Source organism: Acidovorax sp., from assembly GCF_046314175.1.
Classification (GTDB): Bacteria; Pseudomonadota; Gammaproteobacteria; order Burkholderiales; family Burkholderiaceae_C; genus Acidovorax.
This window is the reverse complement of the sequence record NZ_JBKBXG010000037.1, coordinates 1-49,456: the sequence shown is the minus strand read 5'-3', so window position 1 is coordinate 49,456 and position 49,456 is coordinate 1. Positions and strand designations below refer to the sequence as shown.

Genomic DNA, 49,456 nt, shown 5'->3' with positions numbered 1-49,456 from the left:
CTGCTGGGTCATGCCGCCGTATTCGGCACCGTTGTTGGCCCAGATCGTTTTGAGTTCGTCGGCGCTGCCCAGCTTGCGCACCTCGTCCACGATGCGCGCCTGCACATCGGCCGGAGTGCCCTTGGGCGCCCACAGGCCGTACCAAGTGGTCACGGTGTAGTCGGGCAGGCCGACTTCCGCAGCACACGGCACATCGGGAAAGGCTGGGTTGCGCTTCGGCCCCGACACCATGAGTGCCTTGATGCGCCCTGCCTTGATGTGTGCCGCCGATGAACCCAGGCCGTCAAACATCATGTCCACCTGCCCGCCGATCAAGTCCTGCAGTGCGGGGCCTGCGCCACGGTAGGGGATGTGGGTGATGAAGGTGCCTGTCTGCTGCTTGAACAATTCACCCGCCATATGGTGCGAGGTGCCTGCACCGGCCGAGCCGTAGTTGAGCTTGGCGGGGTTGCGCTTGACGTAGTCCATGAACTGCTGAAAGTTGTTCACGGGAACGGCCTTGGGGTTGACCACCAACACCTGCGGCACGTTGGCCAGCAAGAACAGCGGAACGAAATCCTTCTCGATGTCGTAGTCGAGCTTGGGGTACATCGACGGCGCAATCGCATGGTGCACCGCGCCCATGAAGAGGGTGTAGCCATCAGGTGCGGCCTTGGAGGCAAAGCTCGCCCCCACGGTGCCGCCTGCGCCGCCACGGTTGTCAATCACCAGCGTCTTGCCGGTGGCTTTGGAAAACTGTGCGGCCAAGGGGCGGGCAAACGCGTCGGTGCCGCCGCCTGCGGGGAACGGCACCACCAGGTTCACCGGCTTGCTGGGCCAGCCCGATGCCTGTGCCCAGGCAGAGCTGCTGCCACCCGCCAAGCCCAGGCCCGCGGCTGCAGCGCCCAGCAATACGTCTCTGCGTTGAATTCGCATGTCTTTCATTTCTTGTCTCCTGTCGTCGTTGTAAAAATTAAATCGGATCAGCAGGCTGGCAGGGCGCATCGCATCGCATGACAACCTTCAAACACCGGCCGCAGGCCGAGGGCCCATGGTAGTGATCAAAGATGACAGCCCTGCCGCACTGCCGCCTTGTCGCCGGTGGCGTCAGTCGCGGCACAGGCTGTCGATGTCCCCCGACACCGGCACCTTGCCCTGCGCGAGCAAGCTGCGATGCTTGTCGATGCGCTTGATGTCGTACAGGTAATTCACCATCAACCCGTACGATTGTTTCAGCCCTTTGCTGGAAGGATCTCCCGCCCAGTTGAGCCGCTCTACCCGGGCCCCATTGCCCAGGTGGAAGCGGGCCACCGGGTCCACCGGTTTGCCCTCTTGCAGCTCGCGCCCCAAATAGTATGCAGCGCACTCCAGCAGCATCTGGCGCACCGGCGACCTGGCATCCAGCTCCAGCGCCTTGTCGACCGCAGCGAGCAAGTGCGTGGCCTGCGGGGGCTCAAAGCCCACCGCGCGGCCCAGCTCGGCGCGGCGCTTGTCGTCCAGGCGATCAAGCATCGCACCCGCACGCTTGCCCAGCCAAGAGCGAAAACCCGGTATGGGAGACAGTGTTGCAAACGTGCGAAGGCGCGGGAACTCGGCGGTGAGCGTCTCCACCACATGCTTGATGAGCGAGTCGCCAAAACTCACACCACGCAGCCCTGTCTGGGTGTTGCTGATCGAATAGAAAATGGCCGTGGTGGCCTTGTTCAAATCGGCCGCTGCAGCAGATTCGTCCAGCAGCGGGGTGATGCTGTTGGAGATGCGGTCCACCAGCGCCACCTCCACAAAAATCAGCGGCTCGTTGGGTAGCCGGGGGTGGAAGAACCCGTAGCAGCGGCGGTCGCTGTCGAGCCGGTTTTTCAGGTCGGCCCAGCTGCGAATGTCGTGCACCGCTTCGTACTTGATGAGCTTTTCGATCAGCGACGCGGGCGAGTCCCACGACAGACGCCGCAGCTCCAAGAAAGCCACATCAAACCAGGTCGAGAACAGGTGCTCCAGCTCGGCATCTAGTGCCAGCAGGCGCTTGTCGGCCTTGAGCAAGGGCAGCAGTTCGGCCCGCATGTCCAGCAAGAACCGCATGCCCTCAGGGAACACAGAAAACCGCTGCAGCAGGCGTGTACGGGGCGACACCAGTGCGCGGCGCAGGCTGATCTCGGCCTGGCCTTCTTCGGCCGTGCCGGCGGCCGCTTCGTAGCGCTGGCGGGCCGACTTGAATCGTGTGGCATCGGGCGCGAACTGCTCGCACATCAACAGCCACATGTCGCGGCGCTCTTCAGGCTCTGCCTTGGCGTACCACTGGGCCACCGCCTGGGCGCGGCGCCCGCCTTCGAGTTCGCTCACCTGCGGCGCCACCACCTCTTGCAGGTCGGCCAGCAAACGGCGCAGCGCGCGCGGCGACAGCGACTCTTGCCCACGCCGCAGCGTGGCCTGCAGCCGTTCATGGGTTGAACGCGGCACGGCCACCTTGGCGACCACGTCGGTCACGGTCTTGTCGAGCAAGCTCTTGTCAGGGGCGGGTACTTTGGCGGCCTTGTCGCCTATTTTTTCGCCGGGCTTGTCCGCAAGCTTGTCTGCTGCCTTGTCAGCGGCAGGCGCAGCAGAGCGCAGGCGCGAAACGCTGCGCGAGATCCATTCGGGGGTAGTGGTGATCATGGGGTCAGCCTCGATTGATGGTTGCGGGCGACGTCACGCAGCGCATCGCGCTGGCGCAACAAATGATTGCGCATGGCCTCTTCTGCGGCGTCGCAGTCGCGGGCCTTGAGGGCGGCAAACACCGCCAGGTGCTCGGCCAGGCTTTGCTGCAAACGGCCCGGCACATGCAGGGTCTGCGCCCGCGCCAGGCGCAGAATTTTTCGCAAATCGCCAATCACCTGGGCCAGCCAGCGGTTATCCGCCAGGGTGATGAAGGCCTCGTGGATGGCGTAGTTGGCCTCGTAGTAGTCGGTGATCTGGCCGTCGGCGGCGCACTGCTGCAGACGTTCATGCAAAGCCTCCAGCGCCGCAACATCTGCCCCGCTCGCCTTGCGCGTGGCCTCGTGTGCGGCACGGCCTTCCAGCAGCGCAATCACGGGGAAGATGTCGTCCAGATCCCGCTCGGTGATCTGGGCTACAAAACAGCCGCGGCGGGGTTCGTGGCGCAGTAAGCCCTCGGCCACTAAAACCTTCAATGCCTCGCGCAGCGGTGTGCGCGAGATTGCCAGCCGCTCGCACAGAGCTGCTTCATCCAGAAAGCTCCCGGGGGGCAAGCCGCCTGCAAAGATCTGCTCGCGCAAGCGCGAGGCCGCTTCGTCGTGCAGTGAGTTGGGATGCGGGCGCATGGTGCGGGTAAAACTCCAGGGTGTCAGAGCGGCCCAGGCAAAACGCCTGCGTCTTTTGCTGCCAACGCGGCTTCAAATGCGGCCAAACGTCAACATCACTCCGAATAGCTCGTAATTTCTCATAATTACGCAAAATCACAAGAGGAAAACCCTGAAATGCGCTGATTGGACGACAAGCGGAGCGCGCGTGGTGCACCGATGCAACACCACAGGCCTTTTCACATACACAAACCGCTGCAGGAAAGGCGCTTCAGGCAAAAAAACAGCCAGCGCGAACCGAGTGGTCAGCGCACGTGCGTTCCGGTGCGACAACACCCAGTGTCGCGTGACCACGCGCAGGGCTGTTCACAGATACTTGGCGCCATGGCTTCTACCCTGACCTTTGCACCACCCTCCCCCGAAGATCTGCGCGCCGGTACGCTGGGCAAGCAAATGCGCGCATTCAACTACCGTGTGGTGGGCGAATACCCCGAAGTACAGCCGGTGCGGCTGGATGTGCGCGACCAGGACGACCGCTTGGTAGCGGGTGTTCGTGCCTATGTGTTTTTGTATTGGATGCACACCGATGTGCTGTGGGTGGCGCAGGAGCAGCGCGGCCGGGGCCTGGGGTCGCGCTTGCTGGGCATGGCCGAGGCACAGGGCAAGGCGTTGGGGGCACGCAATGCCAAACTGGAAACCTTTGAATGGCAGGCCCGCGCGTTCTACCTCAAGCAGGGCTATACGGAGTACGGCCGGATCGATGACTACGTAGCCGGGCAGTACATGGCGCACATGAAGAAGCGGCTGGACTAAAGGGCGGCCATGACCGCTGTGCCGCAGTGAAAGGCGTGCGTCATCACATCGCCGCGATCTGCGTGCAAGGCGAGTATCTTGCACGCACATTCACTACGTTTTTAATAGCTGCTAGCGCTTACCAGATAAGCGCTAGAGGCCAATTTCACTTGATTTTTGGTGCTGCCACAGGCTGGCGCTGTGCCCACACCCACAGGGCCACGCCCGCTGCGATCATCGGCAGGCACAGCCACTGGCCCATGCTCATGCCCAATGACAGAATGCCCAGGAAGGCATCGGGCTCGCGGAAATACTCGGCGATGAAGCGGAAGGCGCCATACCCCACCAGGAACGCGGCGGCCACTTGGCCCTGGCGGCGCTCCTTGCGTGCGTAGAGCCACAAGAGGATGAACAGCAGCAAGCCTTCGAGCAGAAACTGGTATATCTGCGACGGATGGCGCGGCTGCATGGAGCCGCTGTGCGCAAACACCATGCCCCAAGGCAGGTCCGGGCTGGCAAACCGGCCCCACAGCTCACCGTTGATGAAGTTACCCACGCGCCCCGCAGCCAGGCCGGTGGGCACGCACGGGGCCACAAAGTCGGCCACCTGCAGCCACGGCCGCTTGCGTGAGTGCGCGAACCAGATCATCGCCACGATCACGCCAAGCAAACCACCGTGGAAGGCCATGCCGCCCTGCCACACTGCAAATATCTCCAGCGGATGACTGAGGTAGTAGCCCGGCTTGTAAAACAGGCAGTACCCCAGGCGCCCGCCCACCACGACGCCCGCCACGCCGAGAAACAGGATGTCTTCCACATCCCTGCGCGACCAGGCGCCCGGGCCTGTGATGGAAGCAAAAGGCTGGTGCCGCAGGCGCCGGATGCCCAGCAGCATGAACAGGCCAAAGGCCGCAAGATAAGTCAGGCCGTACCAGTGAATGGCCAGCGGGCCGATCTGCAGTGCGACGGGATCAATGTGGGGGTAAGTCAACATGGGGGCGATTGTGCACGCTGGCCGTTACCCCTTGGCAGAGTCCGCGCCCACCTGCTGGCCCACATGGTCGATCCACCGCGCAAGGGCCGGGAGTGCTGGCAATGCAGGCGGTGCGGCCGACCCCGCCCAGACCAGGCTCGTTTCGCACACCGGCGACACGGCAGGTTTGTCGCCCAGCTGGCGGTACACCACCCCCGGGCGTTGAAACTGCTGCACGCTGGCGGGCACCCAGGCCAGTCCCAGGTCGGCAGACACCAGATTGACGATGGTTTGCATCTGGATCGCCTCTTGCGCCACCACGGGCTCACGCCCTGCCCCGTGGTACAGCGCAAAGATCGCGTCGTGGAGCGACGGCAGGATAGACCGCGGGAAGATCACCAGGGGTTCGGGCAGCACGTCTTGCAAATGCAACACGGGCAGCTGGGCCAGCGGATGCCGGTCGGGCATGGCCAGCACGAGCGGTTCTTGCGCCACACACAGGCTTTGCAACGTGGGCGGCGCCTGGCCGGGCGTGTGCAGCAGCAGACCCGCATCGATGTCGCCACGCGCCAGTGCCTGCAACTGCACGTCACCGGTGGCCTCGATCAGCTCCAGCCGCACACCGGGCCACTGCGCCCGAAATCCGCGCACCCACTGCGGCAGCAGACCAAAGCCTGCGGTGGATACAAACGCCAGCCGCAGCCGCCCCACCTCGCCGGCCGCCGCCGCACGCGCCTGCGCGGGCAATGCCTGCGCACGGTCAAGCAGATCCAGCACCTGGGGCAACAGTGCGGCACCTGCAGGCGTGAGCTGCACGCGGCGCTTGGTGCGGTCAAACAGCTGCAGCCCCAGGGTGCGCTCCAGCCCGGCGATGGCCTGGGTGAGCGGTGGTTGGGTCATATGCAGACGCTGGGCCGCGCGGCCAAAGTGCAGCTCCTGGGCCACCGCAGCAAATTGCCGCCATAGGCGCATATCAATGAATGGCTCTTTCATACGCTGTACATATTAATCGCCGCGTGCAAATGGATTGGATCACGCGGGCCAATCGCCGCATACTCGCGGCTGCGGAAAGTTTCCCACCCCACAAAAATCGCTCCACGAAGGAAAACACACCATGGCAGACAACAAAGTCATCCCGATCCAGCCCATCAACCGCCGCAGCGCCAACATCACGCAAGGCAAGTCGCGCGCGCCCAACCGCTCCATGTACTACGCGATGGGCTACGAAGAAGGCGACTTTGTGAAACCCATGGTGGGCGTGGCCAATGGCCACAGCACCATCACGCCCTGCAACAGCGGCCTGCAAAAGCTGGCCGACGCGGCCATTGAGGGCATTGAGGAAGCCGGTGGCAACGCCCAGGTGTTTGGCACGCCCACCATCAGCGACGGCATGGCCATGGGCACGGAAGGCATGAAGTACAGCCTGGTGAGCCGCGAAGTCATCAGCGACTGCATCGAGACCTGCGTGGGCGGCCAGTGGATGGACGGCGTGCTGGTGGTCGGCGGCTGCGACAAGAACATGCCCGGCGGCCTGATGGGCATGCTGCGCGCCAACGTGCCCGCCATCTATGTCTACGGCGGCACCATCCTGCCAGGACACTACAAGGGCCAGGACCTGAACATCGTGAGCGTGTTCGAGGCCGTGGGCGAGAACGCCGCCGGCAAGATGAGCGACTTCGACCTCAAGGAAATCGAAAAGCGCGCCATCCCCGGTACCGGCTCGTGCGGCGGCATGTACACCGCCAACACCATGTCCAGCGCGTTCGAGGCCCTGGGCATCAGCCTGCCGTATTCGTCCACCATGGCCAACCCGCACGACGAGAAGATGAACTCGGCAAAAGAGTCGGCCAAGGTGCTGATCGAGGCCATCAAGATGGACCTGAAGCCCCGCGACATCGTGACCAAGAAGTCCATCGAGAACGCCGTTGCCGTAATCATGGCCACCGGCGGCTCGACCAACGCGGTGCTGCATTTCCTGGCCATTGCGCATGCGGCTGAAGTGGAATGGAACATCGACGACTTCGAGCGCGTGCGCCAAAAGACCCCCGTGCTGTGCGACTTGAAGCCCAGCGGCAAGTACCTGGCCGTAGACCTGCACCGCGCGGGCGGTATACCGCAGGTCATGAAGGTGCTGCTCAACGCAGGCCTGCTGCACGGCGACTGCATCACCATCAGCGGCAAAACCATCGCCGAAGTGCTCAAGGACGTGCCCGACCAGCCCCGTGCCGACCAGGACGTGATCCGCGGCATCGACAAGCCCATGTACGCCCAGGGCCACCTGGCCATCCTCAAGGGCAACCTCAGCCCCGAAGGCGCGGTGGCCAAGATCACGGGCCTGAAGAACCCCGTGATCACCGGCCCCGCCCGCGTGTTCGACGACGAGCAATCCGCCCTCGAAGCCATCCTGGCCGGCAAGATTGTGGCTGGCGACGTGATGGTGCTGCGCTACCTGGGCCCCAAGGGCGGCCCCGGCATGCCCGAAATGCTGGCGCCCACTGGGGCACTGATTGGCGCTGGCCTGGGTGAAAGCGTGGGCCTCATCACCGACGGCCGCTTCTCCGGCGGCACCTGGGGCATGGTGGTCGGCCACGTGGCGCCTGAAGCGGCTGCCGGCGGCACGATTGCCTTCGTCAACGAGGGCGACAGCATCACCATCGACGCGCGCCAGCTGCTGCTGGAGCTGAACGTTAGCGAAGAAGAAATCGCCAAGCGCCGCGCCGCATGGACTGCCCCCGCCCCGCGCTACACGCGCGGTGTGCAGGCCAAGTTTGCGTTCAATGCATCAAGCGCAAGCAAGGGTGCTGTGCTGGACGCCTATTGAGGCAACTGCAGCAGTGCCCGCTGATCGGTCTGCTGCACTGCGTTGACAAAAAGAAAGCCCCGTGGCGCTCAACGCCACGGGGCTTTCTTAATGGCCCAGCAACTGTCTGCTTGCAACCCCGCTGGTCCGGTGAGCAGATCAGCAATTCAGCGCGGCTTGCGGGGTGCAATGCCCAGGGCTTCCTTGTTCTTGTTGATCCGGTCCTGCTTGCGCTGCTCCATCTTTTCCATAGCTTTACGCTTGGTATACCCGGTGGAATCAGCCCAGGCCCACCATAGCAGCGTGGCGCCAAAGGGGGCCATGATCCACCACCAGGACCAGGTGGCCACAGGACCAATCTCTAGATACTTCAGTGCCAACAAGATAAGTGAAAGACCCAGCAAATACATTGTGATCTCCAGAAAACGCCGCAGAAGGTCTGATTGACCGAGGACAGGGACATGTCAACCCAAGTCACTACAATTCCATTAAAAGCACTGTAACTCAACCACAGGATTCCCCACCATGAAGCGTACCCTGATCACTGTTGCCATGACGCTGTCGGTCGCAGCCCCTGCCATGGCCGATATGGCTCTGGCAACGTCCAAGAACTGCATGGCCTGCCATGCAGTGGACAAAAAACTGGTGGGGCCTTCTTACAAGGATGTCGCTGCCAAATACGCCGGTCAAAAAGACGCCGTAGACAAACTGGCCGCCAAAATCATCAAGGGCGGCGCAGGTGTGTGGGGCCCCGTTCCTATGCCAGCCAATGCCCAGGTGAACGACGCCGACGCCAAGAAGCTGGCTGCATGGGTCATGACGCACAAGTAACTTCACCGATTGCGAAGCATTCGGCTTCGCTTAATCAAGACAGCCGCGCCACATTTCTGTGCCGCGGCTGTTTTTTAAGGCCCATCGCCTGGGGTGACGATGAGACAGCCCACCATGGGCAAGGTAAATATCAAACGACCGTCGTCAGCGTACTGTGTTCCCGCGCGCGCAGTTGCTGCTCCAGCTGCCCGACGTAGGCGGCCGTGGTGTTGTCGGTCTCCTGGGCCCGCGCTGCGAGGTGCGCCTCCAGCACGTCCATCCGCTGCAGCACCGCCGCATGGGCTTGCTGGTGCTGGGTTTCCAGAAAAGCGCGCAATTCGGTAAAACGAGATGCCTCTGCGCGGTCGGCCAGTTCACGCTGTGCGTGCAGCTCTTTGGTATGGCGACGGGTTTCCATCAAGACCGAACCCTGGAGCGAAAGCACATAGGCAACGAAGAAAGTACTGAGCAGCGCTGTGAGCGCCAGCATGATCAGTCCCAGTGGCGCCTCGATGGACATGACGCCCAATGACACCAGCGAGGGTTCGGCCAGTGTGGGCCAGTTGAGGGCAGCCAGTGCGGCAATGGCCAGCACGGTCAATAGAAGAACAACAGATCGCAGATGCATGGGTTACTCCAGTCAGCAGGGCGCCCGACCCGAGGGGCCAGTCACGCGGTGCTGCGGTTGTAACGCAGGAAGCGCCCGTTTAACGCAAGTTGGCTCAGGTTTCAGCTACCGTCCTACAGTGCAACCAAGAGGCCCACAACCCACAAAGGATGCCGCCAATGGGCAAAAGCCATGCTTTCGACACACCGCCAGTAACAACACTGGCGGCGGCCTCACGACTCAGTTCGTTTCAGACAACTGATCCAGAATGGCCGGGTTCTCCAGCGTGCTGGTGTCCTGCGTGATCGCCTCGCCCTTGGCAATGCTGCGAAGCAGGCGCCGCATGATCTTGCCGCTGCGCGTTTTGGGCAGGTTGTCGCCAAAGCGGATGTCCTTGGGTTTGGCGATGGGACCGATCTCCTTGGCAACCCAGGCACGCAATTCATTGGCGATCTGCTTGGCCTCCTCCCCGGTGGGACGCGAACGCTTGAGCACGACGAAAGCGCAGATGGCCTCGCCAGTCACGTCATCGGGGCGCCCCACAACGGCGGCTTCTGCGACCAAATCGGTCTTGGACACCAGGGCCGACTCAATCTCCATCGTGCCCATGCGGTGGCCGGAGACGTTCAGCACATCGTCGATACGGCCCGTGATGCGGAAGTACCCCCGGTCAGCGCTGCGCACTGCCCCGTCACCAGCCAGGTAGTAACCCTTGAGCTCTTCGGGGAAGTAGGCCTTCTTGAAGCGCTCAGGGTCGTTCCAGATGGTGCGAATCATGCTGGGCCAAGGACGCTTGATGACCAGAATGCCCCCTGATCCGTTGGGAACGTCGTTGCCCAGTTCATCGACGATAGCCGCAGCGATACCGGGCAGTGGCAGCGTGCAGCTGCCAGGCACCAGCGGCGTGGCACCGGGCAGTGGGGTGATGACGTGGCCACCGGTTTCGGTCTGCCAGAACGTATCCACGATGGGGCAGCGCTCGCCGCCCACATTCTTGTGGTACCACATCCAGGCTTCGGGATTGATGGGCTCGCCCACGCTGCCGAGGATGCGCAGGCTCGACAGGTCCGAGCGCGCGGGGTGCACCACCGGGTCGCCTTCGGCCGCCTTGATGAGCGAGCGGATGGCTGTGGGGGCGGTGTAGAAGATCGAGCATTTGTGCCGCTCGATCATCTGCCAGAAGCGGCCGGCGTTGGGATAGGTGGGAATGCCCTCGAAAACGATCTGCGTGGCGCCTGCGGCCAGCGGGCCATAGGCCACGTAGGTGTGGCCGGTGATCCAGCCGATATCGGCCGTGCACCAGAACACATCATCAGGACGCAGGTCAAACGTCCAGTCCATGGTGAGTTTGGCCCACAGCAGATAGCCGCCGGTGCTGTGCTGCACGCCCTTGGGTTTGCCGGTCGAGCCGCTGGTGTACAAGATGAACAAGGGGTGTTCTGCCCCCACCGCCACTGCTGCGCATTCCGTGGGCTGTCCCTCCAGGGCTTCGGCAAACGTCTTGTCGCGCCCGGCCACCATGCTGCAGGCTGTTGCAGTGCGCTGGTACACAAACACATTGCGAATGGTGTCGCAGCCGCCCATGGCCAGCGCTTCGTCAATGATCGACTTGAGCGGAAGTTCTTTGCCGCCCCGCATCTGAAAGTTGGCGGTGATGACTGCCACAGCACCCGCGTCGATGATGCGTTCCTGCACCGCCTTGGCGCTGAACCCACCAAACACCACACTGTGGGTGGCGCCGATGCGCGCGCAGGCCTGCATGGCCACCACGCCCTCGATGGTCATGGGCATGTAGATCAGAACGCGGTCACCCTTGGCAACGCCATGGGCCTTGAGCGCGTTGGCAAACTGGCTCACGCGGGCCAGCAGTTCTTTGTACGTAATGCGGGTGATGGCACCATCGTCCGCCTCAAAAATGATGGCGGTCTTGTTCTCGGTGGGGGTTCCCATGTGCCGGTCCAGGCAATTGGCAGACGCATTGAGCTCGCCATCCGCAAACCACTGATAGAACGGCGCGTTGGACTCGTCCAGCGTGCGGGTGAAGGGCTTTGCCCATTGCACGTTGTCACGGGCCAGGCGGGCCCAGAAGCCCTCGAAGTCATTCGTTGCCTCGGCACACAGCGCGTCGTAGCCCGCCATGCCCGATACGCGGGCTGCTTTGACAATGGCGTCAGCGGGCGGGAACACGCGGTTCTCGACCAACACGGACTCGATCGCAGATGTGGGGGCACTCATGGTGTTGTCTCCTGGTTCTGATGGAATTGGCCGGTACTGTCGGCCGCGGCACTTACAAGCCACTGACTGGCACGAAGCTTACAGGGGATCGGATTGGTGTCACTCACCCATCACGCCGTGGGCGTATCAACAGGTTCTAGAATCGCGCGTCCCTTGTCGACTCCCCCCACACCCGGTTCCCATGTCTTCGCCCATTACCCCAAAACCCTCCCCCATGCGGCCGCTGCCCGCCCTGATTTTTGCCAGCCGCTGGCTTCAGCTGCCGCTGTACCTGGGGCTCATCCTGGCGCAAGCGGTGTACGTCTTTCACTTTTGGGTGGAGCTGGTGCATCTGATCGAGGCGGTGTTCGGCAACACCGAGGCGCTGCAGAAGCTGGTGTCCAGCATTGGCTACAAGAGCGATGTGGACGTCACCTCACTGAACGAAACCATCATCATGCTGGTGGTGCTGGCGTTGATCGACGTCGTGATGATCTCCAACCTGCTCATCATGGTGATAGTGGGCGGGTACGAAACCTTCGTTTCACGCCTGCGCCTGGAGGACCACCCCGACCAGCCAGAGTGGCTGAGCCATGTGAACGCCTCGGTGCTCAAGGTCAAGCTGGCCACGGCCATCATCGGCATCAGTTCCATCCACTTGCTCAAGACCTTCATCAACGCCGCAAACTACGACCTCAAGGTATTGATGTGGCAGACCATCATCCATGTGGTGTTTCTGCTCAGCGCCCTGGCGATTGCGCTCACTGACAAGCTCATGTCGAACGGCACAGAAAAACACTGATCGCCTATAGGGCAATTTCTCGCCCCTGAGGGCCAAAGCCCGCTTCAGACGTTTCTTCTTCACCCCCCCGCTGCGCGGGGACTTGAAAGGGCTTGCCTAGAATGGCGGCTCATTTGACTGGATAGGACACCGTGCTGCTGCTCATCATCTTGCTGCCGCTACTGGCAGGCACCAGCCTCACCGGCTGGTCCGGCGCCGTTCAAAACCCTGGCTATCGCGCGCGCACTGCATGGATTGCAGCAGCCGTCACCGCCGCCAGCCTGGGTCTGCTGCTGATGCAGGCCCCTGCGGTGATGGGCGGCGAGGTGCTGCGGCAGTTCACGCCCTGGGTCCCCGAGATCGGTTTGAACATCGGCCTGCGCCTGGATGGGCTGTCGCTCATGTTCGCGCTCTTGATCACCGGCATGGGGCTGCTGATCATTCTGTACGCCCACAACTACCTGGGTGCCGACGACCCCGCGGGCAAGTTCTATTGCACGCTGATGCTGTTCATGGCGGCCATGTTGGGCATAGTTCTGTCTGACAACGTGCTGCTGCTCATCGTGTTCTGGGAGCTGACCAGCATTTCGTCCTTTTTGCTGGTGGGCTACTGGAACCACCGTGCCGATGCCCGCGCGGGCGCTCGCATGGCTCTGGCGGTGACCGGTGGCGGCGGGCTGGCGATGCTGGGGGGTTTCGTGCTTCTGGGCCAGATTGCGGGGACGTACGAAATCAGCCAGATGACGGCAGTGGCCGCGCAGATCCAGGCCGACGCGCGCTACCCGGCGGCGCTGATTTTGATCCTGCTGGGCTGCTTCACCAAAAGCGCACAGTTCCCCTTCCACTTCTGGCTGCCCCAGGCCATGGCCGCGCCCACGCCGGTGTCGGCTTATCTGCACTCGGCCACCATGGTGAAGGCAGGGATCTTTTTGCTGGCGCGGCTGACTCCGGTCATCGGCGGCACCGAGCTGTTTGTGGGCATCGTCTCCACCACCGGGCTTGTCACCGTGGCCTTTGCCGCGTTCATTGCCGTCTTCAAGCACGACCTCAAAGGTCTGCTCGCCTACTCCACCATCAGCCACCTTGGGCTGATCGTCTTTCTCATCGGTCTGGGCTCGCCGCTGGCAGCCGTCGCAGCCATCTTCCACATCCTGAACCACGCGAGCTTCAAGGCCGCCCTGTTCATGACGGCCGGCATCGTGGACCACGAGACCGGCACGCGCGACCTGCGCCAGCTCGGCGGTTTGTACCGGCTGATGCCATGGACGGCCACGCTCGCCATGATCGCAGCCGCAGCCATGGCGGGTGTTCCGCTGTTCAACGGCTTTATCTCCAAAGAAATGTTCCTCACCGAGGCGGTGGCGTTTTCGCAAGCGGGCGGCGGCTGGCACTGGCTGGTGCCCGCCATGGCCACCTTGGCCGCGGTGTGCAGCGTGGCGTATTCGGCCCGGCTGGTGCACGACATGTTCTTCAACGGCCCGCCGCGCGACCTGCCCAACCCGCACCCCCATGAGCCCCCGCTGGGCATGAAAGCGCCGGTGGCACTGCTCGCCGCCATCTGTATTGTTGTGGGGGTGATGCCATCCCTGGTGGCCGGGCCTATGGTGTTGGTGGCAGCCACCGCCATGCTGGGCACACCACCGCCCGAGTTCCATCTGGCGATCTGGCACGGGTTCAACCTGCCGCTGCTGCTCAGCGCAGTGGCACTGGGCGCGGGCCTGCTGCTGTACTTCTGGCTGGCGCGCGACAAGCGCCTGCACGGCATGACCTCCGAAAACTGGTTTGGCGCGCTCACGGGGTCCCACTTGTTCACACGCGGCTCCGACCGGTTGTTCGAGGGGGTGGGCCGAATCACGGCGTTGCTTGAAACCGGCTCGCTGCAACGCTACCTGGCGTGGATGGTCATGGCCTGCGTAGCCGCCGTGGCGGTGCCTGTACTGAGCGGCCAGACCCCGGGCACAGGCAGCAGGGAGCTTCTGCCGGTGAACGCAGTCGCCCTGGTGCTTTGGGGACTGCTGCTGGCCGCGTGCGTATGGCTCATGCTCAAGCATCACGACCGGTTCCAGTCGGTGGTGGTCGCAGGAGCGATTGGCCTGGTCACCGCGCTGAGCTTTGTCGGCCTTTCGGCCCCTGACCTCGCGCTTACCCAGCTGACCGTTGACGTTGTCGCTACCGTGCTGCTGCTGATGGGGCTGGCCTTGCTGCCCCGCCTGTCACCGCGCGAATCAACAGATGCACGCAAACTGCGCGACGGGTCGCTTGCGTTGCTGGGTGGCGCAGGCATGGCCTGGCTGGCGTGGGTCATGCTCACGCGCGATCACGACTCGATTGCCTGGTACTTCCTCAATCAGTCCGCCATCGCGGGTGGCGGCACCAATGCGGTGAACGTGATCCTGGTGGACTTCCGGGGCTATGACACCTTTGGCGAAATCACCGTGCTGGGCATTGCCGCTGTAGGCGTTCTGGCACTGATGGACGGCATGCGCACCCGGCGCCCCGCCACCGATGCCAATGGCGAGCCTTACACCTTTGCCGTGCAGCCGCTCATGCTGCGCGTGGCTGCCCGCGTGGTGCTGCCGCTGGCTTTGGTGGTAACGCTGTACATCTTTATGCGCGGTCACAACCTGCCCGGCGGCGGATTCATTGCAGGCCTTGTCACTGCGGTGGCCCTGGCGCTGCAATACGTCGCCATGGGCCAGACGCGGGCCGAGGCCCTGCTGCGGGCCGAAGGTGGGCGGCGCTTTGTGCGCTGGATCGGCATCGGCCTGGGTATTGCAGGGTTGACAGGCATTGGTGCCTTTGCGTTTGGCCAGCCGTTCCTGACCAGCGCGCACGGCCACCCCCACATCCCCCTTCTGGGAGACATACCGCTTGCCACGGCCGCCTTGTTTGACCTGGGCGTGTACATCACCGTCGTGGGCGCCACGCTGCTGACACTGTCCACACTGGGGGCGGTCACCCGCGAGGGTGCGGGCAAGCCCTCCACCCCCCAGCCCGCCAACGACAACGCCCATGCCAAACCCGACGGAGTCCAACCATGATCATGAGCCTTGAATTCCTGGTGGCCACCGGCATCGGTGCGGTCACCACCACCGCTCTTTACCTGATCCTGCGCGGCCGCACATGGCCCGTGATCCTGGGCCTGAGCCTGCTGGGCTACGCCGTGAATGTCTTCATTTTTGCCATGGGCCGCCTGTGGCAAAACGCGGCGCCCATCCTGACCGAAGGAGGCCGCGTGGCCGACCCGCTTCCGCAGGCACTGGTGTTGACCGCCATCGTCATCGGCTTTGCCACCACCGGGTTTGTGGTGGAACTGGCCCTGCGCAGCCGCCACGAAACCGGCACCGACCATGTGGACGGGCATGAGCCCGGACATCGCCCCACCACACCACAACGGGATGAGGCGGCATGATCGGAGATCTCCTGAACTCTTTCTTTGGCCTGCACCTGCCGGTGCTGCCAGTGCTTGTGCCGATGTTCACCGCGGTGGCTTTGCTGCTGATCGGCGACGGCGGTGGGCAGGCCAGCCACGGCGGCACGCAATTGCGCGCCCGGCGCTGGGTCAGCATGACGTCGGTGGTGTTTGGCGCCGTGCTGGCCTGGCGCCTTCTGACCGAGGCCTCCAGCGGCCCGCTGACGGTTTACCCGCTGGGCGCATGGCCCGCGCCGTTCGGCATTGTGCTGGTGATCGACCGCCTGAGCGCGCTGATGCTGGCACTGACGTGGACGATTGCCGTGCCCGTGCTGTGGTACTCCACCGGCGGCTGGGACAGCCACGGTCGGCACTTTCACGCACTGTTCCACTTTCAGCTCATGGGCCTGTCGGGTGCGTTCATCACGGGCGACCTGTTCAACCTCTTCGTGTTTTTCGAGGTACTGCTGATCGCGTCCTATGTGCTCATGGTGCATGGCCAGGGGCGTGATCGGTTCAAGGCCGGGCTGCACTACGTCGTGCTCAATCTGGCAGCGTCTGCGCTGTTTCTGATCGGTCTGGCCATCATCTACGCAGTGACCGGCACGTTGAACATGGCCGACCTGTCGCTGCGTATTGCCCAGCTGGACCCAGAGCAGGCGTCCCTGCTCAAGGCGGGGGCCATGGTGCTGCTGGTGGTGTTCGGACTCAAGGCAGCCATCGTGCCGCTCTACATGTGGCTGCCCAACACCTACGCCGCAGCCAGTGCGCCGGTGGCAGCACTTTTTGCCATCATGACCAAGGTGGGCGTGTACAGCATCATCCGCGTGCACGCCGTGATGCTGGGCGAGGGCGCCGGACACGCCGCCTTTGCTGCGGCACCCTGGCTGCTGCCCCTGGCGCTGGTGACCACCGTGCTGGGTGTTTTTGGCGCACTGGCCGCCCACAGCCTGGCGCGGCTGGTGTCGTACCTCACCGTGTCGTCGATCGGCATCATCCTGGCCGCTGTGGGCCTGTTCACTACCGACGCCATGTCTGCCGCGCTGTACTACACGGTGCACAGCACGCTGGTCATGGCCGCACTGTTTCTGCTGGTGGAACTGGTGGCATCGCAGCGCGGGAACGCAGGCGACCATCTGCAACCGGCGCCGCCGGTGGCGCAACCCGTCGCGCTGGGCCTCATGACACTCTTGGGCGCCGCTTCAGCGGCCGGTCTGCCCCCCTTGCCCGGTTTTCTTGGCAAGCTGATGGTGCTGGAAAGCGCTGCAGCCACGCCAGCCCATACCTGGGTGTGGGCGGTGGTTCTGGGCGCTGGCTTTCTGACCCTGGTGGGTCTGGCGCGCGCAGGGGCCATCCTGTTCTGGAACGTGCTGCCGGGCCGCACCGACGACTGCCGTGCGGGCAGCAGTGGCCGCCTGATGGCCGCCACGCTGACCCTGCTGGCGCTCAGCCTGCTGCTCGCCGTGGCCGCGTCCCCCCTGAAGCGCTACACCGACGCCGCAGCCGCACAGCTGGCTGATCGCAACGGCTACGCCGACGCCGTGCTCAATGCGGTGGGCGGGTCGGCCGCGCAGACCACCCGGCCTTACCGGGGTGGCGAAGGCGAAGTGAAGCTACCCGGAAAGGCGGTCGCACCATGAGCAAGAAACAACGCTGGCTGACACACCCGTGGCTGTCGGTGCTACTGGCCATTACCTGGCTGCTGCTACAGCACTCTTTGTCGGTCTTTCATCTGCTGTCGGGCGTGCTGATCGGCCTGATCGTGCCCCGGCTGCTGAAAGACTTTCTGCCCGACCCGCGCCGCCTGAACATGCGCGCGGCCGTGCGGCTGGGTGGCGTGGTGCTGTGGGACATCGTGGTGTCCAACATCACCGTGGCACGCCTGGTTCTGGGCCCCATGTCGCGTCCCCAACCCGCCTGGGTTCCCGTGCCGCTGACGCTGACCAACCCCACCGCCATTGCCCTGCTGGCGACCATCATCACCACCACGCCGGGTACGGTGTCGTGCACCATCGACGAAGAGCGCCACGAGATCCTTGTGCATGCGCTCAACTGCGACGACCCGGCGCAGATGGCCGCCGACATCAAGGCCCGCTACGAAGCGCCTTTGCTGGCCATTTTCGAAGCGGTTGAACCCACAGCTGCTGCCATCCAAGGAGACCGCGCATGAACGCTGCCACCAGCATCCTTCCCCTCGCGCTGGACATCACCACCGCTGCCATGGCGGTGTCATTTTTGCTGTGTGCATGGCGTCTCATGCGTGGCCCGCAGTCCATCGACCGCGTTCTGGCCATCGACACGCTGTACCTCAATGCCGTGGCGCTTGTGGTGCTGCTGGGCATCCGCTGGCAGACCGGCCTGCTGTTTGAGGCCGCGCTGATTGTGGCCATGCTGGGCTTTGCCTCCACGGTGGCCATGGCGCGCTACCTGAGCCGCGGCGACGTGATCGAGTGACCGTGTGACTGACCTTTGCTGAAGCACAAGAAAGACACCCATGACCTTTCAAATCATTGCTGAATGGCTGGCCGCCGCGCTCTTGCTGGTCGGCGCATTCTTCTCTCTCGTCGGTGTGATTGGCCTGGTGCGCCTGCCCGACTTCTTCATGCGCCTGCATGCCCCCACCAAGGCGTCCACGCTGGGCGTGGGCGGTGTGCTGCTGGCCAGCATGATCCTGGCGGCCGCCGAGGGCCGCATGGGCTTTGCCGAGCTGTTGATCACACTGTTCGTGTTTGTCACCGCCCCTGTGTCGGCCAACCTCATGGCCCAGGCAGCGCTGCACCTGCGCGTGGGCGGACGTGCGCCGACCCCACCCGATGCGGTGCCAGAGCGTCGGCAAGGGTGATGCGACGGTCCTGGTGTTGATGGGCCCCACATAGCGCCGACAGACCAGCAGACGGGACTGAGAGACTGAGCCCCTCATCGCCGTTTGCGGGTTGCGGTTCGCTGGAGAAAAATATTAGTCAAAACAGGCTCTAGCGCTTATCCAGCAAGCGCTAGCAGCTATTCATTTTGCAGTACGTCGACCAGGTGCAAGCCACCAAGCCCAGCACGGCCCCACAGCGGTTCCAGGCTTGCGGCCCGGTCCAGCAGCAGTCTGCGCACCAAGGGCTCCAGCAAGGTGTTGTGCGGGTCTGCCAGCAGCACATAGCGGGACTCTGGAACGTCCGACGCACTTGTCGCCGCGTCTGCCACCTCGCCCACCCAGTCCAGGGTGGTCAAAGCCTCCAGCACGGGTTCCAGTTGCAGCACATCCACCCGCAGCAACTGCGCCAGCTGACTGGGGCGCAGGCCCCGGGATGCATGGCGGCGGGCGCGGTGGAGCTCTTGCAGCACCTCCACCGCCAGCTGAAACGTCCATCCTGCCACCGTGCCGCGCCGCGCAACACCTGCCAGCAAGCTGGGAAGATACGCAGTGACCACCGCCCCCAGCAGCACAATGACCCAGGCCACATAGATCCACACCAGCAAGATCGGCAGCGTGGCAAAGGCGCCGTACACCACCGAATAGGTAGGCACCTTGCCCAAATACAGCGCCAGCACCTTCTTGGCCAGCTCAATACAGACCGCCACAAAAAATCCACCGGTCCACGCATGCCGCCACTTCACGGCGGTGTTGGGCACGTAGTGGTAAAGCGCAGCCATGCCAGCCGCCAGCAACAGGAACTGAATGGAATCGAACAGCAGTTGCACCCCGTCTGGCAAGCGCTTGACCAGCCCGCCCGAGGCCGACATCACATACGACGTTAACGCCAGACTAGCGCCCAGCAGCAGCGGACCCAGCGTGATGGCCGCCCAGTAGATCAGCACCCGTTGACCCAGTGGCCGCAGACGCTGCACGCGCCAGATGTCGTTGAGCGTGCGGTCGATAGTCAAGATCAACGCCAGTGCGGTGGCCAGCAAAATGCTGAAACCCACCACACCCAGGCCGCTGGCCTTGGCTGCAAACTGCGTGAGATAACCGAGCACCTGGCGCGAGATGCTGTCGGGCACCAGGCTACTCACCAGCCAGCCCTGCAGCGCACCCTGCAGCTTGCCAAAAATGGGAAACGCGGTGAACACCGCCAGCGCCACTGCAAAAAAAGGCACCAGCGCCAGGGTGGTGGTGAAAGTGAGGCTGCTGGCCGTCAGCCCCAGGTGGTCCTCGCGAAAGCGCTCACGCAGGGTCTGGGCCGTGGTGCGCCAAGGGAATTGGGACAGTTCGGCCACCAGCGCTTCAACGCGCGACGCTACTGCCTGTAAGGAGAAAGCCATGGCCGATATGATGCCACCCCAATGACCGCATCCCGCCCAGCCCCCGCCTCCCCTCCCGCCCCCCTTACGCCCTCCGACAACGGCGTCGCCGCCACGCGCTGGCTGGCCACCGGCAGTCTGCTCGGACTCATCGTTTTGTGCCTGGCGTGGGAACTGGTGCTGGCCCCGCTGCGCCCCGGCGGCTCATGGCTTGCGCTCAAGGCGCTTCCGCTATGCATCCCGCTGGCGGGCATTCTCAAAAACCGCATGTACACCTACCGGTGGGTCAGTCTAGTGATCTGGCTGTACTTCACCGAAGGTGTGGTGCGCGGCTGGAGCGACCAGCCTCCGTCGCAGTGGCTGGCCCTCGTTGAAGTGGCACTGTGCCTGGTGCTGTTTACCGCCTGCACGCTGCATGTGCGGCTGCGCCAGCGCAACGCCAGAGCTGCAGCGGCGGATGCAGACGGTGGTGACGCCACACCATCCCCCCACTGACACCAGCACACCCTTCGCCATTTCACGCCACGGCGGCAGCGGGCCACCCACACTGACTTTGGCGCCTTTGGACTGACAAACAAAAGACCTATGCCCATGACCACCCTCCTCGACACCCTGCGCGCCCTGGTCGGCCCCTCCAACGTCATTACCGAAGGCGACCTCTCTGCCTGGGAACAAGACTGGCGCCGCCGCGTGCGCGGCAAGGCCCTGGCCGTGGTGCGCCCCGCCAGTACACTGGAAGTGGCCGCCGTGGTCAAGGCCTGCGCCGCCGCGGGCACCTCCATCGTGCCGCAGGGGGGCAACACCGGCCTGGCCGTGGGCTCGACGCCCGACGATTCCGGCACTCAAATCGTGCTGAGCCTCACGCGCATGAACGCCGTGCGCAGCGTGGACACCGACAACCTGACCATGACGGTAGAGGCCGGCTGCATCCTGCAAAACCTGCAGGACGTGGCGCAGAACGCCGGGGTGTTGTTCCCCCTGAGCCTTGCAGCCGAGGGCAGCTGCACCATCGGCGGCAACCTGGGCACCAACGCGGGCGGCACGCAGGTGGTGCGCTACGGCAATGCGCGCGACCTGTGCCTGGGCCTCGAAGTGGTCACCGCCCAGGGCGAGGTGTGGGACGGCCTCAAGGGCCTGCGCAAGGACAACACCGGCTATGACCTGCGCGACCTGTTCATCGGCAGCGAAGGCACGCTGGGCATCATCACCGCCGCCACGCTCAAGCTCTACCCGGAGCCCGCCGCGCGCCTGACCGCCTGGGCCGCGGTGCCGTCGATGGAACACGCCGTGGCCCTGCTAGGCCTGGCGCACAAGCAGCTGGGCGCGGGCCTCACGGGGTTTGAGGTGATGGGCCAGTTTGCGCTGAGCCTGGTGGGCAAACACATGCCCCAACTGCGTGTGCCGTTTCTGGGCGACGAGAACGCGCCCTGGTGTGTGTTGCTCGAAAACTCCGACAGCGAATCCGAAGAACATGCCCGTGCGCGTTTCGAATCACTGCTGGAGACCGCGTTTGAAGCAGGTTGCGTCACCGACGCCGTGGTGGCCGAGAACCTGACCCAGGCCAGTCAGCTGTGGCACATCCGCGAAAACATCCCGCTCGCGCAGGCCGAGGAAGGGCTGAACATCAAGCACGACATCTCGGTGCAGATCTCGCGCATCCCCGCCTTCGTGGCGCACACCGATGCAGTGCTGCAACGTGAGATTCCCGGCGTGCGCCTGGTCAACTTTGGCCACCTGGGCGACGGCAACCTGCACTACAACGTGCAGGCACCGGCCGAAGGCGATGCCAAGGCCTTTTTGCTTGAGCATGAACAGCATGTGCACCATCTGGTGTATGAAGCCGTGGCCGAGTTTGGCGGCTCGTTCTCGGCCGAGCATGGCATTGGCGAGCTCAAGGCCGACAAGCTGGAGAAGTACCAGTCGCCCGTGGCAATGGGCATGATGCGCGCCATCAAGCAGGCGCTGGACCCGCAAGGCATCATGAACCCGGGCCGGGTGCTCCGCAGCCCCGTTCAGGCCTGAAGCGACGCGCACCCAAGCACCGCTACACACGGTCACATAACGCACCGCAACAAAAAACTGCCCATGTCCTTGACCGACCTGCACCGCGCCGTCAGCGAACACACCGGTGAATTCACCTGCGAGCGCCTTCGCAAACCCGATGAGACCCGCGTGGTGACGTTCAAGCACCTCATCCAGCCGCCCGCCCCACTGGACGAAGCCGCACAGGCAGCCATCCCCGATGTCGGCCCACTGCGCGCGTTCTACGCCACCTTCGGCGCACTCATGCTGTACCACGACGCCCAGAGCGGGGAAGCGGCCAGATACATCGCCCCACCTGCCGAGTGGGCGTCTCTGCACGACGGGTTTGCGGGCTGGACGCAAGACCTGAGCGACGATGAAGAACGCGCCAACACGCTGCCAGCTTGGGTTGAACACTGCGTGGTGGTTGGCGAGGTGCCCCGCACAGGCAACTACATCGTGGTGGCCACCGATGGCGAAAGCGCTGGCCAGGTGTTCGAGTTCGACAACGACGGCTTCGCATTCACACCCAAAGGCAAAGATATCGTGGCCTATGTCGAGCAACTGCTCACCCCTGACGCTGCGGCACTGACCGAGATCGCCTCACACATGCGCTTCACCGACAGGAACTACGGCACGCAGTGGCAGATTCTGGAAATGCGCGACAACCGGGGCAAGCACGTTCGCACGCTAGTCCAGCGACTCACGTGACGCGCTGGGCTCCAAACACTATAAAAACAGTAGCTACTAGCGCTTACCCATCAAGCGCTAGAGGCCATTTTTATTAAAAATTTTGCCGTACGCACAACCGCCAGTGCGTGCATCCGCCCCTACTCAAAGCACTTTGCGCATGGGCTGCGCTTGCAAGCCCGCCCATGATTGCAGAGCGCCTGCAGGCTCATAACCATTGCGGCGGTAAAAAGCCTCCGCCGTGCGTGTGCTCTCCAGCCCCAACGCAGCAAGCCCTGCCTGCCGCGCGTGGGCCTCGGCTGAAGCCAGCAAGGCGCGGCCCACGCCTTGGTACAAGGCATCTGGTACCACGTAACACAGCGCCAGCGTGGCCTGCGTCAGCAGTGCAAAACCCACCATGGTTTCCGCTCGGTAGGCACCCCAGGCGGCGGCGCCGGGCGCGGAGATCCATGCAGCCAGGTTCTCGGGGGTTTTGTTGGCCAGCCATGCGGCAAGGATGGTGGGGACGTTACCGTGGTCGGCCACGCAACAGTGGGTGATGGATTGACGGACGACGTTGCAGGCGGCTTCTGCTGCACTTGCTCCGACGGTGATGGCGCATGAGGTGTGAGGCGCAGCGCCAAAGGGAATCACGCCGACACCAATCCCCAAAAAATGAACATCACCGGCACGAGCAATACGTAGAACAACAGGCCCACGAATACCAGCCCGCTGGTCGTCAACACACGCTTTCCCTCGTGACGAAACGACAGGGCGCCCGCTGCGCCAAAGATACGCGCTTCGTTACTGCCCCAGCGCTCGGAGCGCCAGCGGCCCAGGCTGACAGCACGTACCACCAGCGCACCCGTAAATACCAGCAGCAGTTCGAGCGCAGACCACAGCACCGCGACAACAAACTCAGCCATAGGCCCCCCATCAAATTGGCGACAAGATATCTTAGAACCTAGTCCAGTCCAGCCTGCACCAAGCCCCCCACTCAAGCTGGGTCTTGGGCCGCAGGATGCAGAAGGCTCCACTCGCTCGCAGCGTCCCACCCGGGAGGCACACAGCCCTGCTCCACCACACACAGGCTCGCACTGGCCAGCGCATGGCGCAGCGCCGTTCTGCACGCTTCGGCCGTCAGTGTTTCAACGAACTGCACAAAGCGCACACCACCGGCAACCTGCGCCTGCCGCAGCAGGTGCGCCAACAGCCCCGCCAGAAAGCTGTCGCCCGCGCCCACGGTGTCAACGACCTCCAGCGGTTGCGCTTCTTTGGCAAAACACTGTGCGCCGTTGCGGTGCAGCAGCCATGCGCCTTCAGCCCCCAAGGTCAGGGCCAGCAGGTGCGCCTTCGGGTTGGCGGCTAGCAGGTGGCGGGCGCGGGTCAAAGCATCGGTGCCCGGCACGGCCAGGTGGTCCAGGTCTTCGTCGCTGGTTTTGATGATGTGGGCGTGGGCCAGCGCGGCGTGCACCGTCGTGCGGTAGGCGGCCAGGTCTGGCATGACGGAGGGACGCAGGTTGGCATCCACCACCACGCAGCGACCAGCGGCGCGCTGGGCGGCGAGCCAGGGCAGGTAGATGGCGGTGTCGCGTTCGTCGAGCGCCAGCGCGCCGGTGCAGACGAGTTGCAATGCGGGCAAGGCGGTGCAGGCTTCGATCAGTCCGTGGGCAGACACAGCACGGTCGGCCACGCCCTCGCGGTAGAAGGCGTAGTCGGGGTGGCCGCGTTCATTGAGGTTGACCACGGCCAGGGAGGTGACTTGCTGCACGGGCTCAGGCTGGGCCAGCAACACGCCGTCGGCGACCAACTGCGCAGCCAGCTCGCGGCCAAAGCGGTCGCGCGACAAGGGATTCAGGTACTGCGTGCCCACGCCCTGGCGGGCCAGCGCGCGGCACAGGTTGTACAGCGCGCCGCCCAGGCACGGCAGGTAGCTGCCATCGGGGCGGCGGATGAGGTCGATGAGGGCCTCGCCTGCGATAGCGGCGTGGATGGGCGCTGTGGCGCTGGAGGTGTCTTGTGCAGAGGTCATGGCGGCTTTGGAAGATGCACGCAGTGCGTCAGAACTGCGATTGCAGCGCGGGGTACAGCGCCACAAACCGGGCGTAGCGGTCGGCCAGCAGGATTTGTTGCGCAGGCTGGGGAGTGAAGGTGGCGTCGGCGGGCAAAGGCTGGCACCAGTGGGCTTCATCACCACCACAGGCCATGGCGGCCAGGCGGGCGGCGCCCAGGGCGGCTGCGGCGTGTGCGCCCTGCGGGCGTTGGAGCGGGGTGCCCAGTGCGCTGGCCAAAAGCTGCGCCCAAGGGTTGCTGCGGGCGCCGCCGCCGACGAGGGCCAGGGCTTCGTCATTTAGACCTGTGGCACCGCCCCACCCTTCCCCTGCGGCGCGCATGGCGTTGAGTCCGTCGAGCAGGCCAAAGCCCACGCCTTCCATCACGGCATAGGCCAAGTCCGCCGCTTCGTGCTCGGCCCGCAAGCCCATGAAGACGCCGGTGGCGGCCGCGTTGTTGTGCGGCGTGCGCTCGCCACTGAGGTAGGGCAAAAACAAAGGCGCCTGGGCCTGGCGGCTTGGTACCAATGCGCCCACGGCATCAGAAAGTTGCGCCTCATCGCCCCGCCCCGTAAGCCGCGTGATCCAGCCAAACGCACTCGCAGCACTGAGCATCACCGACATATGGTGCCAACGCTGCGGCAGCGCGTGGGCAAAGGCGTGCACAGCGCGTTCGGTGGCGGGGGCAAAGGAGTCCGTCACGCGGAAAACCACGCCCGAGGTGCCCAGCGACACAAAGCCCTGCCCGGCCGTACGCGCGCCCACGCCCACAGCGCTGGCGGCGTTGTCGCCCGCGCCTGCGGCCACGACCACGCCGCCTCCAAGCCCCCAACGGCGCGCTACATCGCTGCGCAGCGTGCCGGTGGGCGCATTGCCCTCGGCCAGGGCGGGCATGTGCGATGTGTCCAGTCCACAGGCCTGCAGCATCGCTGGGCTCCAGCCGCGGGCCTGTACGTCGAGCCACAACGTGCCGGATGCGTCAGACATGTCACTCACCGCGTCACCCGTGAGCTGCAGGCGCAACCAGTCTTTGGGCAGCAGCACGGTGCGGATCTGGTCGAACACGGCGGGTTCGTGCGCGCGCAGCCACAGCAGCTTGGGCGCGGTGAAGCCGGGCATGGCGAGGTTGCCGGTGATCTGGCGTGACATGGGCACGGCCTGCTCCAGCGCAGCGCACTCGGCGCTGGCGCGGCCGTCGTTCCACAAAATGGCGGGGCGCAGCACCTGGCCCTGTGCGCCCAGCACAACGGCGCCGTGCATGTGGCCTGAGAGACCGATGCCGCGCACCTGCGCCCATGCAGTGGGAACCTGAGAGCGCAGTTGCTCCATGGCTGCTTCTACTGCGGCCATCCAGTCTGCTGGGTGCTGCTCGCTCCAGGTGGGTTGGGGGCGGTGCTGGGGCACGGCGGCGTCCGCCGTGGCGACGACGATGTGCGCGTCGTCGAGCAGCAGGAGCTTGACACCCGAGGTGCCTAAATCGATTCCGAGGTACATGGATGGTTGGGTTTGTTCGTGGGCTGCTGCTGCGGTGAAAGATGAGGAGGTGGGCGGTGTGCCCTGGCTTCGACAGGCTCAGCCCGAACGGTGGGTTGCGGAGTTTGCTGCTCTGGGTGGGAACCATGGAGTCTGCAAACACCACCCTGCGTTCGCCTCAATTCACAACTCCCGAAGGCGTCACACCTTGCCAAACCGTCCCGCACCCTGCTTGCGGTATTCGCTGGGCGTCATGCCCTTGATGTCCAGAAAGCGGCGGTTGAAGTTGGCCATGTTGTTGAAGCCCACGTCATACGCGATGTGCGTGATGTAGCGCTCGGTCTCCATCAGCAGCTGGCAGGCACGGTTTACGCGCACCAGGTTCACGAAGTCTGTGAAGGTGTTGCCCGTGGCGCGGCGGAAGAAGCGCGAAAAGCGGCTTTCCGTCATACCCAGCTCCTGCGCCAGGTCGGCCGCCGACAGCGGGTCGGCCAAGTGGTCGGTGATGCGGCTCACGATGGCGTTGATCTGGTCGAGCTGGGTGTCGTTGTCCTCGCTTTGCAGCTGCGTGCTCGACAGCAGACGAAAGTCGGTGCAACGCGCCAGGTCGCTTAAAAACTCGCAGAATGCACCAAACCGTGCCAGGCCCTGGCGGGCCTTGATGCGGTGCCAGTGCTCTTGCGCCTGCGCCTCCATGCCAAAGAACTCGATGCCGTGGCGCGCGCGCTCCAGCAGGGGCAGCACCTCGCGCAGCTCTGGAATGCTTTCGCTGCTGGCCACCAGCGGCGCGTGCGAGAACTGAATCACCAGGTCGCGCAGCGGCACGCCGCCTTCGGGCAGGTCCATGCTGATCCAGTTGTGCGGCAGGCGCGGCCCGGTCAGCACTAAATGGCCGGGCTGGAACTGTCCGATCCAGTCGCCCACAAACACCTTGCCCGAGGTGGCGGTGATCAGGTGCAGTTCGTACTCGTCGTGGTAGTGCCAGCGCGCCAGCGGTGTAGGGAAACCGTGCGACAGGCAGCGAATGAAACCCGCTGTCTCGGGCGGCTCATAGCCCAGCTCGGGCGAGCGCACATAGTCGTGCTCCAGCTCGGGCTTGGTCTGGCGCGGGGCGATGGGCGTTTTCACGGTCATGGCAGTGGGTGGGCTGAAGTTACACCAGCATCAGGCGTTTGTCCGCTCCCCGACAAAGGCCAACACGCGGGCATAGGCTTTGCGCAGGGCTTCTATCAGTTGGGGATGGCTGGCCATCTCACCCCACAGCGTTGTGTCGGCGGCATAGGCCGCCACCGGGTCGGCCGCGTCGCAGATGGCATGCGCCACGGCGGGGTCCATGGCCTGGTCCTGGTAGGTGTAAGGGATCTGCCCTCTATGCCAGCGCTGCAGGTAGGCCAGGAACAGCGCGGGCAGCATGGCCACGCTGTCGAACGACGCATTGCGCGCGAGCTTGTCGCGGATGGTGGGCGCGATCATTCCGGGGATCTTGGAGAACGCGTCCATGGCCACGCGCTGATTGGTGTCGGCAATGGCGGGGTTGCCAAAGCGGTCCAGTACCACGTCGCGGTACGTTGCCAGATCGATGGGGCATGGCAGCAACACGGGGATGGCGTCGTCGGTCACATAGTCATAGGCCATCTGGCGGATGGCGGCGTCGTGCGTGCCTTCATGGATGTACTGGTAGCCCGCGAGCGTGCCCGCCCAGGCAATGCAGCTGTGCGTGGCGTTGAGCAAACGGATCTTGGCCTCTTCATAGGCCTGCACCGAATCGACCATCTCCACACCGACGTTTTCCCACGCGGGGCGGCCAGCAATGAAGTTGTCTTCAATGACCCACTGGATGAAACTCTCGCCCATCAGCGCGGCCTTGTCGTCCCAGCCGGTGGCGGCCTTCACGCGCTCGGCCACGTCCGGCGTGGGGCGCGGCGTGATGCGGTCGACCATGGCGTTGGGGCTGCTGGTGTTCTTCACCACCCAGTCCTTGAGCGCGGTGTCGCCCAGCCCGTCGATGAACTGCAGCAGCCCCCCGCGCGAGCGGTCGCCGTTATGGCGCAGGTTGTCGCAGTTCATCAGCGTTACCGGGCCTGCGCCCGCCGCCATGCGCGCGCGCAGGATGCTGACCAGCGCGCCGTAGATGGTGTGACCTGCCTGCCCTGCCTTCACGGCTGCGAGGTCTGCCCTCAGATCTGCAAACGTGGGCCAGTCGAGCTGGTTCTGCGCGTCCAGGTAGTAGCCCGCCTCGGTCACGGTGAAGCTGATGATGCATGTGGCAGGGTCAGCCCCTGCAGCGATCAGCGGGGCCAGGTCGTCCTGGTAGGCGATCACGCGCTGGATCGACTCGATGACGGTGTAGCTGCGCTCGCCCTGCGGCGTGACGGTCTCCAGCGTGTAGCGGCCGCCTTGCGCTTGCAGGGCTGCAATGGTGTCGGCCATGTCGGGGCGCAGGTTGCCTGCGGCAATGGCCCAGCGTTGGTCGCCCTGCTGGCGCAGTTCGTGAACATAAACGGCCTGGTGCGCGCGGTGGAAAGAGCCCAGGCCTAGGTGCAGGATGAAATTCATGGTGCGTGAAAGCGGAGATTTAGAGATCAAAGTTCGTCGGCATCATCACCACGTCGCGGATGGTCATGCCGCGCGGGCGCGTGAGCATGAACAGCACCACATCGGCCACTTCGGCCGCTTCAAGGAGGCTGCCGCTGGCCTTGGCCTCGGCGAGTTTTTCTGCAGGCCAGTCGGCCAGCAGCGATGTGATGACCGGGCCGGGCGAGATGGCGCCCACGCGGATGCCGTGTTTGAACACCTGTCGGCGCACGGTCTGCACAAAGCAGTTCACCGCCCACTTGGACGATGCGTAAACCGGCTCCCACGGCGTGGGGAAATGCGCGGCCAGCGAGCTGGTGACGATGATGTCGCCCGTGCCGCGCTCGATCATGTGGGGCAGCACGTTGTGCACGTTTTTCATCACCACATTCACATTCAGGTTCAGCATGCGGTCGATGGCGTCCGGGTCGGCATCGACCAGATCGCCGCCCACATACAGCCCGGCGTTGGCGTGAAAAATATCGAGTTGCCCGGCCATGACGAGCGTGCGCTGCAGCAGGCTGGCGCACTGTGTGGCGTCGAGCAAATCCAGCACCAGCGGCAATGCCTGGGCGCCAATCGAAGCGCAGGCCTTGGTCAATGCATCTTCGTCACGGTCGATCAACACCACCCGCGCACCGGCGTCTGCCATTGCCTTGGCGCTGGCAAAGCCGATGCCCGATGCAGCGCCGGTGACAGCGGCCACCTTGCCTTGCAGTTCTTGTCGAAATGCCATGGTGGTCATGCAGCCTCGCGAGCCACAACACGACCACGGGGGTCAAACCAATGCGCCTCTGAGGCATCAATCTCCAGACTGACCGCGTCACCCGCGCGCAGGCTGGTGCGTTCGGTCTGGCGGGCCACAAACTGCGCACCGCCTGGTGTACCCACGTAGATCAGCGTTTCGGCGCCCAGCGCTTCGACCAGGTCCACCTGGCCAGTCACTGGCGTAACGCCGGGGCTGCGCACGGCAATGGTCTCTGGGCGAAGGCCGATGCACCCGCCCTCGGCGCCTGCCGGAGCCTGTTGCTGCACCGGCAGCGGCAACTGCAACAAAGGCACCACGTTCATCTGCGGCGTGCCGATGAACTGGGCGACGAACTGGTTGGCCGGGCGGTCATACAGCTCCAGCGGCGTGCCCACTTGCTCGATGAGCCCGTCGCGCAGCACCACCACGCGGTCGGCCAGGGTCATGGCCTCCACCTGGTCGTGCGTGACGTAGATGGTGGTGGCGCCCAGGTCGCGGTGCAGCTTGGCGATCTCCACGCGGGTCTGGCCGCGCAGCGCCGCGTCGAGGTTGGACAGCGGCTCGTCGAACAAAAACACCTTGGGCGCACGCACGATGGCACGGCCGATGGCCACGCGCTGGCGCTGCCCGCCCGACAGCTCCTTGGGCGTGCGCTCCAGGTAGGTGGTGAGGTTCAGGATGGCGGCGGCGCGCTCGACCTTCTCGCGCACGATGGCCGGATCGACCTTGGCGAGCTTGAGCGCGAAGCTCATGTTCTCGTACACGCTCATGTGCGGGTACAGCGCGTAGCTCTGGAACACCATGGCCAGGTCGCGCTTGCTGGAGGGCTGGTCGGTGATGTCGCGGCCGTCGAGCATGAGCGAGCCGCCGTCGATGTTCTCCAGCCCCGCGATCAGGCGCAGCAGCGTGGACTTGCCGCAGCCCGATGGGCCGACGAAGACGATGAACTCTCCTTGCTGGATGGTGAGGTCGATGCCCTTGATGGCGCGGTGCTCACCGAAGAATTTCTCGATGCCGCGCAGTTGAAGGTAGGCCATGGAATCGGGTTCCTGAAAACTTGATTGCGTTGGAAAGGAAAGCTGCGCGTTACTTCACGGCGCCAAAGGTCAGGCCCTGAACGAGCTGCTTCTGGCTGAACCAGCCAAACACCACAATGGGCGCAATCGCCATCAGCGAAGCGGCAGACAACTTGGCCCAGAACAGACCCTCGGGGCTGGAGTACGACGCGATCAGCGTGGCCAGCGTGCCGGCCTTGGCAGCGCTCAGGTTCAGGCTCCAGAAGGCCTCGTTCCACGACAGCACCAGGCACAGCAGGCCGGTGGAGGCCAGGCCGCCCATGCCCAGGGGCAGCAGCACCAGGCGCACCTCTTGCCACAGCGTGGCGCCGTCCATGCGCGCGGCCTCCAGGATCTCGCGCGGGATGTCCTTGAAGTGCGAGTACAGCATCCACACCATGATGGGCAGGTTGGACAGCGCGAACACGATGATCAGCGCCAGCTGCGTGTCGAGCAGGTGGCTCTTTTGCGCCAGCACGTAGATGGGCACCAGCGCGCCCACGGCGGGCATCATCTTGGTGGAGAGCATCCACATCAGGATGTCCTTGGTGTACTTGCCCTTGAAGAAGGCCATGGCATACGCGGCAGGAGCCGCCAGCATCAGCCCGACCAGGGTGGAGACCACGCTGGTGATGACCGAGTTCTTGGCATACAGCAGGTAGTCGCTGCGCTCTTGCACCTCGTGAAAGTTTTCGAGCGTGGGGACAAAGAACAGCTCGGGCGGCACTGCAATGGCCTGCAGTTCGGTCTTGAACGCGGTCAGCAGCAGCCAGCCCAGCGGGAAGAACAGCAGCAGGGCCACGCCCCAGGCGGCCACGGTGCGCAGGGCCAGCATGCCCAGCGGATAGTTGGAACGGCGTCGTGTGGTGGTCATGGTTCGCGCTTCGTTATGTATCGAGGTTCTTGCCGACCATGCGGATCAGAAACACCGCCGCGATGTTGGCCAAAATCACCGCGAGCAGCGCGCCAGCCGAGGCCACGCCCGCGTCAAAGTTAAGCAGCGCCTGCTTAAAGATCAAAAAAGTGACATTGGTGCTGGCATCGCCCGGCCCACCCGCTGTGGTGGTGTAGATCTCGGCAAAGATGCTGAGCAAGAAGATGAGTTCGATCATCACCACCACCGCCACCGAACGCGCCAGATGCGGCACGTACAGATAGCGCAACTGCTGCAGGTAGTTGGCGCCATCCATGCGCGAGGCCTCCAACTGCTCGTGGTTCATGCTCTGCAGCGCGGTCATGAAAATCAGCGTGGCAAATGGCAGCCATTGCCACGACACCATCACGATGACCGAGAACAGCGGGTGGTCCGTCAGCCAGTCCACCGGCTGCGCGCCAAAGAACATCCACACCTGCGCCAGCACGCCGTAGATGGGGTTCATCATCATGTTCTTCCACATCAGCGCGTTGACCGTGGGCATGACGAAGAACGGCGAGATCAGCAGCACCCGCACGATGCCCCGTCCCGCAAACGGCTCGTTGATCAGCAACGCAATCGCAATGCCGAACACCACCGTGATGAGGATCACACTGCCCAGCAGCAAGATGGTGTTGAGCACCGCCGTGCCGAACGAGGGGTCGGTGACGAAATACTCAAAATTCTCCAGCCCGGCAAAACCGGTCTGGTCCGGCTGCATCAGGTTGTAGCGGATGAGCGAGAAGTAGATCGTCATCACCAGCGGCACGATCATCCACAGGAAGAGCGTGGCCATGGCTGGCGTGAGCAGCAGACGGGGTAGCAGGCGGCGGTTCATGGGAGTCTCGGAGAAATCTGGACAGGATCACACCCTGAAGGCCAGAACGAAGAGAGCGGCGAGATAGGCTTCAAGTCGGGGTGCACCAAGCGAAGCTACCGACGGCGGAGAAGTAAGCGTTCAGCCGGCGTAGCGAGCGGTCCGAGGTGGGGGCGCTGTACCGCAGCCGTACTCTCGTACGGCGAGGAACACCCCCCCCCAGATCGGGCCGCGCAGTAGCCGGATGAATGCCTATTTACTTGTAGTAGCCAGCTTTCTTCATTTCACGTTCGGCCGACACCTGGCTGGCCTTCAGCGCAGCGTCCACCGTCGTCTTGCCAGCAAGGGCTGCACTCATCTGCTGCCCCACCGCAATACCGATGGCCTGGAACTCCGGTATAGCAGCGAACTGCACGCCCACATACGGGCTCTTGGGCAGGGTCGAATCGGTCGGGTTGGCCGAGTCGATGGCGGTCTTCTCCGCCGCAGCGAAGCGGGCTGCCTTCTGGAACTCTGGCGATGCGTACGTGCTCTTGCGCGTGCCGGTGGGCACATTGGCCCAGCCGTTGGTCTTGGCCACCAACTGGATGTAATCCTTGCTGGTCGACCAGGTGATGAACTTCTGCGCTGCATCGACCTTTTTGGACCCGGCAGGAATCGCCAGATTCCACGACCATAGCCAGTTGGCGCCCTTGGGCGTGTTCATGGTGGGGGCCTGGGCAAACGCCATCTGGTCCGCCACCTTCGATTGTTTAGGGTCGCTCACGAACGAGGCCGCGATGGTCGCATCAATCCACATGCCGCACTTGCCCGAGTTGGTCAGCGCCAGGATCTCGTTGAAGCTGTTGGCTGCGGAGCCGGGCGGGCCGTAGTTCTTGAGCAGGTCTACGTAAAACGTGATGGCTTCTTTCCAGGGCTTGGATTCGAGCTGTGGCTTCCACTGCATGTCAAACCACTGACCGCCGAACGTATTGACCAGCGTGGTCAAAAACGCCATGTTGTCGCCCCAGCCCGGCTTGCCTCGCAGGCAGATGCCATATACGCCGTTCTTCGGGTCGTGCATCTTGGCGGCCAGGTCCTTGATCTGCGGCCAGGTGGGACGCTCGGGCACCTGCACGCCCGCCTTGTCGGCCAGGTCCTTGCGGTACATCAGCATGGAGCTTTCGGCGTAGAACGGCGCTGCAAACAGCTTGCCGTCGATGGACAGGCCGCTGCGCACCGCGGGCAGCAGGTCGTCCACATCGTAGGCAGCATCCGTCTTCAACTCCTGCAGCCAGCCCTTCTTGCCCCAGATGGGCGCTTCATACAGGCCAATCGTCATCACGTCGAACTGGCCGCCCTTGGTGGCGATGTCTGTGGTCACGCGCTGGCGCAGAACACCTTCTTCCAGCGTCACCCATTTCAGCTTGATGTCGGGGTTGGCCTGCTCAAAACTCTTGCCGAGCTTCTGCATCTCGATCATGTGGCCGTTGTTTACGGTGGCAATCACGAGCTCGGTCTGCGCGCTGGCGACGCCGCACAGCGACATGGTCAGCGTGGTGGCCAGCGCAGCGGCCAGGGCCAGGCGCTTGGGCGCGGCGACACGGGTGGAATGTGGCATCGGAAAAGTCTCCTCGGTAGTTGGTATGGGAATCTGCCTTTCAACACCGGCGCAAGGCATGCGGGTATTGACGGACTGAACGATACCGATGCTGTGATGCTCGACTGGTACTCCAGATGTCTCCAAGAATACTAATTTGCACCAGATACTCAGGATTTATACCTAGACACATCAACAGCGTATCTACCCTGCAACCTGAGCTAGGTCGGCAGTGACTCCAGCGGTCAAAAAACCGCCACTACTATCAAATACATAGCAATTAACGCTTTCTGGTCAAGGTCTAGGGGCTGATTTCAGCCCAAACGGACCCACGAGATCAACGCCGCGCGTTTTCCATCATCGTGGCAACGTCAGCGGGAACGGTCTTAGGCGCACCCTGGTCCTGCACGTCCCATTCCTCGCCGCCGGTCAACAGCCACACGCGCACGGCGTCTTTACCAGGGTGAATCACCACAGCGGCAGCCTCGGTGCCGCCTTGGTGAGGCCGGTTGCCGGTGATGTAGAGCATGGCGCCTTCTTGCTGCAAGGGGCTGCTCACGCCCAGGTTGTCGATCAACACCGGGTAATTGGTGGCCCCCAACAGCCCGCGCAGCCGCTCGGCCAGCGGGCCGGTGCGCAGGAAGTCAGCGCCATCCGTCGGGTATCGACCGACCTGCGCTTGCAGGTTGGACCAGGGATTTGTGGCGGTGGCGGCCGGGCTGGGCGCTGCTGCGCGCCCCCAACCGCCAGATGTGCTGGACACACTGGGCGCGGTGGGCGCGGTGCTTCCACAGCCTGCCAGTAGCGCCAAGGCAAGGGCAGCCAACGCGGTGTGGCAGTGGGAGACAGGGGCAACCAGTCGCATGAGAGGTACTTTCTGAAAGGGCAGAGGGGCGAGAAGGCCCGCAAGCTTAGCGTGACCGCCTGCACGCCTAAAATCGCGTCTTTCGCCTTACCACCGCCATGACAGAACACACCCGCCCCGTGCGCTCTCAGTACGAAGACTTCATGCGCCACGTGTTCACCCACGGCGTGGACAAATCAGACCGCACCGGCACCGGCACCAAAAGCGTGTTCGGCCACCAGATGCGGTTTGACCTGAAGGAAGGTTTCCCTCTGGTCACCACCAAGAAGGTGCATCTCAAATCCATCATCCAGGAGCTGCTGTGGTTCCTGACCGGGTCGAGCAACAACAACTGGCTGAAAGAGCGCGGCGTGACCATCTGGGACGAATGGGCGCGTGAAGACGGCGACCTGGGCCCCGTTTACGGCGTGCAGTGGCGCAGTTGGCCCACGCCGGACGGCGGCCACATCGACCAGATCAGCGACGTCATCCAGACGCTCAAGACCAACCCCGACTCACGCCGCATCATCGTGAGCGCCTGGAACGTGGCCGAGCTGAGCAAGATGGCGCTCATGCCCTGCCATGCGTTCTTCCAGTTCTATGTGGCCCCGGCGCAAACACCCGGCGGGCGCGGCACCCTGAGCTGCCAGCTGTACCAGCGAAGTGCCGACATTTTTCTGGGTGTTCCCTTCAACATCGCCAGCTACGCGTTGCTGACGCACATGGTGGCGCAGCAGTGCGACCTGGACGTGGGCGACTTCATCTGGACGGGCGGCGACTGCCACATCTACAGCAACCACCACGAGCAGGTGCAAACGCAGCTGGCGCGCACGCCCTACCCCTACCCGGTGCTGAACATCAAGCGCAAGCCGGACAGCATCTTTGGCTACGAATACGAAGACTTTGAAGTGCTGGACTACCAGTGCCACCCGGCCATCAAAGCGCCTGTGGCTGTGTGACCCACGCGGACGAACACGGACCACCATCACCATGCCCTTGCACCTCATCTACGCCCGCGCAGCCAACGGCGTCATCGGCAAAGACAACACCATCCCCTGGCATATCCCCGAAGACATGGCGCATTTCAAGCAGCTCACGCAGGGCTGCGCCGTCATCATGGGCCGCAAGACCTGGGACTCTCTGCCGCCCCGCTTCCGTCCGCTGCCCGGCCGCACCAACATTGTGGTGACCCGCCAGGACGACTGGCACGCCGACGGCGCCCAGTGCGCTGCCAGCCTGCCCGCGGCGCTGGCGATGTGCGATGCCAGCCAAACAACCTGGGTGATTGGCGGCGGCCAGATCTATGCCGAGGCGTTGCCGCTGGCGGACTGTGTGGAGGTCACCGAGATCGAGCAGGACTTTGATGGCGACGCCCATGCACCCACACTGGGTGCTGAGTGGGTGGAATCAGCACGCAGCCGCCACGTCAGCGCCAAAGGCCTGGCGTTCAGCTTTGTGACGTACCAACGCGCTAAGGCGTGACTTATCGCCCCTCGACGGGTCAACCGGTTACTCACTTATTGATAGCTTTCAGCGCTTTACAGATAAGCGCTAGCGGCCAAAAACATATGCAAATAGCCACCTGGAACATCAACTCCCTCACTGTGCGCCTGCCCCAGGTGCTGGCCTGGCTGGCCGCCAACCCGGTCGATGCGCTGGGGCTGCAGGAGCTCAAACTGACGGACGACAAGTTTCCGCACGATGCCTTCAAGGAGCTAGGGTACGAGGCCGTGGCCTTCGGCCAGAAGACCTACAACGGCGTGGCGATCCTCAGCCGTCACCCGCTGCGCGACGTGGTGCGCAACATCCCGGCCTTTGGCGACGAGCAGGCCCGCGTGATCGGTGCCACACTGGACACCCCGTCGGGGCCCTTGCGCCTGATCAATGGCTATTTTGTGAACGGGCAAGAGCCCGGGTCTGAAAAATTCGCCTACAAGATGCGCTGGCTGCAGGCGCTGCAAGACATGGTGCGCGCCGAGATGGCGACCCATCCGCGCCTGGTGCTGGTGGGAGACTTCAACGTGGTGCCAGAAGACCGCGACTCGTACGACCCGGTGGGGCTGCGCGAAACCATCCACCACACCACGGAGGAGCGCAATCACTTTCAGGCGCTGCTGGCGCTGGGGCTGACCGACGCGTTTCGCATGTTTGACCAGCCCGAAAAAGCCTATTCATGGTGGGACTACCGGATGCTTGGTTTCCAGAAGAACCGGGGCCTGCGCATCGACCACATTCTCGTCAGCGACGCGGTGCGCCCCAGCGTGACCGCCTGTGTGGTAGACCGCGCACCCCGCAAGAACCCGCAGCCCAGCGACCACGCGCCTGTGGTGGTCACGATGGCCTGACCAACGATCACCGCAGAAACGCGAACACCGCGCTGTCAGCGGTTATGGGCACCACACCGACACAGACACCGACATCGGAGACAAAAGTAAAAGGCTGCAAGGAAAAATCCTTGCAGCCTTTTTTGCTGATGTTGCCACCTCAGACCGGTGTGCGGTCAATACCCACCGACCTGTCAAACGGCGCGCCGGGCTTGTCGACGCAGCACTATTCAGGTCGGGCTTGTGCGGACCTTACCGTTGCGGCGAGAAGCCATCACGCAGCGCACGCACTTCGTCGTGGTTGCGCTGAGCGCCTTGCAACTGACGGTCCAGCAGCGTACGGACATCAGCGGGCAGGCTGGTCTTCAAGGCCTTGCGGTAGCGGGCCACGGCAGAGTCCTCACCGCGTTCGCACTCTTCGAGCACAGCCTTGTCGTCGCTGGTGGACAGCGCCGTCTTCACCGACACCCAGCCGCGATGCAGTGCGCCGGCCACGGTACCACCGGATGCGGGGTCGCCCCCCAGGCGGCGAATTTCATGCTCCAGCTCAACCGCAGCAGCAGCGCATTCACGCGAGTGGCGCTGAAAGATGCCCTTGAGCTCACCCGATTCGGCGTGCTCGGCACAGGCATGGAACCCATACTCGCCGTCGCGGGACGATTCAAGCAGGTCATTGAGGACATCGACCACATCATCGTTGTCGGTGACGTCCATGGGACGGTCGCTGGTGAAAGACGAATCCGTAGCGGATACGCCCGAAGCACGGTCCCAGGCGGCACGGGTGGCGGGGCGCACATCCGTCCAGGCCAGGCCGTCTGTGGCGTGGCGGGCACGCCAGTCATCGGCCAGACGGGGTTCGACGGCGTCAAAGTCGCCTTCGTAGCGGCCTACGGACGACCAGCCCAGTTCGTAGGCGGGGCGATAGTGGTCGTACGTGCGGCCTTCCACGTAGTAGGGCTCGCGGTTGTAGGTATCGCGCCAGTAGGCGTCTTCTTCCGTGGGGTTGACGGCTTCAGCAGCGGCCTTGCCTGCCAGTCCGCCCGCTACCGCACCTGCCACACCGCCGATGACGGCACCCACAGGGCCACCCAAGGCACCGGCCGCAGCACCTGCAGCGGCACCACCCATTGCGGCACCCACGCCGGTTCCGACGGGGTGAGCGCCCGGCTCATTGGTCAAAGGGTCACGGTTGGCATCATTGAAATCCGACATAGAAGGTCTCCGGTTGGTTGACAGTGGCTTCATTGTTGAAGCTGTCACCAGAGCATCGGGTCGGCCCATGGAGGGCCTGCGTGTAGGACACCGAACCCTGCACGCAGCGCACCACGCGCAGGAAATGAGGCGCACGTAACGGAATGTCCCGCAGCGGCTGCCACCCGACCGAATCACTACATATTTAATAGCTGCCAGCGCTTATCCATCAAGCGCTAGCGGCCATTTTCAATGATTTTTATGCTTCATCCGGGGCGTCCAGGCCCAGTTCTTGGATCTTGCGGGTGATGGTGTTGCGCCCGATACCCAGGCGCTGCGCGGCCTCCATGCGGCGACCGTGTGTTGCCACCAGCGCGGTGCGGATCAGGCGTGACTCGAAGCGCCGGGTCAGGGCATCCCATACCTCGGGCTGGCCACCCGCCAGCAGCTTTTGCGCCTCAGTCTCCAGCGCCTGTTCCCAGGTGTTGGGGCTGCTGGCAGCGGCAGCGATGGGCGCAGCTGGCGCATGGGCTCCGTCTGCTCCTGACCAGGAGGGCGCGCCTGCAGCAGCCGCACCGATGACGGCGGTGGCCGATCCCCCCAACCCCGCCACGGCAGGCGCCGACACCAGCGGGTGGATGCCGCCCACCAGCTCGGACGCGGGTGCGGACACGATGGGCGCGGTGTGCATGGGCGCAGCCACCGCCGCGGCAGCGTCCCCACCACCCGCGCGCACGGGCGACTGGTATACCGGGGCCTCCAGCACCTCAGGCGGCAAGTCTTGCAGCGAGATAACCTGCGCTGGCGCCATCACGGTCAGCCAGTGGCAGATGTTCTCCAGCTGGCGCACATTGCCCGGAAAGGCAAACTGCTCCAGCCGCGCCAGCGCAGAATCGGCAATGCGCTTGGGCTCCACACCCAGTTGCCGTGCGCTTTGCTGCAGAAAGTGACGGGTCAACATGGGCACGTCTTCGTGCCGCTCGCGCAGCGCAGGCAGGCGCAGGCGGATGACGTTGAGGCGGTGGAACAAGTCCTCGCGGAACCCACCCTCCTTCACACGCTTTTCCAGGTCCTGGTGGGTGGCGGCAATCACGCGCACATGGGCCTTGACGGCCGCATGGCCACCCACGCGGTAGAACTGGCCGTCCGACAGCACACGCAGCAGGCGTGTTTGCAAGTCAAACGGCATATCGCCGATTTCGTCGAGGAACAGCGTGCCGCCCTCGGCCTGCTCAAACCGCCCACGCCGCTGTGTCTGCGCGCCGGTGAAGGCGCCGCGCTCATGGCCGAAGAGCTCGGACTCGAGCAGGTCTTTAGGAATAGCTGCGGTGTTGATGGCAACGAAGGGGCCGTCCGCGCAGGGCGAGTGTTTGTGCAGCGCCCGGGCCACCAGCTCTTTGCCCGAGCCGGATTCACCGGTGATCAGCACTGTGACCTGGCTCTGGCTCAGGCGGCCGATGGCGCGGAACACGTCCTGCATGGCGGGCGCCTGGCCCAGCATCTCAGGGGTTTCGGCCTGTCGCTCTTCAATCACTTCCTCGCGCTGGCTTTCTTCAACCGCGCGGCGAATCAGCTCCACCGCCTTGGGCAGGTCGAAGGGCTTGGGCAGGTATTCAAACGCGCCCCGCTGGAAGGCCGATACGGCGCTGTCCAGGTCGGAGTACGCCGTCATGATGATGACGGGCAGCCCCGGCTGCAGTTCGCGGACTTTTTCGAGCAACTGCAGGCCGGAGCCCCCGGGCATGCGAATGTCGCTGACCAGAACCTGAGGACCTTGGCGCGCCGGATCGCCCGGGGTGATGTCCGCCAGCGCTTCCAGGACCTCGCGGGGGTGGGTGAAACTGCGCGTAGGCAGGTTCTCGCGGGCCAGCGCTTTTTCGAGGACGAAGCGGATCGACGGGTCGTCATCTACTAACCAGATCGGCTTCATATGTTTTTCTTACCTTCCCTGTGGTTGCGTGTCAGGGACCATTGCGTTTTTAAGGCAAGGGAATCAGGATACGGAAGTCGGTGCGACCCGGTACGCTGTCGCATTCGATCAACCCATGATGGCGCTGCACGAAGGTTTGCGCCAACGTGAGCCCCAGCCCTGACCCGCCGTCCCGACCCGATACCAGAGGGTAAAAAATCCGCTCCTTGATCGCGTCGGGCACGCCCGGTCCGTTGTCGATGACATGCAATTCCAGTGCCAGCCGGTACCGCTGGCGACCAAACGTTACCTGTCGGGCCACACGGGTGCGCAAGGTAATCACCGCATCGCCAGCAGCCACGCGGTCCGCCAGCGCCTGGGCCGCGTTTTGCACCACGTTCAGCAATGCCTGAATGAGCTGCGCACGGTCGCCACGGAACTCGGGGATTGAGGTGTCGTAGTCGCGCTGCACCCTGAGACCCTGCGGATACTCCACCAGCACCAGCGAACGCACGCGCTCGCACACCTCATGGATGTTGACATCGCCCACCAGATGCGGGTGGCGATGCGGCGCCAGCAGGCGGTCCACCAGGCTCTGCAGGCGGTCGGCCTCGTGGATGATGACCTGGGTGTATTCGGTCAACTCGCGGCTTTCCAGCTCCATCTCTAGCAACTGCGCCGCGCCGCGAATGCCGCCCAGCGGATTCTTGATCTCATGGGCCAGATTGCGGATCAGCTCCTTGTTGGCCTGCGCCTGGTCGAGCAGGCGTTCTTCCCGGTCCTGGCGGGCCTGCTGCTCCAGCGGCCACAACTCAACCAGGATCTCGCCGACCTGCTCGGCGTCAGCCACGCTGACATGGACGGGCACCGGGTCCTGGTGCAGGCGCTTCAAGCTGGCCTCGTAGCGCAGCGCGGCAAAGTCTTTGCCCCGGGCACCGGCCAGCGCGGTTTGCAGCAGTGCAGGGTCTGTGAAGAAGGTCGAAAAATCCACCCCCTCCAGCGTGCGGCGCGACAGGCCCAGCGTGTTTTCAAGGGCCGCATTGGCAAACTGCACGGCGCCATCGGCACGCAGCACAGCCACCAGAGTGGACATGAGGTCCAGCGAATGAAAGCGCTCCGTGCCGGTGCCCAGAGTCTCGGGGGCAAACGAACTCACGCTGGATACTAGTTGGCAGGCAGGCGGGCAAGCTCACGCTTGATGCCCGCAATATCGCTTTCGCTGCGCGCCACGCTGGCCTTCAGCTCCGCCGTGCGTTCCATATAGCGCTGGGGGTTGCGCAGGTCCAGCGCATTGCGCTCTGGGGCGCCGTTGTTGTATTCCTTGGCCAGATCAGCGTGGCGGGCTTCGGCTTTGCGCAACTCGGACTCCAAAATGGCGCGAGCATCCGCATCACGGGCCTTCTGGTCATTGTTGCTGACACGGGGGGCGTTGGATGGCGACGCGGCAGGTGCGGCAGCGCCGATGCCGCCCGCGGCGGGTGCCGCAGCTGCGGCGGCGGGGCGGGTGCCTTGCACTACCGTCACATTCCCACCTTCCACCAGCTTGCAGCCGCGCTCTTTGGCCTGGGTGGCGTTGTTGGTGTATTCATTTCCGCAGCGGTAGATGCGGTCTTGGGCCCATACGGCAGGTGCCGATGCGGCGATGACTATCAGGGTGATGAGCGTTTTTTTCATTCGGTTTCCTCGCACTGCCACGCAGGTTGCAGGGGAGTATCCCCCAATCGCCACACATCGCCAATTCAACACTTGCACACTCCGGCGGGGCTTTGCTTACGGATACGCCCCTGTCAGCGTTGGTTCCGAAACGGCGGGCATTGGCCGCGGCACCCCTATAAAAAAAGGCGGCTTACGCCGCCTTTTTTTGGGTAATGGCTTGCAGGCAAGCGATTACAGGGAGTAATACATGTCGTACTCGACAGGGTGAGGAGCCATGCGGAAACGCGTGACTTCGCCCATCTTGAGGTCGATGTAAGCATCCAGCATAGAGTCGGTAAAGACGCCACCCTTGGTAAGGAAACCACGGTCCTTGTCCAGGTAGTCCAGCGCCTGGTCCAGGCTGTGGCACACGGTAGGCACCAGCTTGTCTTCTTCGGGAGGCAGATGGTACAGATCCTTCGTGGCGGCTTCGCCGGGATGAATCTTGTTTTCCACGCCATCCAGACCAGCCATCATCAGTGCCGAGAAGCACAGGTAGGGGTTGGCCGATGGATCGGGGAAGCGCGCTTCGATGCGGCGGCCCTTGGGGTTGGCAACGTAAGGAATGCGGATTGAGGCCGAACGGTTGCGAGCCGAGTAGGCCAGCTTCACAGGGGCTTCAAAGCCAGGCACCAGGCGCTTGTACGAATTGGTGCCGGGGTTGGTGATGGCGTTCAGGGCACGTGCGTGCTTGATGATGCCGCCGATGTAATAGAGCGCGAAGTCCGACAGGCCAGCGTAGCCGTCGCCAGCGAACAGGTTCTTGCCGTCCTTCCAGATGGACTGGTGCACGTGCATGCCGGAACCGTTGTCGCCAGCGTAGGGCTTGGGCATGAAGGTGGCGGTCTTGCCGTAGGCGTTGGCCACGTTCCAGACCACGTACTTCAGGACCTGCGTCCAGTCAGCGCGCTCGACGAGCGTGCTGAAACGCGTGCCGATTTCGTTCTGGCCAGCGCCCGCCACTTCGTGGTGGAACACTTCGACCGGGATGCCCAGGGATTCGAGGATCAGGGACATTTCAGCGCGCATGTCTTGCGTGCTGTCGACCGGAGGCACGGGGAAGTAGCCGCCCTTGACGGTGGGACGGTGGCCACGGTTGCCGCCTTCGAGCTTGGCACCCGAGTTCCAGGGGGCTTCGTACTCTTCGATCTCGAACATGACCTTGCCGGGTTCGTTGGACCAACGCACGCCATCAAAGATGAAAAACTCTGGCTCTGGTCCGAAGTAAGCTGTATCGCCCAGGCCGGAGGCCTTGAGGTACGCTTCAGCGCGCTTGGCAATGGAGCGTGGATCGCGGTCGTAGGCCTTGCCGTCACCGGGTTCGATCACGTCGCACTGCAGGAACATCGTGGTCTCTTCAAAGAAGGGATCGATGTTGGCGGTGTTGGGGTCGGGCATAAGCTGCATGTCCGAAGCTTCAATACCCTTCCAGCCGGCCACAGACGAACCGTCAAATGCATGACCGGACGCGAACTTGTCTTCATCGAAGTGGGACACGGGCACGGTCACGTGCTGTTCCTTGCCACGGGTATCGGTAAAACGGAAGTCAACGAACTTGACTTCGTTTTCCTTCACCATCTTCATCACGTCTGCAATGGTCTTGGCCATCAGGTTCTCCTGGGTAAAGCGCTTGTTGAAAAAAGAATTTGCCGGTTTAAAAGCAGTTTGCGTGCCAGCCAAGTGCAGCCGCCGCACTATGACGGAGCACTAAGGGCCAGCTACTGGCTCAGCATTCGGCAGAAAGCACCAAATCAGTGCAATCCGTGAATCGACTCCGAACATCAAAGGTTGCGCACCAATTCAGGGCCGCAATTTGCACCAAATTCGTGCAAACCATCTTTGAGGTCTTGCCATGCGGGCGGGACTGACGCTGCAGGGCCTTTGACGCCCAGTTCGATATGCCGACCGTATTGTGGATGATCCACGCTGGGCAAACTGAACACCCGCACATCGGGATGCGTTTTTTCGATGCGCTCCATGAGTGGCGTCAGCGCTGCTTCCATCGCGCCGTAGACCACCACCGATTGTTCTGTCTGGGGGGCACGGTTGAAATAGTCCGCGTAGTAGTGGTCCAGCACCCATTCGATCATCGGCCAGGCCATGACGGGAAAGCCGGGTACAAAGTGCACGGCACCGCCACCGGGCCCTTGGCAGCGGAAGCCAGGGATCTTGTTGTAAGGGTTAGGAATGATCTGCGCACCCACTGGAAACATGCCCATGTTGAGCCGATGCACGTTGTCAGGACGCTCGGCCTCGTAGGGCACGCCCTGCTCTCGCGCCACATCCTGCATGCGCTCACGGATCAGGGCTTCGGCCTCTGGGTGCAAAACAAGATCACGGCCCAAAGCGCGCGCTGCACACTGGCGCGTATGGTCGTCAGGCGTAGCCCCAATGCCACCGCAAGAGAACACCACATCACCCGCCTCGAACGCGCGCTGCAAAGTGGCGGTAATGCGGGCAGGCTGATCTCCCACATAGTCAGCGTAGGAAAGTGACAATCCACGGGCCGAGAGAAGCTCGATCACCTTGGGCATGTGTTTGTCCGCGCGCTTGCCGGACAGGATTTCGTCGCCCACGATGATGAGGCCGAGTTGGGGGGTCATGGTGCAGGGGCTCCACGGGCAGAAGTTTCAGGGGCGGACAAGGAAGGTGGTGTGAGAGCGGGAGCAGGGCCCTGCTCTGCGCCCCCCGCCACTGCGATGTCCGTAACGTCCACGACGTCCGAAGTGCTCAGGCGCCGCTCCCCGCGCTCTTCTCGCAAACGCTGTAGCGCCGCCAGACAGTAGTGCGAGAACCACAGGGATGAAAACGCAAAAACCAGCGTGTAAATCCAGATGGCCAGAGGCACAAGAATAAAAAACGCGGCAGCAAACACCACCCCCGACGCCCACACAATGCTGGGCGCTGCGCCCAGATATCCAGTCAGGATGCCGATGCCCAGCAGGCTACTGCGGTGACGGCGGAACAGCTCCTGCCGCTCCTCTTTGCTGGCGTGGTCTGCCAGCGCATCAAACACCATGACCCGGTAGGTGAGCCACCCCCAGATCAACGGCGGCAGGATGAGGACAAGAGGAGGCACCAGCCACAAAGGGATCGACACAACGAGCGCAACCAAGGCCAGCAATGTGGAGCTGAGTGACCAGACCACACTGGCGACAAAGGAGCCGCCCTTTTTGCGCTCCAGCGCCGGAAAGCGCCGATTTGCCACCAACGCCACAAGCGCAGGCGTCATCAACACGGCAACAACCAGCAATGACAGAACGACCAGCAAAGGAGTGACGGCCAAAACCACCATCAACGGGGCCACCACAGTGGTCACGTCGCCCAGTCCCCAGCCTTGCAACCAGCTCCAGAAGCCAGCAAGCAGCGTAGAGGCTTCAAGCACTGAGCGCATGCCCTGCACCGCGGCATCCCAATAAAGATATCCCAGGCCCAACCCCAATGCCGCCATCAGCAGCAAGGGCAACAGCGACAAGGCCATCACGCGAGGGCGCAGGCAATAGGCAGCGGCACGCCAGAAAGAATCAAGCAAGAGTCCCATGCCGACAAGCATACATGGACTGCCTGCAGCACCCGTCAGGCTCTGCCCATCAGTCGGAGCACCCCGCGCCACTGCTGAGACCAAAAACCTTGTCCGTAATTGCGCACTCGCCCTTGGGCGTCAGGCTCCACTTGGTCGCGCACGCCGGTAGGGTCGTAGCGCAACTCAAAATTGGCGGTGCGCATCACCATGTCCCACCATGGCAGCAACACGCCAAAGTTATGGCCGCCCAAAACCACGCGATGTTTTGCACCGCCCACCTCTGTTGTCGAAGCTCCGCCAGATGGGATGGCCAGCGTCTTGATCGTCTCGTGGCCAATGCCCACGCTGTGGTGCAGCCGATGAAAGCGCGGGCTCACCCACAAACGTTCGCCCCAGCGACCAAACCACAGCCGGACATTGGCATGCTGAAAACTCTCACTGAGCTGGGTGACCGCGACGATGGCGATGAACTGGCCAGGCGCCACACCAATAAGCTGGGCGACCACGACCAAAATGGTGTCGCGCAGCACGTCGTCAAGGATATGGTTCCGGTTGTCGCTCCACATCGTCATCTGCCGTTGTGCATGGTGCAGCGAATGAAGGCGCCACCACCATTCGAAATGGTGTTGGCCGCGGTGGATCCAGTAGTCCACGAAGTCAAACACCACCAGGTAGATCAACAAGCTGACCCACGCCACATCGGTAACTCCGGGCCAGAGTCCATCGAGCTGGAAAGTGCTCACACCAGCGACCCGCAAAGCACCAAAAAAATCGTCTGCCAGCGGATCAATCGCAAAGAACAATGCGAGTCGAAACAGACCCAGTCTGTGGATGAGGGTGTAGAGGATGTCGGTGCGGATGGTGGCGCGGTCCGTGACCGGCTCAACAGGCCAAAGGCGCTGCAACGGTCCAATCACTGCAACGATGATTAAAAGCTGCAGCAATCCCACCAAAACCCAGCCAGCGGCCTCGTAACCGGACTCGAGCAAGTTACCCAGTCCCACATGGAACATTAGCGGCTGCATGACTCTCTCAAAGAGCCACTGCTGCGCACTATCAAACCATTGGTCGAACCACGTCATCGCCTTACTTCACCTCGAAGTTGTATGAAACGCTAGCGAGTAGCCGCTGCGCTCGCACCCATGCCAAGTAGTTTCCACGGGATACAAACCCAGAATCAGCGTACACCCCGGCCCCCGTAGACGGGATGCTCCCGCAGGGTGCGAAAACAAAAACCACGTTCTTTGAGCCCCTCGATCAATGGCTCCAGCACTACGGGCGCCCAAGGGTCTTTACGCGACCAGATGCCAAGGTGCGCGAGCAGGATGTCCCCGCTGCGTACATCTCGCAGCGCATTGCGCAGCAAAGTGGCGTTGCTGACGCGCTCGCTGGAGAGCTCATCCCCCAAGAACCCTGCAGGAGCCCAACCCACGTGCGCATATCCACAGGCACGCGCACTGTCCAACAGCTGAGGCGAGGTCTTGCCGCCCGGAGCGCGAAACAAGGGCAGCGGCGTCTTACCGGTAATCTGCTTGAGCCGAGCCGCTGCCTTGCCAAGCGCTTGGCAGTAGTCGGCCGCCGAAAACACAAAGTCTTGCCCTTCGCGCGGGCCCGCCGATGGGCGAACGCGAAACGAGGGCTGCTGTGCAGTTCCGAGGTCAGCGCGCCAGTAGGTGTGGTCCCAGGTGTGCGAAGCAAACTCGTGGCCGTCTGCCGCCCGCTCGCGCCACCAGGGTGCCCAGTAGTCGCCCAAGCTGCCATCGCCTTCCTTCGTGCGTTCATTCGCCGCAAAGAAGGTCACGCGAACGTTATGCCGCTTGAGAACGTCAGCCACCAGCGGCGCAACGCCCATGTGTCCGGTATCAAAAGTGAGGTAGAGGGGCTTTTTGCAGTCGTTTTCGGCTCTAGCGATTGATACGAAAGCGCTAGAAGCTATCAAATATATAGCAAAAGTAATAAATGGCTTAGCCAGGCCTATGAGTCGATATCCCATTTTTTCGATACCTGCACCTGTCCCGCTCATTTGGGCCTGCTGTTCAACGAGGTGCGTGCTGCAACGTCCACACTCCGTGGGGCGACTTACCTACAGGCACCTGCCGCACGACTTTCTTCGTGTGGGTATCCACCACAGTCAACTTGCGCGCCCAACGGGAGCTTACATAAATGAACCGACCGTCGGCAGACACCTCCATGCAGTCGGGCCCACCTGGAACCGGATACGAATCAACTACCTGATGGGTCATCATGTCAATTTTGCTGATGCTATTGGCCACGCGGTTGCTGACATACAGATGGCGACCATCACCGGCTGCCCTGAAGGCGTGCGCGCCTTTGCCTGTTTTAATTTTTTTGATGCTTACAGGCTCTCGCCCTGAAACGTCAAATACCTCGACGCTATCACTGCCTGTCAGGCCCACAAAGATGCGTTTGTCATCGGACGAACCGTATACATCTGCGGGCATGGCACCGGTCTTGGTCCGCCACTTAATGGCTTGGGTGGCAATGTCAATCGCAACCAACTCATCGCTGTCCTGCATGGTCGAGTACACCGTCGTGCTGCGGCTGTCGATCCACAAGTGGCTCGGCGTGCGAGCCGTTGCAACACGCCGAACGAGCGTCAAATTGTTGCCATCCCAGCGATAAAAATCAATGTGGTTCAGCCGGTTGGCTGCAGTGATGAACCACTTCATGTCCGGCGAAAAACGCAGGTGATATGGGTCAACGATATCGCGCACCGTCCGCTGCACTTGGGCCGTGCGAGGGTCCACAAACGTCAGCGTATCGCCCAGGGCATTGGCCACGATGATCGACTTCTCGTCGGGAGTAAGGTACAGGTGGTGGGGTTCTTTGCCCGTGGAAATTCTGGTTGTTTCTGTCCAGGTGACAGGATCAATGACACTGACATTGGCTTCCAGCGAATTCAGCACAAATATCGGTGCAGCCGCTGCCCAAACACCGTTACCCAGAATCCACAATCCACCCAGCGCGACACATGCACGCACAATCGAATAAATCTTCACAAAACCACTTTCAGCGTAGCCAGGGAGTGTAGCTCTGGCCATGCCAAAGGCAGTTGATTATGCAGGTAACATGCTTGATCCACGCGTAGATCTCGGCTAACTTTGCGCTTCACAACACTCGAAGTGATCTCTCGCTGGGTGCACCACCTCTTACTTTGCAAATTGGGCAAAAGAGCCGCTCAACTGCTGTGCGATCACTCATTTAAGAGCCGCGGACTCTAGTTGCTCTGATCAAGCAAACGCAAGTCGGCTTCGTTCAGCCACATCCAGCCACCCGGTGGAAGGTCCGCTGGTAGATCCATTGCACCAATCCGAGAACGGTGTAACCCCTCTACCCGGTTGCCCACGGCGGCAAGCATGCGTTTGACCTGATGGTATTTGCCCTCCGTCAAAGTGAGGTCGATACGATGTGTGTCGATCACTTCGCAAGCAGCAGCGCGCACTGGCTTGGGATCATCGTCTAGGACAACCCCAGAGAGCAGCCTCGCTACTTGTAATCCATCAGCCGGATGCTTGGTAGTGACCTGGTAAACCTTGGGCACATGCTTTTTGGGGGAGCTGAGACGATGGATAAACTGCCCGTCATCACTCAACAGCAACATTCCTGTTGTGTCTTGGTCGAGTCGCCCAACCGCCTGAACCCCTTGTACGGCGCTTTTGGTGGGGCGCTGGCGCAAAGGTGCAGGCAACAAGGTATAGATGCTTGGATAGGTTGAAGGCTTTTGGGAGCACTCCGTACCCGCAGGTTTATGGAGCAAAACATAAGCCTTCGCGTGACAGGGCCAGTCGACACCTTGCACGCGCAACTGCAAGTCTTGCAACTCAAAATCGGCCGAAGCCTCTACGCACAGCCTAAATTCTGGTTCAGCAGATGGGATCCTAACGGAGACCCAACCCTGCTGAACGAGCCCAGAACACACCCGGCGCGTTCCAAAGCCTTGGGAATACAAAATGTCCTGCAGTTGCATGGTGAGGATTTCAGAAATAATTCACTCTGAGGTTTTCATTTCCCCAACGCAAAACCCCTCAGTCCTTTGGAGACTGAGGGGGTTTGGGGCTATAAGAGCCTGACGATGACCTACTTTCACACGGGAACCCGCACTATCATCGGCGCAAAGTCGTTTCACTGTCCTGTTCGGGATGGGAAGGAGTGGTACC

Annotated in this window: 48 protein-coding genes and 1 rRNA gene; 16 read left to right on the top strand and 33 right to left on the bottom strand. The window is 63.0% G+C overall.

Annotated elements, in window-relative coordinates; translation table 11 throughout:
- The 3 genes from ACK4OE_RS12545 to ACK4OE_RS12535 form a co-directional block, all read right to left on the bottom strand.
- A partial coding sequence (locus ACK4OE_RS12545) for a Bug family tripartite tricarboxylate transporter substrate binding protein (protein WP_409885142.1) occupies positions 1 to 924 on the bottom strand: 924 nt, incomplete at its 3' end.
- Positions 925 to 1,086: 162 nt separating this feature from the next.
- The gene (locus ACK4OE_RS12540; protein ID WP_409885141.1) at positions 1,087 to 2,628 is read right to left on the bottom strand and encodes a malonyl-CoA decarboxylase; all 1,542 of its coding nucleotides are present in this window, start codon (positions 2,626 to 2,628) and stop codon (positions 1,087 to 1,089) included.
- Entirely contained in the window at positions 2,625 to 3,293 is a 669-nt protein-coding gene (locus ACK4OE_RS12535) for a GntR family transcriptional regulator (RefSeq protein WP_409885140.1), read from the bottom strand. The genes ACK4OE_RS12540 and ACK4OE_RS12535 overlap by 4 nt, the downstream gene beginning before the upstream one ends.
- 363 nt (positions 3,294 to 3,656) lie before the next feature.
- Between ACK4OE_RS12535 and ACK4OE_RS12530 the strand changes: the two genes are divergently transcribed.
- Positions 3,657 to 4,085: a GNAT family N-acetyltransferase gene (locus ACK4OE_RS12530; protein ID WP_409885139.1), complete on the top strand. Its 429-nt coding sequence runs from the start codon at positions 3,657 to 3,659 to the stop codon at positions 4,083 to 4,085.
- Between the two features lie 145 nt (positions 4,086 to 4,230).
- Here the strand turns inward: ACK4OE_RS12530 and lgt are convergent, their stop codons facing one another.
- Both lgt and ACK4OE_RS12520 read right to left on the bottom strand, forming a co-directional pair.
- Positions 4,231 to 5,058: a prolipoprotein diacylglyceryl transferase gene (lgt, locus tag ACK4OE_RS12525; protein WP_409885138.1), complete on the bottom strand. Its 828-nt coding sequence runs from the start codon at positions 5,056 to 5,058 to the stop codon at positions 4,231 to 4,233.
- 24 nt (positions 5,059 to 5,082) lie between these two features.
- On the bottom strand, positions 5,083 to 6,030 hold the full coding sequence (locus ACK4OE_RS12520) for a LysR family transcriptional regulator (protein ID WP_409885137.1): 948 nt from the start codon (positions 6,028 to 6,030) through the stop codon (positions 5,083 to 5,085).
- Positions 6,031 to 6,151: 121 nt separating this feature from the next.
- Between ACK4OE_RS12520 and ilvD the strand changes: the two genes are divergently transcribed.
- Positions 6,152 to 7,858 carry a dihydroxy-acid dehydratase gene (ilvD, locus tag ACK4OE_RS12515; RefSeq protein ID WP_409885136.1) on the top strand — a complete coding sequence of 569 codons (1,707 nt, stop codon included), beginning with the start codon at positions 6,152 to 6,154 and terminating at the stop codon, positions 7,856 to 7,858.
- A gap of 146 nt (positions 7,859 to 8,004) precedes the next feature.
- Here ilvD and ACK4OE_RS12510 read toward each other — a convergent pair whose 3' ends face one another.
- Positions 8,005 to 8,247 carry a TIGR04438 family Trp-rich protein gene (locus ACK4OE_RS12510; protein WP_409885135.1) on the bottom strand — a complete coding sequence of 81 codons (243 nt, stop codon included), beginning with the start codon at positions 8,245 to 8,247 and terminating at the stop codon, positions 8,005 to 8,007.
- A 115-nt stretch (positions 8,248 to 8,362) separates the two neighbouring features.
- Here ACK4OE_RS12510 and ACK4OE_RS12505 point away from each other — a divergent pair, with 115 nt between their 5' ends.
- On the top strand, positions 8,363 to 8,668 hold the full coding sequence (locus tag ACK4OE_RS12505; protein WP_409885134.1) for a c-type cytochrome: 306 nt from the start codon (positions 8,363 to 8,365) through the stop codon (positions 8,666 to 8,668).
- 130 nt (positions 8,669 to 8,798) lie between these two features.
- Here the strand turns inward: ACK4OE_RS12505 and ACK4OE_RS12500 are convergent, their stop codons facing one another.
- Both ACK4OE_RS12500 and acs read right to left on the bottom strand, forming a co-directional pair.
- Complete coding sequence (locus ACK4OE_RS12500; protein ID WP_409885133.1) at positions 8,799 to 9,275, bottom strand: LapA family protein; 477 nt, start codon at positions 9,273 to 9,275, stop codon at positions 8,799 to 8,801.
- A 219-nt stretch (positions 9,276 to 9,494) separates the two neighbouring features.
- A complete protein-coding gene (gene acs, locus ACK4OE_RS12495) occupies positions 9,495 to 11,489 on the bottom strand; it encodes an acetate--CoA ligase (protein ID WP_409885132.1) in 1,995 nt (664 codons plus the stop codon).
- Between the two features lie 181 nt (positions 11,490 to 11,670).
- Here acs and ACK4OE_RS12490 point away from each other — a divergent pair, with 181 nt between their 5' ends.
- The 7 genes from ACK4OE_RS12490 (at position 11,671) to ACK4OE_RS12460 (ending at position 18,503) form a co-directional block, all read left to right on the top strand.
- Positions 11,671 to 12,270 carry a TIGR00645 family protein gene (locus ACK4OE_RS12490; protein WP_409885131.1) on the top strand — a complete coding sequence of 200 codons (600 nt, stop codon included), beginning with the start codon at positions 11,671 to 11,673 and terminating at the stop codon, positions 12,268 to 12,270.
- Positions 12,271 to 12,401: 131 nt separating this feature from the next.
- Positions 12,402 to 15,290, top strand: coding sequence for a monovalent cation/H+ antiporter subunit A (locus ACK4OE_RS12485; protein WP_409885130.1), 2,889 nt, complete (start codon positions 12,402 to 12,404; stop codon positions 15,288 to 15,290).
- Positions 15,291 to 15,292: 2 nt separating this feature from the next.
- Positions 15,293 to 15,661 carry a Na+/H+ antiporter subunit C gene (locus tag ACK4OE_RS12480; RefSeq protein WP_409885144.1) on the top strand — a complete coding sequence of 123 codons (369 nt, stop codon included), beginning with the start codon at positions 15,293 to 15,295 and terminating at the stop codon, positions 15,659 to 15,661.
- Positions 15,658 to 17,301 carry a monovalent cation/H+ antiporter subunit D gene (locus tag ACK4OE_RS12475; protein ID WP_409885129.1) on the top strand — a complete coding sequence of 548 codons (1,644 nt, stop codon included), beginning with the start codon at positions 15,658 to 15,660 and terminating at the stop codon, positions 17,299 to 17,301. Before ACK4OE_RS12480 ends, ACK4OE_RS12475 begins: the two co-directional genes overlap by 4 nt.
- Entirely contained in the window at positions 17,298 to 17,831 is a 534-nt protein-coding gene (locus tag ACK4OE_RS12470) for a Na+/H+ antiporter subunit E (RefSeq protein ID WP_409885128.1), read from the top strand. The genes ACK4OE_RS12475 and ACK4OE_RS12470 overlap by 4 nt, the downstream gene beginning before the upstream one ends.
- Positions 17,828 to 18,115: a K+/H+ antiporter subunit F gene (locus ACK4OE_RS12465; protein ID WP_409885127.1), complete on the top strand. Its 288-nt coding sequence runs from the start codon at positions 17,828 to 17,830 to the stop codon at positions 18,113 to 18,115. The genes ACK4OE_RS12470 and ACK4OE_RS12465 overlap by 4 nt, the downstream gene beginning before the upstream one ends.
- A gap of 40 nt (positions 18,116 to 18,155) precedes the next feature.
- Positions 18,156 to 18,503 carry a Na+/H+ antiporter subunit G gene (locus tag ACK4OE_RS12460; protein ID WP_409885126.1) on the top strand — a complete coding sequence of 116 codons (348 nt, stop codon included), beginning with the start codon at positions 18,156 to 18,158 and terminating at the stop codon, positions 18,501 to 18,503.
- Between the two features lie 158 nt (positions 18,504 to 18,661).
- Here ACK4OE_RS12460 and ACK4OE_RS12455 read toward each other — a convergent pair whose 3' ends face one another.
- Entirely contained in the window at positions 18,662 to 19,912 is a 1,251-nt protein-coding gene (locus ACK4OE_RS12455; protein WP_409885125.1) for a YihY family inner membrane protein, read from the bottom strand.
- A gap of 21 nt (positions 19,913 to 19,933) precedes the next feature.
- Between ACK4OE_RS12455 and ACK4OE_RS12450 the strand changes: the two genes are divergently transcribed.
- The 3 genes from ACK4OE_RS12450 to ACK4OE_RS12440 all read left to right on the top strand — a co-directional run bounded on the left by ACK4OE_RS12450 (position 19,934) and on the right by ACK4OE_RS12440 (position 22,624).
- Positions 19,934 to 20,386, top strand: a complete 453-nt coding sequence (locus ACK4OE_RS12450) for a DUF2069 domain-containing protein (RefSeq protein WP_409885124.1) — start codon at positions 19,934 to 19,936, stop codon at positions 20,384 to 20,386.
- 96 nt (positions 20,387 to 20,482) lie between these two features.
- Positions 20,483 to 21,913 carry an FAD-binding oxidoreductase gene (locus ACK4OE_RS12445; RefSeq protein WP_409885123.1) on the top strand — a complete coding sequence of 477 codons (1,431 nt, stop codon included), beginning with the start codon at positions 20,483 to 20,485 and terminating at the stop codon, positions 21,911 to 21,913.
- 63 nt (positions 21,914 to 21,976) lie between these two features.
- Complete coding sequence (locus tag ACK4OE_RS12440) at positions 21,977 to 22,624, top strand: hypothetical protein (protein WP_409885122.1); 648 nt, start codon at positions 21,977 to 21,979, stop codon at positions 22,622 to 22,624.
- Positions 22,625 to 22,747: 123 nt separating this feature from the next.
- Here ACK4OE_RS12440 and ACK4OE_RS12435 read toward each other — a convergent pair whose 3' ends face one another.
- From ACK4OE_RS12435 to ACK4OE_RS12380, 12 genes are all read right to left on the bottom strand, one after another.
- Positions 22,748 to 23,128: a GNAT family N-acetyltransferase gene (locus tag ACK4OE_RS12435; protein ID WP_409885121.1), complete on the bottom strand. Its 381-nt coding sequence runs from the start codon at positions 23,126 to 23,128 to the stop codon at positions 22,748 to 22,750.
- Between the two features lie 104 nt (positions 23,129 to 23,232).
- Complete coding sequence (locus ACK4OE_RS12430; RefSeq protein WP_409885120.1) at positions 23,233 to 23,508, bottom strand: hypothetical protein; 276 nt, start codon at positions 23,506 to 23,508, stop codon at positions 23,233 to 23,235.
- A 71-nt stretch (positions 23,509 to 23,579) separates the two neighbouring features.
- Positions 23,580 to 24,614, bottom strand: coding sequence for a PfkB family carbohydrate kinase (locus ACK4OE_RS12425; protein ID WP_409885119.1), 1,035 nt, complete (start codon positions 24,612 to 24,614; stop codon positions 23,580 to 23,582).
- Positions 24,615 to 24,642: 28 nt separating this feature from the next.
- Positions 24,643 to 26,127, bottom strand: coding sequence for a xylulokinase (gene xylB / locus ACK4OE_RS12420; protein WP_409885118.1), 1,485 nt, complete (start codon positions 26,125 to 26,127; stop codon positions 24,643 to 24,645).
- Positions 26,128 to 26,307: 180 nt separating this feature from the next.
- Positions 26,308 to 27,240 carry an AraC family transcriptional regulator gene (locus tag ACK4OE_RS12415; protein WP_409885117.1) on the bottom strand — a complete coding sequence of 311 codons (933 nt, stop codon included), beginning with the start codon at positions 27,238 to 27,240 and terminating at the stop codon, positions 26,308 to 26,310.
- A 30-nt stretch (positions 27,241 to 27,270) separates the two neighbouring features.
- Positions 27,271 to 28,662 carry a D-arabinitol 4-dehydrogenase gene (gene dalD / locus ACK4OE_RS12410; protein WP_409885116.1) on the bottom strand — a complete coding sequence of 464 codons (1,392 nt, stop codon included), beginning with the start codon at positions 28,660 to 28,662 and terminating at the stop codon, positions 27,271 to 27,273.
- Between the two features lie 19 nt (positions 28,663 to 28,681).
- Positions 28,682 to 29,416 carry an SDR family oxidoreductase gene (locus ACK4OE_RS12405; protein WP_409885115.1) on the bottom strand — a complete coding sequence of 245 codons (735 nt, stop codon included), beginning with the start codon at positions 29,414 to 29,416 and terminating at the stop codon, positions 28,682 to 28,684.
- A 5-nt stretch (positions 29,417 to 29,421) separates the two neighbouring features.
- Positions 29,422 to 30,465: an ABC transporter ATP-binding protein gene (locus tag ACK4OE_RS12400; protein WP_409885114.1), complete on the bottom strand. Its 1,044-nt coding sequence runs from the start codon at positions 30,463 to 30,465 to the stop codon at positions 29,422 to 29,424.
- A gap of 49 nt (positions 30,466 to 30,514) precedes the next feature.
- Positions 30,515 to 31,357, bottom strand: coding sequence for a carbohydrate ABC transporter permease (locus ACK4OE_RS12395; RefSeq protein ID WP_409783466.1), 843 nt, complete (start codon positions 31,355 to 31,357; stop codon positions 30,515 to 30,517).
- Between the two features lie 13 nt (positions 31,358 to 31,370).
- Positions 31,371 to 32,234 (bottom strand): carbohydrate ABC transporter permease, encoded by an 864-nt coding sequence (locus ACK4OE_RS12390; RefSeq protein WP_409885113.1) that lies wholly within the window; start codon positions 32,232 to 32,234, stop codon positions 31,371 to 31,373.
- A 235-nt stretch (positions 32,235 to 32,469) separates the two neighbouring features.
- Entirely contained in the window at positions 32,470 to 33,813 is a 1,344-nt protein-coding gene (locus tag ACK4OE_RS12385) for an ABC transporter substrate-binding protein (protein WP_409885112.1), read from the bottom strand.
- Positions 33,814 to 34,129: 316 nt separating this feature from the next.
- Positions 34,130 to 34,657, bottom strand: a complete 528-nt coding sequence (locus ACK4OE_RS12380; protein WP_409885111.1) for a hypothetical protein — start codon at positions 34,655 to 34,657, stop codon at positions 34,130 to 34,132.
- A 98-nt stretch (positions 34,658 to 34,755) separates the two neighbouring features.
- Here ACK4OE_RS12380 and ACK4OE_RS12375 point away from each other — a divergent pair, with 98 nt between their 5' ends.
- The 3 genes from ACK4OE_RS12375 to xth all read left to right on the top strand — a co-directional run bounded on the left by ACK4OE_RS12375 (position 34,756) and on the right by xth (position 36,981).
- Positions 34,756 to 35,595, top strand: coding sequence for a thymidylate synthase (locus ACK4OE_RS12375; protein WP_409885110.1), 840 nt, complete (start codon positions 34,756 to 34,758; stop codon positions 35,593 to 35,595).
- Between the two features lie 31 nt (positions 35,596 to 35,626).
- Positions 35,627 to 36,118, top strand: coding sequence for a dihydrofolate reductase (locus ACK4OE_RS12370; RefSeq protein WP_409885109.1), 492 nt, complete (start codon positions 35,627 to 35,629; stop codon positions 36,116 to 36,118).
- Between the two features lie 86 nt (positions 36,119 to 36,204).
- Complete coding sequence (gene xth, locus ACK4OE_RS12365) at positions 36,205 to 36,981, top strand: exodeoxyribonuclease III (RefSeq protein ID WP_409885108.1); 777 nt, start codon at positions 36,205 to 36,207, stop codon at positions 36,979 to 36,981.
- Positions 36,982 to 37,212: 231 nt separating this feature from the next.
- Here xth and ACK4OE_RS12360 read toward each other — a convergent pair whose 3' ends face one another.
- The 12 genes from ACK4OE_RS12360 to rrf all read right to left on the bottom strand — a co-directional run.
- On the bottom strand, positions 37,213 to 38,172 hold the full coding sequence (locus tag ACK4OE_RS12360; protein WP_409885107.1) for a ferritin-like domain-containing protein: 960 nt from the start codon (positions 38,170 to 38,172) through the stop codon (positions 37,213 to 37,215).
- 238 nt (positions 38,173 to 38,410) lie between these two features.
- On the bottom strand, positions 38,411 to 40,081 hold the full coding sequence (gene ntrC / locus ACK4OE_RS12355; protein WP_409885106.1) for a nitrogen regulation protein NR(I): 1,671 nt from the start codon (positions 40,079 to 40,081) through the stop codon (positions 38,411 to 38,413).
- Positions 40,082 to 40,130: 49 nt separating this feature from the next.
- Positions 40,131 to 41,153, bottom strand: coding sequence for a nitrogen regulation protein NR(II) (gene glnL / locus ACK4OE_RS12350; protein ID WP_409885143.1), 1,023 nt, complete (start codon positions 41,151 to 41,153; stop codon positions 40,131 to 40,133).
- Between the two features lie 71 nt (positions 41,154 to 41,224).
- Positions 41,225 to 41,734: a hypothetical protein gene (locus ACK4OE_RS12345; protein WP_409885105.1), complete on the bottom strand. Its 510-nt coding sequence runs from the start codon at positions 41,732 to 41,734 to the stop codon at positions 41,225 to 41,227.
- A gap of 213 nt (positions 41,735 to 41,947) precedes the next feature.
- On the bottom strand, positions 41,948 to 43,363 hold the full coding sequence (glnA, locus tag ACK4OE_RS12340) for a type I glutamate--ammonia ligase (protein WP_409783479.1): 1,416 nt from the start codon (positions 43,361 to 43,363) through the stop codon (positions 41,948 to 41,950).
- 173 nt (positions 43,364 to 43,536) lie between these two features.
- Positions 43,537 to 44,358, bottom strand: coding sequence for a competence/damage-inducible protein A (locus tag ACK4OE_RS12335; protein WP_409885104.1), 822 nt, complete (start codon positions 44,356 to 44,358; stop codon positions 43,537 to 43,539).
- Entirely contained in the window at positions 44,355 to 45,296 is a 942-nt protein-coding gene (locus ACK4OE_RS12330) for an EI24 domain-containing protein (RefSeq protein ID WP_409885103.1), read from the bottom strand. Before ACK4OE_RS12330 ends, ACK4OE_RS12335 begins: the two co-directional genes overlap by 4 nt.
- A gap of 35 nt (positions 45,297 to 45,331) precedes the next feature.
- Entirely contained in the window at positions 45,332 to 46,360 is a 1,029-nt protein-coding gene (locus tag ACK4OE_RS12325; protein WP_409885102.1) for a sterol desaturase family protein, read from the bottom strand.
- A gap of 95 nt (positions 46,361 to 46,455) precedes the next feature.
- Positions 46,456 to 47,271, bottom strand: a complete 816-nt coding sequence (locus ACK4OE_RS12320; RefSeq protein ID WP_409885101.1) for a polysaccharide deacetylase family protein — start codon at positions 47,269 to 47,271, stop codon at positions 46,456 to 46,458.
- A gap of 43 nt (positions 47,272 to 47,314) precedes the next feature.
- Positions 47,315 to 48,298 carry a YncE family protein gene (locus ACK4OE_RS12315; protein ID WP_409885100.1) on the bottom strand — a complete coding sequence of 328 codons (984 nt, stop codon included), beginning with the start codon at positions 48,296 to 48,298 and terminating at the stop codon, positions 47,315 to 47,317.
- 218 nt (positions 48,299 to 48,516) lie between these two features.
- Entirely contained in the window at positions 48,517 to 49,266 is a 750-nt protein-coding gene (locus ACK4OE_RS12310; RefSeq protein WP_409885099.1) for a 16S rRNA pseudouridine(516) synthase, read from the bottom strand.
- Positions 49,267 to 49,363: 97 nt separating this feature from the next.
- A 5S ribosomal RNA gene (rrf, locus tag ACK4OE_RS12305) occupies positions 49,364 to 49,456 on the bottom strand; the annotation flags it as partial.

Coding starts and splice junctions, on each gene's coding strand:
- ACK4OE_RS12540 (WP_409885141.1), bottom strand. CDS start 2,628: ATGATCACCACTACCCCCGAATGGATCTCGCGCAGCGTTTCGCGCCTG.
- ACK4OE_RS12535 (WP_409885140.1), bottom strand. CDS start 3,293: ATGCGCCCGCATCCCAACTCACTGCACGACGAAGCGGCCTCGCGCTTG.
- ACK4OE_RS12530 (WP_409885139.1), top strand. CDS start 3,657: ATGGCTTCTACCCTGACCTTTGCACCACCCTCCCCCGAAGATCTGCGC.
- lgt (WP_409885138.1), bottom strand. CDS start 5,058: ATGTTGACTTACCCCCACATTGATCCCGTCGCACTGCAGATCGGCCCG.
- ACK4OE_RS12520 (WP_409885137.1), bottom strand. CDS start 6,030: ATGAAAGAGCCATTCATTGATATGCGCCTATGGCGGCAATTTGCTGCG.
- ilvD (WP_409885136.1), top strand. CDS start 6,152: ATGGCAGACAACAAAGTCATCCCGATCCAGCCCATCAACCGCCGCAGC.
- ACK4OE_RS12510 (WP_409885135.1), bottom strand. CDS start 8,247: ATGTATTTGCTGGGTCTTTCACTTATCTTGTTGGCACTGAAGTATCTA.
- ACK4OE_RS12505 (WP_409885134.1), top strand. CDS start 8,363: ATGAAGCGTACCCTGATCACTGTTGCCATGACGCTGTCGGTCGCAGCC.
- ACK4OE_RS12500 (WP_409885133.1), bottom strand. CDS start 9,275: ATGCATCTGCGATCTGTTGTTCTTCTATTGACCGTGCTGGCCATTGCC.
- acs (WP_409885132.1), bottom strand. CDS start 11,489: ATGAGTGCCCCCACATCTGCGATCGAGTCCGTGTTGGTCGAGAACCGC.
- ACK4OE_RS12490 (WP_409885131.1), top strand. CDS start 11,671: ATGTCTTCGCCCATTACCCCAAAACCCTCCCCCATGCGGCCGCTGCCC.
- ACK4OE_RS12480 (WP_409885144.1), top strand. CDS start 15,293: ATGAGCCTTGAATTCCTGGTGGCCACCGGCATCGGTGCGGTCACCACC.
- ACK4OE_RS12475 (WP_409885129.1), top strand. CDS start 15,658: ATGATCGGAGATCTCCTGAACTCTTTCTTTGGCCTGCACCTGCCGGTG.
- ACK4OE_RS12470 (WP_409885128.1), top strand. CDS start 17,298: ATGAGCAAGAAACAACGCTGGCTGACACACCCGTGGCTGTCGGTGCTA.
- ACK4OE_RS12465 (WP_409885127.1), top strand. CDS start 17,828: ATGAACGCTGCCACCAGCATCCTTCCCCTCGCGCTGGACATCACCACC.
- ACK4OE_RS12460 (WP_409885126.1), top strand. CDS start 18,156: ATGACCTTTCAAATCATTGCTGAATGGCTGGCCGCCGCGCTCTTGCTG.
- ACK4OE_RS12455 (WP_409885125.1), bottom strand. CDS start 19,912: ATGGCTTTCTCCTTACAGGCAGTAGCGTCGCGCGTTGAAGCGCTGGTG.
- ACK4OE_RS12450 (WP_409885124.1), top strand. CDS start 19,934: ATGACCGCATCCCGCCCAGCCCCCGCCTCCCCTCCCGCCCCCCTTACG.
- ACK4OE_RS12445 (WP_409885123.1), top strand. CDS start 20,483: ATGACCACCCTCCTCGACACCCTGCGCGCCCTGGTCGGCCCCTCCAAC.
- ACK4OE_RS12440 (WP_409885122.1), top strand. CDS start 21,977: ATGTCCTTGACCGACCTGCACCGCGCCGTCAGCGAACACACCGGTGAA.
- ACK4OE_RS12430 (WP_409885120.1), bottom strand. CDS start 23,508: ATGGCTGAGTTTGTTGTCGCGGTGCTGTGGTCTGCGCTCGAACTGCTG.
- ACK4OE_RS12425 (WP_409885119.1), bottom strand. CDS start 24,614: ATGACCTCTGCACAAGACACCTCCAGCGCCACAGCGCCCATCCACGCC.
- xylB (WP_409885118.1), bottom strand. CDS start 26,127: ATGTACCTCGGAATCGATTTAGGCACCTCGGGTGTCAAGCTCCTGCTG.
- ACK4OE_RS12415 (WP_409885117.1), bottom strand. CDS start 27,240: ATGACCGTGAAAACGCCCATCGCCCCGCGCCAGACCAAGCCCGAGCTG.
- dalD (WP_409885116.1), bottom strand. CDS start 28,662: ATGAATTTCATCCTGCACCTAGGCCTGGGCTCTTTCCACCGCGCGCAC.
- ACK4OE_RS12405 (WP_409885115.1), bottom strand. CDS start 29,416: ATGGCATTTCGACAAGAACTGCAAGGCAAGGTGGCCGCTGTCACCGGC.
- ACK4OE_RS12400 (WP_409885114.1), bottom strand. CDS start 30,465: ATGGCCTACCTTCAACTGCGCGGCATCGAGAAATTCTTCGGTGAGCAC.
- ACK4OE_RS12395 (WP_409783466.1), bottom strand. CDS start 31,357: ATGACCACCACACGACGCCGTTCCAACTATCCGCTGGGCATGCTGGCC.
- ACK4OE_RS12390 (WP_409885113.1), bottom strand. CDS start 32,234: ATGAACCGCCGCCTGCTACCCCGTCTGCTGCTCACGCCAGCCATGGCC.
- ACK4OE_RS12385 (WP_409885112.1), bottom strand. CDS start 33,813: ATGCCACATTCCACCCGTGTCGCCGCGCCCAAGCGCCTGGCCCTGGCC.
- ACK4OE_RS12380 (WP_409885111.1), bottom strand. CDS start 34,657: ATGCGACTGGTTGCCCCTGTCTCCCACTGCCACACCGCGTTGGCTGCC.
- ACK4OE_RS12375 (WP_409885110.1), top strand. CDS start 34,756: ATGACAGAACACACCCGCCCCGTGCGCTCTCAGTACGAAGACTTCATG.
- ACK4OE_RS12370 (WP_409885109.1), top strand. CDS start 35,627: ATGCCCTTGCACCTCATCTACGCCCGCGCAGCCAACGGCGTCATCGGC.
- xth (WP_409885108.1), top strand. CDS start 36,205: ATGCAAATAGCCACCTGGAACATCAACTCCCTCACTGTGCGCCTGCCC.
- ACK4OE_RS12360 (WP_409885107.1), bottom strand. CDS start 38,172: ATGTCGGATTTCAATGATGCCAACCGTGACCCTTTGACCAATGAGCCG.
- ntrC (WP_409885106.1), bottom strand. CDS start 40,081: ATGAAGCCGATCTGGTTAGTAGATGACGACCCGTCGATCCGCTTCGTC.
- glnL (WP_409885143.1), bottom strand. CDS start 41,153: ATGTCCACTCTGGTGGCTGTGCTGCGTGCCGATGGCGCCGTGCAGTTT.
- ACK4OE_RS12345 (WP_409885105.1), bottom strand. CDS start 41,734: ATGAAAAAAACGCTCATCACCCTGATAGTCATCGCCGCATCGGCACCT.
- glnA (WP_409783479.1), bottom strand. CDS start 43,363: ATGGCCAAGACCATTGCAGACGTGATGAAGATGGTGAAGGAAAACGAA.
- ACK4OE_RS12335 (WP_409885104.1), bottom strand. CDS start 44,358: ATGACCCCCCAACTCGGCCTCATCATCGTGGGCGACGAAATCCTGTCC.
- ACK4OE_RS12330 (WP_409885103.1), bottom strand. CDS start 45,296: ATGGGACTCTTGCTTGATTCTTTCTGGCGTGCCGCTGCCTATTGCCTG.
- ACK4OE_RS12325 (WP_409885102.1), bottom strand. CDS start 46,360: ATGACGTGGTTCGACCAATGGTTTGATAGTGCGCAGCAGTGGCTCTTT.
- ACK4OE_RS12320 (WP_409885101.1), bottom strand. CDS start 47,271: ATGGGATATCGACTCATAGGCCTGGCTAAGCCATTTATTACTTTTGCT.
- ACK4OE_RS12310 (WP_409885099.1), bottom strand. CDS start 49,266: ATGCAACTGCAGGACATTTTGTATTCCCAAGGCTTTGGAACGCGCCGG.